Origin of the sequence: Streptomyces sp. NPDC008317 (assembly GCF_042955955.1) — a bacterium.
Lineage (GTDB): Bacteria > Actinomycetota > Actinomycetes > Streptomycetales > Streptomycetaceae > Actinacidiphila.
In genome coordinates, this window is record NZ_JBIBFQ010000002.1 from 1 (window position 1) to 54,390 (window position 54,390).

The 54,390-nt window shown below is 72.2% G+C and carries 54 protein-coding genes, 1 rRNA gene and 2 pseudogenes (1 of these 57 only partly in view); 24 read left to right on the top strand and 33 right to left on the bottom strand.

Annotated elements, in window-relative coordinates:
* The 3 genes from ACFY9V_RS05090 to ACFY9V_RS05100 form a co-directional block, all read right to left on the bottom strand.
* Positions 1-285, bottom strand: a 16S ribosomal RNA gene (locus ACFY9V_RS05090); the annotation flags it as partial.
* 552 nt (positions 286-837) lie between these two features.
* Positions 838-2,097, bottom strand: a complete 1,260-nt coding sequence (gene tyrS / locus ACFY9V_RS05095) for a tyrosine--tRNA ligase (RefSeq protein ID WP_355333623.1) — start codon at positions 2,095-2,097, stop codon at positions 838-840.
* A 100-nt stretch (positions 2,098-2,197) separates the two neighbouring features.
* Positions 2,198-2,833 carry a DNA-3-methyladenine glycosylase gene (locus ACFY9V_RS05100; RefSeq protein WP_391159611.1) on the bottom strand — a complete coding sequence of 212 codons (636 nt, stop codon included), beginning with the start codon at positions 2,831-2,833 and terminating at the stop codon, positions 2,198-2,200.
* Between the two features lie 92 nt (positions 2,834-2,925).
* Between ACFY9V_RS05100 and ACFY9V_RS05105 the strand changes: the two genes are divergently transcribed.
* The 3 genes from ACFY9V_RS05105 (at position 2,926) to ACFY9V_RS05115 (ending at position 5,271) form a co-directional block, all read left to right on the top strand.
* Positions 2,926-3,723, top strand: a complete 798-nt coding sequence (locus ACFY9V_RS05105; RefSeq protein ID WP_391159613.1) for a sporulation protein — start codon at positions 2,926-2,928, stop codon at positions 3,721-3,723.
* A gap of 54 nt (positions 3,724-3,777) precedes the next feature.
* Positions 3,778-4,317, top strand: a complete 540-nt coding sequence (locus ACFY9V_RS05110) for a YbhB/YbcL family Raf kinase inhibitor-like protein (protein WP_391159614.1) — start codon at positions 3,778-3,780, stop codon at positions 4,315-4,317.
* 444 nt (positions 4,318-4,761) lie between these two features.
* Positions 4,762-5,271: an HNH endonuclease gene (locus ACFY9V_RS05115; protein WP_391044238.1), complete on the top strand. Its 510-nt coding sequence runs from the start codon at positions 4,762-4,764 to the stop codon at positions 5,269-5,271.
* Between the two features lie 82 nt (positions 5,272-5,353).
* On the opposite strand, the gene ACFY9V_RS05120 is transcribed toward ACFY9V_RS05115, so the two are convergent.
* The 4 genes from ACFY9V_RS05120 to ACFY9V_RS05135 form a co-directional block, all read right to left on the bottom strand.
* Positions 5,354-6,121 carry a sulfite exporter TauE/SafE family protein gene (locus tag ACFY9V_RS05120; RefSeq protein WP_355333633.1) on the bottom strand — a complete coding sequence of 256 codons (768 nt, stop codon included), beginning with the start codon at positions 6,119-6,121 and terminating at the stop codon, positions 5,354-5,356.
* 139 nt (positions 6,122-6,260) lie between these two features.
* Entirely contained in the window at positions 6,261-7,217 is a 957-nt protein-coding gene (locus ACFY9V_RS05125) for an SPFH domain-containing protein (RefSeq protein WP_355333636.1), read from the bottom strand.
* 187 nt (positions 7,218-7,404) lie between these two features.
* Positions 7,405-7,836, bottom strand: coding sequence for an NfeD family protein (locus ACFY9V_RS05130; protein ID WP_317452506.1), 432 nt, complete (start codon positions 7,834-7,836; stop codon positions 7,405-7,407).
* Between the two features lie 58 nt (positions 7,837-7,894).
* On the bottom strand, positions 7,895-8,686 hold the full coding sequence (locus ACFY9V_RS05135; protein ID WP_355333638.1) for an ABC transporter ATP-binding protein: 792 nt from the start codon (positions 8,684-8,686) through the stop codon (positions 7,895-7,897).
* Between the two features lie 123 nt (positions 8,687-8,809).
* On the opposite strand from ACFY9V_RS05135, the gene ACFY9V_RS05140 reads away from it, so the two are divergent.
* Positions 8,810-9,598 (top strand): hypothetical protein, encoded by a 789-nt coding sequence (locus tag ACFY9V_RS05140; RefSeq protein ID WP_355333641.1) that lies wholly within the window; start codon positions 8,810-8,812, stop codon positions 9,596-9,598.
* 200 nt (positions 9,599-9,798) lie between these two features.
* On the opposite strand, the gene ACFY9V_RS05145 is transcribed toward ACFY9V_RS05140, so the two are convergent.
* The 3 genes from ACFY9V_RS05145 to ACFY9V_RS05155 form a co-directional block, all read right to left on the bottom strand.
* The gene (locus tag ACFY9V_RS05145) at positions 9,799-10,044 is read right to left on the bottom strand and encodes a chaplin (RefSeq protein ID WP_188279867.1); all 246 of its coding nucleotides are present in this window, start codon (positions 10,042-10,044) and stop codon (positions 9,799-9,801) included.
* A 276-nt stretch (positions 10,045-10,320) separates the two neighbouring features.
* Positions 10,321-10,965: a response regulator transcription factor gene (locus ACFY9V_RS05150; protein ID WP_093714340.1), complete on the bottom strand. Its 645-nt coding sequence runs from the start codon at positions 10,963-10,965 to the stop codon at positions 10,321-10,323.
* Positions 10,958-12,121: a GAF domain-containing sensor histidine kinase gene (locus ACFY9V_RS05155; RefSeq protein WP_355333645.1), complete on the bottom strand. Its 1,164-nt coding sequence runs from the start codon at positions 12,119-12,121 to the stop codon at positions 10,958-10,960. Before ACFY9V_RS05155 ends, ACFY9V_RS05150 begins: the two co-directional genes overlap by 8 nt.
* 193 nt (positions 12,122-12,314) lie before the next feature.
* On the opposite strand from ACFY9V_RS05155, the gene ACFY9V_RS05160 reads away from it, so the two are divergent.
* From ACFY9V_RS05160 to ACFY9V_RS05170, 3 genes are all read left to right on the top strand, one after another.
* Positions 12,315-13,043: an SDR family NAD(P)-dependent oxidoreductase gene (locus ACFY9V_RS05160; protein WP_391124676.1), complete on the top strand. Its 729-nt coding sequence runs from the start codon at positions 12,315-12,317 to the stop codon at positions 13,041-13,043.
* A complete protein-coding gene (locus ACFY9V_RS05165) occupies positions 13,040-14,218 on the top strand; it encodes an S-adenosylmethionine:tRNA ribosyltransferase-isomerase (RefSeq protein ID WP_391159617.1) in 1,179 nt (392 codons plus the stop codon). Before ACFY9V_RS05160 ends, ACFY9V_RS05165 begins: the two co-directional genes overlap by 4 nt.
* Positions 14,219-14,470: 252 nt before the next feature.
* Entirely contained in the window at positions 14,471-15,304 is an 834-nt protein-coding gene (locus tag ACFY9V_RS05170; RefSeq protein ID WP_355333654.1) for a lytic transglycosylase, read from the top strand.
* A 99-nt stretch (positions 15,305-15,403) separates the two neighbouring features.
* Here the strand turns inward: ACFY9V_RS05170 and ACFY9V_RS05175 are convergent, their stop codons facing one another.
* Positions 15,404-18,094 carry an FHA domain-containing protein gene (locus tag ACFY9V_RS05175; RefSeq protein ID WP_391159619.1) on the bottom strand — a complete coding sequence of 897 codons (2,691 nt, stop codon included), beginning with the start codon at positions 18,092-18,094 and terminating at the stop codon, positions 15,404-15,406.
* A 199-nt stretch (positions 18,095-18,293) separates the two neighbouring features.
* On the opposite strand from ACFY9V_RS05175, the gene ACFY9V_RS05180 reads away from it, so the two are divergent.
* Complete coding sequence (locus ACFY9V_RS05180; protein WP_391159620.1) at positions 18,294-20,165, top strand: streptophobe family protein; 1,872 nt, start codon at positions 18,294-18,296, stop codon at positions 20,163-20,165.
* 348 nt (positions 20,166-20,513) lie between these two features.
* Positions 20,514-21,758, top strand: coding sequence for a phosphoserine phosphatase SerB (gene serB, locus ACFY9V_RS05185; RefSeq protein WP_355333662.1), 1,245 nt, complete (start codon positions 20,514-20,516; stop codon positions 21,756-21,758).
* Between the two features lie 117 nt (positions 21,759-21,875).
* Here serB and ACFY9V_RS05190 read toward each other — a convergent pair whose 3' ends face one another.
* The 4 genes from ACFY9V_RS05190 to ACFY9V_RS05205 form a co-directional block, all read right to left on the bottom strand.
* The gene (locus ACFY9V_RS05190; RefSeq protein WP_355333665.1) at positions 21,876-22,391 is read right to left on the bottom strand and encodes a histidine phosphatase family protein; all 516 of its coding nucleotides are present in this window, start codon (positions 22,389-22,391) and stop codon (positions 21,876-21,878) included.
* Positions 22,392-22,528: 137 nt separating this feature from the next.
* Positions 22,529-22,858 carry a hypothetical protein gene (locus ACFY9V_RS05195; protein WP_391159622.1) on the bottom strand — a complete coding sequence of 110 codons (330 nt, stop codon included), beginning with the start codon at positions 22,856-22,858 and terminating at the stop codon, positions 22,529-22,531.
* Between the two features lie 191 nt (positions 22,859-23,049).
* Positions 23,050-23,172: an SGM_5486 family transporter-associated protein gene (locus ACFY9V_RS05200; RefSeq protein ID WP_262928365.1), complete on the bottom strand. Its 123-nt coding sequence runs from the start codon at positions 23,170-23,172 to the stop codon at positions 23,050-23,052.
* A 42-nt stretch (positions 23,173-23,214) separates the two neighbouring features.
* Positions 23,215-24,663 carry a CynX/NimT family MFS transporter gene (locus ACFY9V_RS05205; RefSeq protein WP_391159624.1) on the bottom strand — a complete coding sequence of 483 codons (1,449 nt, stop codon included), beginning with the start codon at positions 24,661-24,663 and terminating at the stop codon, positions 23,215-23,217.
* A gap of 22 nt (positions 24,664-24,685) precedes the next feature.
* Here ACFY9V_RS05205 and ACFY9V_RS05210 point away from each other — a divergent pair, with 22 nt between their 5' ends.
* Positions 24,686-25,369, top strand: coding sequence for an FCD domain-containing protein (locus ACFY9V_RS05210; RefSeq protein WP_391044216.1), 684 nt, complete (start codon positions 24,686-24,688; stop codon positions 25,367-25,369).
* Between the two features lie 118 nt (positions 25,370-25,487).
* On the opposite strand, the gene fabI is transcribed toward ACFY9V_RS05210, so the two are convergent.
* The 3 genes from fabI to ACFY9V_RS05225 form a co-directional block, all read right to left on the bottom strand.
* Positions 25,488-26,279 carry an enoyl-ACP reductase FabI gene (gene fabI / locus ACFY9V_RS05215; protein WP_355333673.1) on the bottom strand — a complete coding sequence of 264 codons (792 nt, stop codon included), beginning with the start codon at positions 26,277-26,279 and terminating at the stop codon, positions 25,488-25,490.
* 4 nt (positions 26,280-26,283) lie between these two features.
* Positions 26,284-27,003, bottom strand: a complete 720-nt coding sequence (fabG, locus tag ACFY9V_RS05220) for a 3-oxoacyl-[acyl-carrier-protein] reductase (protein WP_188281889.1) — start codon at positions 27,001-27,003, stop codon at positions 26,284-26,286.
* A 121-nt stretch (positions 27,004-27,124) separates the two neighbouring features.
* Entirely contained in the window at positions 27,125-28,036 is a 912-nt protein-coding gene (locus tag ACFY9V_RS05225; RefSeq protein ID WP_355333676.1) for a lytic polysaccharide monooxygenase, read from the bottom strand.
* Between the two features lie 234 nt (positions 28,037-28,270).
* Here ACFY9V_RS05225 and ACFY9V_RS05230 point away from each other — a divergent pair, with 234 nt between their 5' ends.
* The 3 genes and pseudogenes from ACFY9V_RS05230 to ACFY9V_RS05240 all read left to right on the top strand — a co-directional run bounded on the left by ACFY9V_RS05230 (position 28,271) and on the right by ACFY9V_RS05240 (position 31,477).
* Positions 28,271-29,800, top strand: coding sequence for a TldD/PmbA family protein (locus ACFY9V_RS05230; RefSeq protein ID WP_355333678.1), 1,530 nt, complete (start codon positions 28,271-28,273; stop codon positions 29,798-29,800).
* Complete coding sequence (locus tag ACFY9V_RS05235) at positions 29,797-31,191, top strand: metallopeptidase TldD-related protein (protein ID WP_355333681.1); 1,395 nt, start codon at positions 29,797-29,799, stop codon at positions 31,189-31,191. Before ACFY9V_RS05230 ends, ACFY9V_RS05235 begins: the two co-directional genes overlap by 4 nt.
* Positions 31,192-31,241: 50 nt before the next feature.
* Positions 31,242-31,477, top strand: a pseudogene (locus ACFY9V_RS05240) (RNA 2'-phosphotransferase).
* 20 nt (positions 31,478-31,497) lie between these two features.
* Here the strand turns inward: ACFY9V_RS05240 and ACFY9V_RS05245 are convergent.
* A complete protein-coding gene (locus tag ACFY9V_RS05245) occupies positions 31,498-31,782 on the bottom strand; it encodes a GlsB/YeaQ/YmgE family stress response membrane protein (RefSeq protein WP_355333683.1) in 285 nt (94 codons plus the stop codon).
* 239 nt (positions 31,783-32,021) lie between these two features.
* On the opposite strand from ACFY9V_RS05245, the gene ACFY9V_RS05250 reads away from it, so the two are divergent.
* Complete coding sequence (locus ACFY9V_RS05250) at positions 32,022-32,402, top strand: DUF3099 domain-containing protein (RefSeq protein ID WP_355333686.1); 381 nt, start codon at positions 32,022-32,024, stop codon at positions 32,400-32,402.
* A gap of 146 nt (positions 32,403-32,548) precedes the next feature.
* Positions 32,549-32,794 (top strand): hypothetical protein, encoded by a 246-nt coding sequence (locus tag ACFY9V_RS05255; RefSeq protein ID WP_391044209.1) that lies wholly within the window; start codon positions 32,549-32,551, stop codon positions 32,792-32,794.
* Between the two features lie 103 nt (positions 32,795-32,897).
* Here ACFY9V_RS05255 and moaA read toward each other — a convergent pair whose 3' ends face one another.
* Positions 32,898-33,887: a GTP 3',8-cyclase MoaA gene (gene moaA, locus ACFY9V_RS05260; RefSeq protein WP_355333688.1), complete on the bottom strand. Its 990-nt coding sequence runs from the start codon at positions 33,885-33,887 to the stop codon at positions 32,898-32,900.
* A gap of 435 nt (positions 33,888-34,322) precedes the next feature.
* On the opposite strand from moaA, the gene ACFY9V_RS05265 reads away from it, so the two are divergent.
* Both ACFY9V_RS05265 and ACFY9V_RS05270 read left to right on the top strand, forming a co-directional pair.
* The gene (locus tag ACFY9V_RS05265; protein ID WP_355333691.1) at positions 34,323-34,559 is read left to right on the top strand and encodes a hypothetical protein; all 237 of its coding nucleotides are present in this window, start codon (positions 34,323-34,325) and stop codon (positions 34,557-34,559) included.
* A 143-nt stretch (positions 34,560-34,702) separates the two neighbouring features.
* Entirely contained in the window at positions 34,703-36,244 is a 1,542-nt protein-coding gene (locus ACFY9V_RS05270; RefSeq protein ID WP_391159627.1) for a S8 family serine peptidase, read from the top strand.
* A 51-nt stretch (positions 36,245-36,295) separates the two neighbouring features.
* Here the strand turns inward: ACFY9V_RS05270 and ACFY9V_RS05275 are convergent, their stop codons facing one another.
* Positions 36,296-37,351 carry a zinc-dependent alcohol dehydrogenase family protein gene (locus ACFY9V_RS05275; protein WP_355333695.1) on the bottom strand — a complete coding sequence of 352 codons (1,056 nt, stop codon included), beginning with the start codon at positions 37,349-37,351 and terminating at the stop codon, positions 36,296-36,298.
* A gap of 69 nt (positions 37,352-37,420) precedes the next feature.
* Positions 37,421-38,314, bottom strand: coding sequence for a sterol desaturase family protein (locus ACFY9V_RS05280; RefSeq protein ID WP_391159628.1), 894 nt, complete (start codon positions 38,312-38,314; stop codon positions 37,421-37,423).
* Positions 38,315-38,421: 107 nt separating this feature from the next.
* Between ACFY9V_RS05280 and ACFY9V_RS05285 the strand changes: the two genes are divergently transcribed.
* The 5 genes from ACFY9V_RS05285 to ACFY9V_RS05305 all read left to right on the top strand — a co-directional run bounded on the left by ACFY9V_RS05285 (position 38,422) and on the right by ACFY9V_RS05305 (position 43,446).
* Positions 38,422-39,429, top strand: coding sequence for a DEDDh family exonuclease (locus tag ACFY9V_RS05285; protein WP_391044202.1), 1,008 nt, complete (start codon positions 38,422-38,424; stop codon positions 39,427-39,429).
* Positions 39,430-39,608: 179 nt separating this feature from the next.
* Entirely contained in the window at positions 39,609-39,854 is a 246-nt protein-coding gene (locus ACFY9V_RS05290) for a hypothetical protein (protein WP_188281880.1), read from the top strand.
* Between the two features lie 97 nt (positions 39,855-39,951).
* The gene (locus tag ACFY9V_RS05295; RefSeq protein WP_355333702.1) at positions 39,952-40,800 is read left to right on the top strand and encodes an SURF1 family protein; all 849 of its coding nucleotides are present in this window, start codon (positions 39,952-39,954) and stop codon (positions 40,798-40,800) included.
* A 91-nt stretch (positions 40,801-40,891) separates the two neighbouring features.
* Complete coding sequence (locus ACFY9V_RS05300; RefSeq protein WP_391159630.1) at positions 40,892-42,682, top strand: glycoside hydrolase family 15 protein; 1,791 nt, start codon at positions 40,892-40,894, stop codon at positions 42,680-42,682.
* A 2-nt stretch (positions 42,683-42,684) separates the two neighbouring features.
* Positions 42,685-43,446: an SDR family oxidoreductase gene (locus tag ACFY9V_RS05305; RefSeq protein ID WP_391159631.1), complete on the top strand. Its 762-nt coding sequence runs from the start codon at positions 42,685-42,687 to the stop codon at positions 43,444-43,446.
* A 67-nt stretch (positions 43,447-43,513) separates the two neighbouring features.
* On the opposite strand, the gene amaP is transcribed toward ACFY9V_RS05305, so the two are convergent.
* The 5 genes and pseudogenes from amaP to ACFY9V_RS05330 all read right to left on the bottom strand — a co-directional run bounded on the left by amaP (position 43,514) and on the right by ACFY9V_RS05330 (position 46,206).
* Entirely contained in the window at positions 43,514-44,110 is a 597-nt protein-coding gene (amaP, locus tag ACFY9V_RS05310) for an alkaline shock response membrane anchor protein AmaP (protein WP_391159633.1), read from the bottom strand.
* Between the two features lie 8 nt (positions 44,111-44,118).
* A pseudogene (locus tag ACFY9V_RS05315) lies at positions 44,119-44,661 on the bottom strand (DUF6286 domain-containing protein); the annotation flags it as partial.
* Between the two features lie 416 nt (positions 44,662-45,077).
* The gene (locus ACFY9V_RS05320; protein ID WP_355333713.1) at positions 45,078-45,449 is read right to left on the bottom strand and encodes an Asp23/Gls24 family envelope stress response protein; all 372 of its coding nucleotides are present in this window, start codon (positions 45,447-45,449) and stop codon (positions 45,078-45,080) included.
* Positions 45,449-45,649 (bottom strand): hypothetical protein, encoded by a 201-nt coding sequence (locus ACFY9V_RS05325; RefSeq protein ID WP_188281874.1) that lies wholly within the window; start codon positions 45,647-45,649, stop codon positions 45,449-45,451. The genes ACFY9V_RS05320 and ACFY9V_RS05325 overlap by 1 nt, the downstream gene beginning before the upstream one ends.
* 59 nt (positions 45,650-45,708) lie before the next feature.
* The gene (locus tag ACFY9V_RS05330; RefSeq protein WP_355333717.1) at positions 45,709-46,206 is read right to left on the bottom strand and encodes an Asp23/Gls24 family envelope stress response protein; all 498 of its coding nucleotides are present in this window, start codon (positions 46,204-46,206) and stop codon (positions 45,709-45,711) included.
* Positions 46,207-46,346: 140 nt separating this feature from the next.
* Between ACFY9V_RS05330 and ACFY9V_RS05335 the strand changes: the two genes are divergently transcribed.
* On the top strand, positions 46,347-47,114 hold the full coding sequence (locus ACFY9V_RS05335) for a nucleopolyhedrovirus P10 family protein (RefSeq protein WP_391160566.1): 768 nt from the start codon (positions 46,347-46,349) through the stop codon (positions 47,112-47,114).
* Positions 47,115-47,155: 41 nt separating this feature from the next.
* Here the strand turns inward: ACFY9V_RS05335 and ACFY9V_RS05340 are convergent, their stop codons facing one another.
* The 3 genes from ACFY9V_RS05340 to ACFY9V_RS05350 all read right to left on the bottom strand — a co-directional run bounded on the left by ACFY9V_RS05340 (position 47,156) and on the right by ACFY9V_RS05350 (position 50,279).
* Positions 47,156-47,947 carry an enoyl-CoA hydratase-related protein gene (locus ACFY9V_RS05340; RefSeq protein ID WP_391044191.1) on the bottom strand — a complete coding sequence of 264 codons (792 nt, stop codon included), beginning with the start codon at positions 47,945-47,947 and terminating at the stop codon, positions 47,156-47,158.
* A gap of 91 nt (positions 47,948-48,038) precedes the next feature.
* A complete protein-coding gene (locus tag ACFY9V_RS05345; protein WP_188281871.1) occupies positions 48,039-48,260 on the bottom strand; it encodes a helix-turn-helix domain-containing protein in 222 nt (73 codons plus the stop codon).
* 420 nt (positions 48,261-48,680) lie between these two features.
* Positions 48,681-50,279: an ABC-F family ATP-binding cassette domain-containing protein gene (locus tag ACFY9V_RS05350; protein WP_355333726.1), complete on the bottom strand. Its 1,599-nt coding sequence runs from the start codon at positions 50,277-50,279 to the stop codon at positions 48,681-48,683.
* A gap of 275 nt (positions 50,280-50,554) precedes the next feature.
* On the opposite strand from ACFY9V_RS05350, the gene ACFY9V_RS05355 reads away from it, so the two are divergent.
* Entirely contained in the window at positions 50,555-51,448 is an 894-nt protein-coding gene (locus tag ACFY9V_RS05355; protein ID WP_391159635.1) for a neutral zinc metallopeptidase, read from the top strand.
* Between the two features lie 67 nt (positions 51,449-51,515).
* Here ACFY9V_RS05355 and ACFY9V_RS05360 read toward each other — a convergent pair whose 3' ends face one another.
* The 3 genes from ACFY9V_RS05360 to ACFY9V_RS05370 all read right to left on the bottom strand — a co-directional run.
* Positions 51,516-52,895, bottom strand: coding sequence for a hypothetical protein (locus ACFY9V_RS05360; protein ID WP_391044183.1), 1,380 nt, complete (start codon positions 52,893-52,895; stop codon positions 51,516-51,518).
* A gap of 168 nt (positions 52,896-53,063) precedes the next feature.
* Positions 53,064-54,179 (bottom strand): prolyl oligopeptidase family serine peptidase, encoded by a 1,116-nt coding sequence (locus tag ACFY9V_RS05365; RefSeq protein ID WP_391159637.1) that lies wholly within the window; start codon positions 54,177-54,179, stop codon positions 53,064-53,066.
* Between the two features lie 184 nt (positions 54,180-54,363).
* Positions 54,364-54,390, bottom strand: partial view of a class II aldolase/adducin family protein gene (locus ACFY9V_RS05370; protein ID WP_391159639.1) — the end only. It continues 636 nt past the right edge of the window; 27 of the gene's 663 nt are visible here — the last part of the coding sequence; its start codon lies off the right edge, out of view; it ends in the stop codon at positions 54,364-54,366.

Here is a 54,390-nt window from a genome sequence, read left to right on the forward strand (position 1 = left end):
GGCCGGCTACCCGTCGTCGCCTTGGTAGGCCATCACCCCACCAACAAGCTGATAGGCCGCGGGCTCATCCTGCACCGCCGGAGCTTTCAACCCACCAAGATGCCCCAGTAGGTATTATCCGGTATTAGACCCCGTTTCCAGGGCTTGTCCCAGAGTGCAGGGCAGATTGCCCACGTGTTACTCACCCGTTCGCCACTAATCCACCCGAAGGCTTCATCGTTCGACTTGCATGTGTTAAGCACGCCGCCAGCGTTCGTCCTGAGCCAGGATCAAACTCTCCGTGAATGTCACCGGGATATCCCGGAACAACACGCAAGAGCGGCGCGACCGGGAGGAATAATCCCCGTCGCGCACAGCGTCCTCGCTGTGTTTTTGTTCTTCAAAGGAACCACGCCCCACGAACCACAATCGGTCCGCGAAGACGGGGTATCAACATATCTGGCGTTGACTTTTGGCACGCTGTTGAGTTCTCAAGGAACGGAAGCTTCCTTCAGACCGTTTCACCGGCCCTCCGGGCTTTCCCTTCGTGTTTCCAACCCTACCAGATCCGCTGTGCGTTTCCGGCCCATGATTGGATCGGGGTTTGTTTCCCGCCTTTCGGCGTGTCCACTACGTTAGCCCATTTCCTGGGCGACTCATAATCGAGTCCATCGAATTGGATTTTGGCGCACCAAAATACAGCCCGATGACCGGGAAGACGTAGGTAGTGGGTGGCCGCCCGGTGCGGTAGGGGCTGATGTGAACCATCCCCACCGTTTTGGCGGCTTGGACTACGTTACGCACGAGCGGCGACCGAGTCAAGCTCGGCCGCCGCTCAAACGTAGATTTCCAGCCGTGTCAAGCGAGTTCGACCGCTCCGAGGTTCTTCTTGCCCCGGCGCAGCACCAGCCAACGCCCGTGGATCAGATCGGAGTCGGCGGGAACCGCGTCCTCGCTGGTCACCTTGGTGTTGTTGAGGTACGCGCCGCCCTCCTTGATGGTGCGGCGGGCGGCGGACTTGCTCGGGACCAGCTCGATCAGGGCCAACAGGTCGGCCACCGGGGCCAGTTCACTGACCTGCGCCTTCGGGAGTTCGCTGAGCGCGGCGGCCAGGGTGGCCTCGTCCAGGTCGGCGAGTTCGCCCTGGCCGAAAAGCGCCTTGGAAGCGGCGATCACGGCGGCGCACTGGTCGGCGCCGTGCACCAGCGTCGTCAGCTCCTCGGCGAGGGCGCGCTGGGCCGCGCGGGCCTGCGGGCGTTCCTCGGTCGAGCGCTCCAGCTCCTCGATCTCCGCCCGCGAGGCGAAGCTGAAGATGCGCAGGAAGGTGGCGATGTCACGGTCGTCGGCGTTCAGCCAGAACTGGTAGAAGGCGTACGGCGTGGTCATCTCCGCGTCGAGCCAGATGGCGCCGCCCTCGGTCTTGCCGAACTTGGTGCCGTCCGCCTTGGTGATCAGCGGGGTGGCCAGCGCGTGCACCGAGGCGCCCTCGACGCGGTGGATGAGGTCGATGCCCGCCGTGAGGTTGCCCCACTGGTCGCTGCCGCCGGTCTGGAGCGTGCAGCCGTACCGCCGGTACAGCTCCAGGAAGTCCATGCCCTGGAGGATCTGGTAGCTGAACTCCGTGTAGCTGATGCCCTGGTCGGAGTTGAGGCGGCGGGCCACGGCCTCCTTGCTGATCATCTTGTTCACGCGGAAGTGCTTGCCGATGTCGCGCAGGAACTCGATGGCCGACAGGCCCGACGTCCAGTCCAGGTTGTTCACCATGGTCGCGGCGTTGGGCCCCTCGAAGGAGAGGTAGGGCTCGATCTGGGCGCGTACCCGCTCGACCCACTCCGCGACGACCTCGGGCGCGTTCAGCGTGCGCTCGGCCGACGGCTTGGGGTCGCCGATCAGACCGGTGGCGCCGCCGACCAGTCCGAGCGGGCGGTGGCCGGCGAGCTGGAGGCGGCGGATGGTCAGGATCTGGACCAGGTTGCCGAGGTGCAGGCTGGGCGCGGTCGGGTCGAAGCCGCAATAGACCGTGACAGGGCCGTCCGCGAACGCCTTGCGCAGTGCGTCCTCGTCAGTGGAAACGGCGATCAGCCCTCGCCACCGCAGCTCGTCGACGATGTCCGTCACGGGTCTCGTGTCTCCCTCTTGTGGGTGCTGGGGGTCGGATACGGCTTCGCGTACCCGGTGCGTGAAGCGTGTCCGAGGGTACGCGGTTCCGGCCAGTCGTTTATCGACGCTTGCGCGGGGCGTGGGCGCGATAGGGGCTGACGGTGGGGTCGCCGTCGATCCAGTAGCGCCAGGGGTGGTCGGCGCCCGCGCCGCCGACGCCGGTGCGCGGGCCGGTGCGGACCAGGGCCGGCGGGGGCGGGGTCCCGGTGAGGACGCGCAGCGGTCCGCCGGGGCCGCAGGCGTCGGCTCCGTTGAGCGAGCGGTCGACGGCCAGTGCGGTGGCGAGCCGGGCGGGGCCCTGGGCGAGGTCGCTGTCCTTGCGGGAGGTGGGGCGGTGGGCGCGGGCGAGGTCGGCGCCGGTGGTGATCTCGCCGCCGCGCAGCAGGACTCCGCTGGGGGTGCCTTCGGGGCCGCAGACCAGGTTGAGGCAGAACCACATGCCGTAGGTGAAGTAGACGTAGGTGTGTCCGGGCGGGCCGAACATCACGGCGTTGCGGTCGGTGCGGCCCCGGTAGGCGTGGGAGCCGGGGTCGTTGGGGCCGTCGTACGCCTCGACTTCGGTGAGGCGCAGGGTGACCGGTCCTTGGTCGGTGGTGCGGACCAGGGTGCGGCCGAGCAGGTCGGGGGCGATGTCCAGGACCGGCCGGTCGAAGAACGCCCGGTCGAGCAGGACCTGTTCGGGTGGCGTGATCACGGTTCAGGAGCGTAGTGGAACCGGACGGGGCGTCCCGGCGTTCGTAGAGTTCGCACAGCGTGAGCCAGTGGATGCGGTCAGGGAGAGTGCGTATGGGGTTCAGGAAGATGATGGCGAGTCTCGGGGCCGGCGGGGCGTCGGTGGAGACGGAGCTGCACCAGGCCGATGTGGTGCCCGGCGGGGTGGTCGAGGGTTCGGTGCGGGTGCAGGGCGGTTCGGTCGAGCAGCGGATACAGGGGCTGACGGTCGGGTTGCAGGCGCGCGTCGAGGTGGAGCGCAGGGACGCGCAGGGCAATGAGACGGAGTCCTTGCAGAACATCGAGTTCCATACGCAGCAGATCGCCGGCGAGTTCATGGTGCAGGCGGGGGCGGTGCACGATGTGCCGTTCTCGTTGGAGGTGCCGTGGGAGACGCCGGTGACGATGTTCATGGGGCGGCAGCTCACGGGGATGAACGTGGGGGTGACGACGGAGTTGCAGATCGCCCGCGCGGTGGACAAGGGGGATCTGGACCCGGTGAACGTCCACCCGCTGCCCGCGCAGGAGGCGCTGCTCGACGCGTTCGGGCGGCTGGGGTTCGCCTTCAAGAGCGCGGATCTGGAGAGGGGGACGATGCGGAACACGCGGCAGCGGCTGCCGTTCTACCAGGAGATCGAGTTCCGTACGCCGGAGCAGTACCGGGGGCTCAAGGAGGTCGAGCTGACGTTCGTCGCGGACGGCGAGGAGATGGATGTCGTCCTGGAGATGGACAAGAAGCCGGGGCTGTTCGGCGGCGGCAGTGACACGTACCGCTCCTTCACGATGAGCATGCACTCCTTCGCGGAGACGGACTGGGCGGCCTATCTGCACCAGTGGCTCGCCGAGGTGGGCGGCAAGCGGAACTGGTTCTGACCGGGGCCCTAGGCTCGGGGCGGAATCAATCGTGTGCGATCAGGAGGTGTCGAGGTGACCGAGCAAGCGCGACGGCCGCTCCCCCATGACTTCCACCCGCAGGTGCCGGAGTTCACCGTGGTGAGCGACGACGTGGAACCGGGCGGGGTACTCAAGGACGATCAGGTGTACGCGGCGGGCAATGTCTCGCCGCAGCTTCGGTGGGAGGGGTTCCCGGCCGGGACGAAGAGCTTCGCCGTCACGTGCTACGACCCGGACGCGCCGACCGGCAGCGGTTTCTGGCACTGGGTGCTGTTCGACATCCCCGCGTCGGTGACGGAGCTGCCGCGCAGTGCGGGTTCCAGTGCTTTCCCGGGGCTGCCCGCGGGCGCGACGCACGCGCGGAACGACTACGGGACGCGGGATTTCGGTGGCGCGGCGCCGCCGCCCGGTGACGGGTCGCACCGGTATGTGTTCACGGTCTACGCGGTGGACACCGAGAAGCTGGGCCCGGACGCGGACGCCTCGCCCGCGTTCGTCGGGTTCAATCTGCGCTTCCACACGCTGGGCAGGGCGCAGTTGATCGGTGAGTACGAGGTGCGGGCCGAAGGCTGAGCCGGTCGGTCTGTCGCGCTGAGCGCTCGGGATATTACGTTGCGCTCCGCCGTTCCCCGTCGCACAGTGGTGCGTGCCTGACGACGTGACCACCGTCCTCAGGCTGTCGGCACCGCGGTGGCGGGGGCGGCCGGGCGTCTGCGTCCGCCGTCTGCCGGAGTTCGGTCTGCGGGCCGGGCGTCCACGCCGACGGACGCGCTCCGGGTGCCTGTTCTACACGGGGGACGGCACCCGGAGCGCAGACCTTTCCCCGGGACGAGCCCCCGGCCGAGCCCGGAGGGACGCGGGGACGTGCCCCGGCGCGGAATCCGGGATGAACAGGACCTTTCCACCTGCCGATCTTCCGGTTGCGGCCGTGAAATTGCGTTGTCGGCGGCCGTGTCCCGGGGTCACAGTGGATCCACTTCGCCATGGGGGCGGGGCAGGGCCCGGGAGGTGGGCGGGATGCGTGAGACGCTGGTGCTGAATGCGAGCTTCGAGCCGCTGTCGACGGTGTCGCTGCGGCGTGCTGTCGTGCTGGTGATGCAGGACAAGGCCGTCGTGGAGCAGGCGCATCCCGGGCTGCGCATCCGTGCCGCCGCGGTGGAGGTTCCGGTGCCGCAGGTGATCAGGCTCTGCCGGTACGTGCGGGTGCCGTTCCGACAACGGGCCCCGTGGTCGCGGCGCGGTGTGCTGGTACGTGACCGGCACCGGTGCGCGTACTGCGGGCGCAGGGCCACCACGGTCGACCACGTACAGCCGAAGTCGCGCGGGGGCGGTGACACCTGGCTGAACACGGTGGCCGCGTGCGGCGAGGACAATCAGCGCAAGGCGGACCGTACTCCCGAGCAGGCGGGGATGCGGCTGCTGGTCCGGCCGTTCGAGCCGACGCCGGCGGACACGCTGCTGTTGGCGCTGGGGGTGCGGGACGGGTTCGGGCTGCCGGAGTGGCTGCCCGTTCCGGCGACGGCCTGAGCGCCCCTTCGCGTGCGGGGAATCGAGGTCGTGGGGCCGTGAGGTCCCGACGGGGCGGGGCCCTTCCCTTCGGGGAGGGGCCCTATTTCAGCAGGAGTTGGACGATCGCGGCGGTGCCGACGACGACGATGAGTCCGCGCAGGGCGGCGGGCGGGAGGCGGCGGCCGACGCGGGCGCCGATCAGGCCGCCGATGACGGCGCCGCCCGCGATGAGGCCGACGGCGGTCCAGTTCATGTGGGCGACGATGATGAAGAACAGGGCCGCCACGCCGTTGACGACGGCGGCGAGGACGTTCTTCATGCCGTTGACGCGTTGCAGGGACTCGTTGAGCACCAGGCCCATCAGGGAGAGGTACAGCACGCCCTGGGCGGCGCCGAAGTAGCCGCCGTACATGCTGGCGAGCAGCATGCCGACGACGAGGGCGGTGCCGCCGTGGGCGGGGGCCTGGGTGCCGGTACGGTCGCGGCGGGCCTGGACGGCGCGGGCCAGGCGGGGTTGCAGCACGACCAGGACGAGCGCGATGGCGATGAGGACGGGGACGATCGCCTTGAACGCCGTGGACGGCAGGGTCACGAGCAGGACGGCGCCGATGAGTCCGCCGACGAGGGCGACGGCGCCGAGCCGCAGCAGGCGCGGTCGCTGGCCCTGGAGTTCACCGCGGTAGCCGATGGCGCCGGTGATCGAACCGGGCACCAGGCCCAGTGAGTTGGACACGTTGGCCGTGACGGGCGGCAGTCCGACGGCGAGCAGGACGGGGAAGGTGATCAGCGTCCCCGAGCCGACGATGGTGTTGATGGTGCCCGCGCCGATTCCGGCCGCGAACACGGCGAGGGCTTCCGGCAGAGTCATGCGTCGTCTCCATGATCTTCGCGCGTCCTCCCCGCCGTCGAGGTCGAGGGGTGCGCGGCGATCATGTCATAGGGGGCTGCGGCGGGCTTCCGGGCCGGGGCGGTCCTCGTCAGTGCTGGTCAGTGCTGGTCAGCGCTGGTCAGTCCTTGTCGAAGGGCGGGGACTCGCGACGGGGGGCGGGCGCGGTGGCGGGCTCGCGTGAGCCGTTGCCGGGAGCGCCGGGGGCGCCCGGGAGGTTGACGATGCCGCCGAGGCCCTTGAGCGCGTCGTTCAGTTCGCTGGGGATGATCCACAGCTTGTTGGCGTCGCCCTCGGCTATCTTCGGCAGCATCTGGAGGTACTGGTAGGCGAGGAGCTTCTGGTCGGGGTCGCCCGCGTGGATCGACTCGAAGACCGTGCGGATCGCCTGGGCCTCACCTTCGGCGCGCAGCGCGGCGGCCTTGGCGTCACCTTCCGCGCGCAGGATCGAGGACTGCTTCTCGCCCTCCGCGGTGAGGATCTGGGACTGCCGGATGCCCTCCGCGGTGAGGATCGCGGCGCGCTTGTCACGGTCGGCGCGCATCTGCTTCTCCATCGAGTCCTGGATGGAGGTGGGCGGTTCGATCGCCTTCAGCTCGACGCGGTTGACGCGGATGCCCCACTTGCCGGTGGCCTCGTCCAGGACGCCGCGCAGTGCCGCGTTGATCTCCTCGCGGGAGGTCAGGGTCCGCTCCAGGTCCATGCCGCCGATGATGTTGCGGAGCGTGGTGACGGTGAGCTGCTCGATGGCCTGGATGTAGCTGGCGACCTCGTACGTCGCGGCGCGGGCGTCGGTCACCTGGTAGTAGATGACGGTGTCGATGTTGACCACCAGGTTGTCCTGGGTGATCACCGGCTGCGGCGGGAACGGCACGACCTGCTCGCGCAGGTCGATGCGGTTGCGGATGGTGTCGATGAACGGCACCACGATGTTGAGGCCGGCGCTGAGGGTCCGGGTGTAGCGGCCGAAGCGCTCGACGATGGCGGCGCTGGCCTGCGGAATCACCTGGACCGTCTTGATCAGCGCGATGAAGACGAGCACCACCAGGATGATCAGGACGATGATGATGGGCTGCATGTCCACTCCCCGCGCGGGTCGGCTGCGGGAGTACGACGTACTCCGGCATGATCAATTCTGGCAGAACGGCCGCCTGTCGCGGGCGGGTTCGGTGATTTCCCGGCCCTCGTCGGCGACGTTCGGATGTCGGGTGTTCGGATGTCGGGTGTTCGGATGTCGGGTGTTCAGGCGTCCGGAGGCCGGGTGTTCAGATGACGACGGCGGTCGCTCCGTCGATCTCCACCACGTCCACCTGCTGCCCCGGGTCGTAGACCCGGCCGTGCTCCAGGGCGCGGGCCGACCAGACCTCTCCGCCGAGTTTGATCCGTCCGTTGGCACCGCCGTCGACACGTTCCAGGACGACGGCCTGCTTGCCCTTGAGGGCGTCGACACCGCTGCGCTGTTCCGGGCGTTGCCGGTTGCGATACGCGATGGGCCGTACGAAGACCAGCAGCGCGACCGAGACGACGACGAAGACGATCACCTGGGCGACGATCCCGCCGCCCATTCCGGCCGTGACCGACCCGGCCACCGCTCCGACGGCGAACATCCCGAATTCGGGCATCGCCGTGATCACCAGCGGTATCCCGAGACCCACTGCCGCTATCAGCCACCACACCCATGCGTCCACGTCGCCAATCGTAGGCGTGCGGAGGGCAGTTGCGGCAGTACGCAATGGAAACCCGGACGAAAACCCTTCAGGACAGCGGCAGTCCGGCGGCCGTCCAGCGGTCGCCGCGGCGCTCGACGACCAGCGGGAGGCCGAAGCAGCGGGACAGGTTGCGGGAGGTGAGTTCGAGGTCGATCGGTCCCGCGGCGACGACCTTGCCCTGCTGGATCATCAGGACGTGGGTGAAGCCGGGGGCGATCTCCTCGACGTGGTGGGTGACCATGATCATCGAGGGGGCGATGGGGTCGCGGGCCAGCCGGCCGAGGCGGCGGACCAGGTCCTCGCGTCCGCCGAGGTCGAGACCGGCGGCGGGCTCGTCGAGCAGCAGCAGTTCGGGGTCGGTCATCATCGCGCGGGCGATCAGGGTGCGCTTGCGCTCGCCCTCGGACAGGGTGCCGAACTTGCGGCCGAGGTACTCGCTCATCCCGAGCCGGTCGAGGAACGCGCGGGCGCGGTCCTCGTCGACCTGCTCGTACCCCTCGTTCCAGGTGGCGGTCATGCCGTACGCGGCGGTGAGGACGGTCTCCAGGACCGTCTGCCTGCGCGGCATCTTCTCGGCCATGGCGGCGCCCGCCATGCCGATCCGTGGCCGGAGTTCGAACACGTCCACGTTGCCGAGCTTGTCGCCGAGGATCTGGACGGTGCCGGTGGTGGGGAAGAGATAGCTGGACGCGACATTGAGCAGGGTGGTCTTGCCCGCCCCGTTGGGTCCGAGGATGACCCAGCGTTCCCCCTCGGCGACCGACCACGACACGTGGTCCACCAGAGCCCGTCCGTCGCGGACCACGGATACGTCCACCAGCTCCAGCACATCGCTCATGAGCGCGTTGTCTCCCATTGCAGTCTCGGCTGTCTGCCGTGTGCGCGGGTAGGCACCGGCAGAAGGATCCCCCGGGGAAAACTTACGCCACCGCGCGACGGGTCCGTTCCATAGGCTGGGGGCATGCTTGATGAACCTCGCTCAGGGCGGCTGACCGCGTGGGGAAATGCCCTGCTTGCCGGACTTGCCGCCCCCGATGACGTCGCACAGGAGATCACGGCGGACGACGCCGTGCACCGGATCTCGGGGCTGCCGGGTGAGCATGTCCCGGTGGGGCTGACGCTGGGGCTCGGCAGGCTGCGCGCGCTGGGCGTGACGGGGCTGCGGCTCGCGCTGCCGGTGGCCGGGCATCCGCTGGGGCTGAGCGGGCCGCCGGAGTTCAACGCGCGGGCGCTGGCCGCGGGCGAGGCGGTGGTCACCGTCGGCGGCGCGGCGCTCGGTCTGGTGCCCGAGGTCCGCGAGGCGGGCCCGGCCGGCGATGTGCACGTCGAGGTCGAGTGGCGGTGCCTGCCGGTACGGGACGCGCCGCCCGCCGACGTACCGTCGCTGAGCGAGGCCGAGCGGGAGCTGGCCGAGGCGCTGCGGGACGCCACGAACGCGCTGGCGCGGCTGGACGTGGCGGGCGCGGGTCCGTCCGCGCACGCGGCGCTCGAGGCGTACCGGGCGCGCGCCGAGCGCGGCGGCGAGGTGCTCGCGCCGGGGTATCCGCCGCGCGCGGTACGGGTGCTGGCGCTGGCGCAGCGGGTCGCGGCGCTGGTGGCGATCGCCTCCGACGGGCACGGCGCGGCGGTGAGCGCCTCGCAGATCGCGGCGCGGGCGGAGCTGCTGCGGCCGGTGGAGCGTACGGCGCGCAGGGCGCAGGTGGCGGCGTACAACGCGTATGTCGAGGAGGCGGAGCGGCGCAGGACCTGACATCCCACGCGGGGCGCGGCACGGGACCTGACGTCCCCGCGCGGGGCGCGGCACGGGACCTGACGTCCCCGCGCGGGGCGCGGCGCGGGACCTGACATCCCACGGCGCGGCGGCGCGTGGGGAGGCCCCGCGGCTACGGGGAGGGATCCCGTGCCGCGGGGCCTTCGGCGAGGCGGGCCGGAAGTCCGCGTCGTCCGTGGTTACTTGTTGACGGCGACGTTGCCGAACGCCGGGTTCAGCAGGCCGATCACGTTCACCGAGTTGCCGCTGAGGTTGACCGGGATGTGCACCGGAACCTGCACCAGGTTGCCGGAGCCCACGCCCGGGGACTTCACGGCGGTGCCGCACGCGTCGGCGCCGCTGGCGGCGGAGGCCACACCGGTACCGGCGACGGCCAGGCCGCCCGCCACGAGGGTGACGGTCGCGGCCTTCTTGAGGTTCATCACTTCGAACTTCCTCTTTGCTGGGGGCACCTCCCAGCCGTGGCCGGGGGTGCACCGCGGCAATCCGCCGCGGTACGCCCTGCAGAACGGGTCACCGTGGATCAGGTTGCGCCGTTCGGACGACATACACCCGACAGTATGAATCTCACTCCGCCGAACGGATGCCCGCACGGACAGGTGGACGGTGGCCCGCACGGGCACGTGGTGGTCGGCCCGCACGGCCACGTGGTGGTCGGCCCGTACGGACAGGTGGACACGGTGGCGCCGCGAGCGGTCCCGTCAGTTCCCCACGCCGTTGCGCACCGCCCACAGCGCGGCCTGGGTGCGGTCGGCGAGGTCGAGCTTCATGAGGATGTTGGAGACGTGGGTCTTGACCGTCTTCTCGGAGAGCACCAGCGCGCGGGCGATCTCCCGGTTCGAGCGGCCGTCGGCGATCAGGCCGAGGACTTCGCGCTCCCGCTCGGTCAGCGCGTTGCCCCGGCCCTGGCCGGTGCCGCCCTGCTCCTGGGAGAGCAGCGCGCCCGCGACCTCGGGCTGGAGCAGGACGTGCCCGGCGTGCACGGAGCGGATGGCGTCGGCGAGCGCGACCGGGTCCACGTCCTTGTAGACGTATCCGGCGGCGCCCGCCCGCAGCGCGGGCACGACGGTGCGCTGTTCGGTGAAGCTGGTCACGATCAGCACCCGTGCCGGGTTCTCGGCGTCGCGCAGCAGTCGCAGCGCCTCGATGCCGTCGACACCGGGCATCTTGACGTCCATGAGGATCACGTCGGGCCGCAGTTCCTGGGCGCGGGCCACGCCTTCCTCGCCGTCGCCCGCCTCGCCGACCACCTCGATGTCGCCCTGCACCTCGAGGAAGGTGCGCAGCCCCCTGCGGACGACCTGGTGGTCGTCGACCAGCAGCACGCGGATGGTGTTCTCAGCCACCGGGCACCTCCATCTCGATGACGGTGCCCTTGCCGGGCTCCGATTGCACGGTGAGCCGGCCGCCGACGCCGCCGGCCCGGTCCCGCATGGAGACCAGTCCGAGGTGCCGTCCGGCCCGGCGGACCGCGGTGGGGTCGAAGCCGCGGCCGTCGTCGCGGATCCGCAGCAGCGCGCCCTTGCCGTGGCCTTCCAGGATGACGTCCACGGCGTCGGCGTGCGCGTGCCGCAGGGCGTTGTGCATCGCTTCCTGGGCGACCCGCAGCAGCGCCTCCTCCTGCGCGGCGGGCAGCGCCCGCACCCGGACGGCGTGGAAGGTGACGTCGGCGGAGTGGACGCGGTCCAGGACGTCGGCCTGGGTGCGCAGGGTGGCGACGAGGCCGTCCTCGTCCAGGGCGGCCGGGCGCAGTTCCACCACGACGGCGCGCAGTTCGTCGGCGGCCTCGGCGGCGAGCGCCGCGACCTGCTTCAGCTCGCCCTTGGCGCGCGCCGGGTCGCAGTCGACCAGCGCGGCGGCGGCCTGGGCGGTCAGCCGCAGCGAGAAGAGTTTCTGCGAGACGGCGTCGTGCAGTTCGTGCGCGATCCTGGCCCGCTCCCCCGCCAGCGTCAGCTCGCGGCTGCGCTCGTAGAGCCGGGCGTTGGTCAGGGCGATCGCGGCGTGGTCGGCGAGGATCCGCAGCAGGTCCTCGTCGTCCTCGGTGAAGCCGCAGGTGCCGTCGGCGCCGCGGGTCCCGCCGGGGCCGCACTTCTTGTTGGCGAGGAAGAGCGCGCCGAGGATCTCGTCGCCGTCGACCACCGGCATGCCGATGAAGTCGCGCATGTCGGGGTGGTGCTTGGGCCAGCCCTGGAAGTCCTCGAAGGTGCGGACGTCGGCGAGCCGCAGCGGGGTCGCCTCGTGCAGGATCGCGGCGAGGATGCCGTGCTGCCGGGGCAGCGGGCCGATGGCCTTCCACTCCTCGTCGCTGACGCCGTCGACCACGAACTGCGCGAAGCCGCCGTGGTCGTCGGGCACGCCCAGGGCCGCGTATTCGGCGTCGAGCAGCTCGCGGGCGGACGCGACGATCGTCTGGAGGACGTCGCGCACCTCCACCTGGCGGCTCATCGCCAGGACCGCGGCGCTGACCGCTTCGATTCCGCCTCGTGGCGGCCGGATGGGCATGTCTCCACCGTACCGGCGCCGGGTGACGGTCCGTATGCGCCGCCGGACCGACCGTCCTCGGTCGTGTGGCCTAGTTCCAAGTGACCGTGAGGCGTGCGGCGGCCGGCCGAGGCGTGTGCGGCCGGGGCGTTCCTACGGTGAGGGCACGAGGTGGTCCGGCGGACGGCCGGGCCCCGGTGCGGAGGGCTGGATCATGCCGGTAGCGATCATCACGGGAGCGTCGCGCGGACTGGGGCGGGCGCTGGCCGCCGAGCTGGCGGGGCGCGGCTGGGACCTCGTACTGGACGGGCGGAACGCGGACGCGCTGCGGTCGGCCGCGGCGGACCTGGAACGGTACGGCCCGGATCACGCCGGGGGCGCGGCGGTACGGCCACGGGTGCGGGCGGTGCCGGGCGACGTGACGGCGGCGGGGCACCGGGCGGAGCTGGTGGCGGCGGCGCGCGAGCTGGGCGGGGTGGATCTGCTGGTGAACAACGCGAGCGCGCTGGGCGCTGAGCCGCTGGTGCCGCTGGCCGAGCTGCCGGTGGCGGGGCTGCGGGAGGCGCTGGAGACGAATGTGACGGCGCCGTTCGCGCTGGTGCGGGAGGCGCTGCCGCTGCTGCGGGCGGCGGGCGGCGCGGTGCTGAACGTCAGCTCGGACGCGGCGGTGGAGGCGTATCCGACCTGGGGCGGGTACGGGGCGAGCAAGGCGGCGCTCGACCATTTGTCGGCGGTGCTGGCCGAGGAGGAGCCGGGGCTGCGGGTGTGGTGGGTGGACCCGGGCGATCTGCGGACCGGGCTGTACGCGGCGGCCGTGCCCGACGACGCGGACTTCGCCGCCCGGCCGCTGCCGGAGTCGGTGGTCCCGGCCTTCCTGCGGCTGCTCGACGAGGCCGCGCCCAGCGGGCGCTACACCGCCCCGGTGCTGCTGGAGGCGCGATGAGTGCGGTACGGGAGGGCGCGCAGGCGGCGCGGCCCGCGAAGGACTCCGGGCGGGGGTCCGCGAAGGACCCCTATATAAAGGGGACAGGAGCGGGCAATAAGGACATCGGGCGGGGCAGGGGCCCGGCCGGGGCTCCGCGGGCCGGGCTGGCGGGGCTGCGCGTCCCGGACTCGCTGCTCGCGACGGCCCCGGCCGCCCGCCGGGACACGGTACGGCTGCTGGTCGGCGAGCAGCGCACCGGCGCGGTCACCCACCACGGCTTCCGCGACCTGCCGAAGCTGCTGCGGGCCGGTGACGTCCTGGTGGTGAACACCTCGCGGACGCTGCCCGCGGCCGTGGACGGGCGGCTCGACGGACAGCCGGTGGTGGTGCACTGGTCCACCCGCCGGGACGACGGCCGCTGGGTGGTGGAGGTCCGCGACCCGGACGGGCACGGCTCGACGGTCCGCAGGGCCGGCGGCCCCGCGGGCGCGGTGGTCGAGTTGCGCGCCGGGGCCCGGCTGGTGCTGGAGGAGCCGCTCGACCCGGCCGGGGACCGGCTGTGGGTGGCCGCGCCCTCGCTGCCGGACCCGGTCGCGTACATGCGGCGGTACGGGCGGCCGATCCGGTACGGCTACACCGACCGGGACCAGCCGCTGGCGGCGTACCAGACGGTGTTCTCCGCCCGGTCGACGGACAGCCTCGGCTCCGCGGAGATGCCGAGCGCCGGGCGGCCCTTCACCACGGCGCTGGTGACGGAGCTGGTCTGCCGGGGCGTGCAGGTCGCGCCGATCACGCTGCACACCGGGGTGGCGTCGGTCGAGGCGCACGAGCCGCCGTACGCCGAGCCGTACACCGTGTCGGCGGCGACGGCCTGGCAGGTGAACGCGGCGCGCGCGGCGGGCGGCCGGGTGGTGGCGGTGGGGACGACGGCGGTACGGGCGCTGGAGTCGGTGGCGGACGAGCGCGGTGTGGTGCGGCCGGGCGGCGGCTGGACGGAGCTGGTGGTCACCCCGGAGCGCGGGGTGCGCGCGGTGGACGGGCTGCTGACCGGACTGCACGAGCCGGAGGCCACGCACCTGTTGATGCTGCGGGCGCTGTCGGGCGACCGGCTGCTGGAGCGGGTCTACGCCGAGGCGCTGCGCGGCGGTTACCTCTGGCACGAATTCGGCGACGTCAATCTCCTGCTGCCATAAACGTCACATAAAGCACCCCCTCCGTCACCTTGGGCGACGGAGGGGGCGACGACGTGTGAGGTGACCTATAGGACGTACGTCACATACTAAGTCGCTTAGTGGAAAGGGCGCCTCACGCCACTGTCCGGGGGAATACCGATTCCGATTTGTCCCTCGACCGTCTACGAAAGGAGTTCGTAGGAAGGCTCGTTGACCTCCGTTTTCCGACCCTCTAAGAATTCTCGGGTCCGCAAACGGAAGAGGTTAATTCCTATGCAGCTCCCCACGATCCCGAAGATCGGCCGGCTTACCAAGACCCACAAGATCACGGCGGCCGGCGCCGTCGCCGCGACCGCTGTCGTCCTGGCCGTCACCGGTCTCCAGGGGACCGGCGGGACTGCCTCCGCCGCGGTCGGTGACCCCACCGGCTTCCAGGTCTCCACCGGCGACCAGGTCAAGAGCATCGAAGCGCAGGCCGGCATCGCCTCGGAGCGCGCGATCACCGAGGCCGCGGCGAAGAAGAAGGCCGCGGACGAGGCGGCCAAGAAGAAGGCGGCCGACGAGGCCGCCGCGAAGAAGAAGGCCGCTGCCGACGCCGCGGCGCGGAAGAAGGCGGCAGCGGACGCCGCCGCCAAGAAGGCCGCCGCCGACGCGGCCGCCAAGAAGAAGGCCGCGGCCGACGCCGCCGCGCAGCGGGCCAAGGACACGGCCGCCGCGAACCGCTCCACGACGCGTACCGCCGTGCAGGCCGCCCCGCAGGCCAGCACCGCCGCCACGACCACGTACACCAACGACCTGGACGGCTGGATCAAGCAGTCGCTGGCGATCATGGCCCAGAAGGGCATCCCCGGCAGCTACGACGGCATCTACCGCAACATCATGCGCGAGTCGAGCGGCAACCCGCAGGCGATCAACCTGTACGACTCCAACGCCGCCGCCGGCATTCCGTCCAAGGGCCTGCTCCAGGTCATCGACCCGACCTTCCAGGCGTACCACGTCGACGGAACCTCGTGGGACATCTACGACCCGGTCGCGAACATCACCGCCGCCTGCAACTACGCCGCGGCGAACTACGGTTCCATGGACAACGTGAACTCCGCGTACTGATCCGCGCGTTCGGCTCCCACAGCCGCAGCGCGAAAGGGCGGCGGGACCTTTCGGTCCCGCCGCCCTTTCGGCGTATTCGGATTCGCTACTTCCGTTTCACTACTTCCGCATGACTTCCGGCTCGTGGCGGCGCAGCAGCCGCGAGACCACGACGCCGCACACGACGCCGAGCAGCACCAGGACGACCATGTCGATCGTCCACTGGCTCGCGGTGTGCTTCCACAGCGCGTCGGGGTTGCCCGGGTCCCACGGCATGATCACGTTGAGATTCGCCGTCGTGCCGAGCGCGGCCACCGCCCACCTGGCGGGCATCAGCCAGGCGAACTGCTCGATGCCGGGCGAGTCGTAGAGCTGGAAGAGCACGCCGGTGAACACCACCTGGACGATGGCGAACATGACCAGCAGCGGCATCGTCTTCTCCGCGGTCTTCACCAGCGAGGAGATGATCAGGCCGAACATCATCGAGGTGAAGCCGAGGCCGATGATGGCCAGGGTCATCTCGACCGCGGGCTGGCTCTTCATGATGACGCCCTCGGTGGGCATCGCGCGCGGCGCGAACCCGATGCCGCAGATGACGGCGCCCTGCACCGCGGTGATCAGGCCGAGCACGATGACCTTGGACATGAGATACGCCGAACGCGACAGGCCGGTGGCCCGTTCCCGTTCGTAGATGACCCGTTCCTTGATCAGCTCGCGGACGGAGTTGGCGGCGCCGGAGAAGCAGGCGCCCACCGCGAGGATCAGCAGGATCGTGCCCGCGTCCTTGTTGACGCCGTGCGCCTTGGCCGGTCCGGGGCCCAGGCCGCTGGCCGCCGGGATGACGATGCTGACCACACCGAGCACCGCGGGCAGGATGAACATCAGGGCGATGAAGCCCCGGTCGGAGGCGATCACCGACATGTAGCGGCGGATCAGGGTGACGAGCTGCGGCAGCCACGCCTGCGGCTTGGGCGGCCTGGCCACCTGGTGCGGGATGACCGGCGCCTGCTGCGGGGCCGCCTGGTCCAGGTCCGCGGCGTACATCTGGTAGTGCTGCGAGCCGTGCCAGCGGCCCGACCAGTCGTAGTCGCGGTAGTTCTCGAAGGCGGAGAAGACATCGGCCCAGGTTTCGTAGCCGAAGAAGTTCAGCGCCTCGTCCGGCGGGCCGAAGTAGGCGACCGAGCCACCGGGGGCCATCACCAGCAGCTTGTCGCAGAGCGCCAGTTCGGCGACGGAGTGGGTGACGACCAGTACCGTACGGCCGTCGTCGGCCAGGCCGCGCAGCAGCTTCATGACGTCGCGGTCCATGCCCGGGTCGAGGCCGGAGGTCGGCTCGTCCAGGAATATCAGCGAGGGTTTGGTGAGCAGTTCGAGGGCGACCGAGACGCGCTTGCGCTGGCCGCCGGAGAGCGAGGTGATGCGCTTGTCGGCGTGGATGTCGAGCTTCAGCTCGCGCAGTACCTCGTTGATCCGCGCCTCGCGCTCCGCGGACGCGGTGTCACCGGGGAAGCGGAGCTTGGCCGCGTACCGCAGTGCCGTCCTGACCTGGAGTTCCTTGTGCAGGATGTCGTCCTGCGGGACCAGGCCGATGCGCTGCCGCAGCTCGGCGAACTGCTTGTACAGATTGCGGTTGTCGTACAGCACCTCGCCCTGGTCGGCGGGGCGGTAGCCGGTGAGCGCGCGCAGCAGCGTGGACTTGCCGGAGCCGGACGGGCCGATCACGCCGATCAGTGACTTCTCCGGTACGCCGAAGGAGACGTCCTTGAGGATCTGCTTGGTCACCTTGCCGTGCGGCACGGTGACGGTCAGGCGGCGGGCGGAGAAGGAGACCTCGCCGGTGTCGACGAACTCCTCGAGGCGGTCGCCGACCAGCCGGAAGGTGGAGTGGCCGACGCCGACGATGTCGTTGGGGCCGAGCAGATGGCGCTGGATCGGCTGGCCGTTGACGTACGTGCCGTTGTGGCTGCCGAGGTCGACGATCTCGTAGCGGCCGTCGGGGTGCGCGCGGAACTCCGCGTGGTACCGGGAGACCTGGAGGTCGGAGACGACCAGTTCGTTCTCCAGCGCGCGGCCGATCTTCATGACCCGGCCGAGGGCGAGCTGGTGGAAGGTGGTGGGGCTGCGGACGCCCTGCGGGTGTCCGCCCGCGGGCTGCTGGGGCTGCGCGCGCGGGGCGGGCGGCTGCTGGACCGGCGGCTGACCCCAGCCGCCCTGGCCGCCCTGGCCCTGCTGGGGAGGCTGCGGCTGCCGCGCGTACTGCTGCGGCGGCACCTGCGCGGGCGGCTGTCCCCAGCCGCCGGGCTGCTGCTGACGCGGCGGGGCGGCGGGCGCCTGCGCGTGCATCTGCGCCTGCGGCTGGGCCTGGGCGGGCGGCTGGACGTGCTGCGGGGCCGGGGCCTGCGGGGCCCCGGCCTGTCCGACGGGTGCCGCGGCCCGCGCCTGCGGGTAGCGCTGCTGCGGCGTCGCGTGCGCGGTCTCCGCGCTGTACACATCGGCGCCGGCCTGCGCGCCCGCGGTGAAGTTCAGCCGGGGTCCGTCCGTGGCGTTGCCGAGGTGGACGGTCGAACCGGCCCCCACCTCGGTCTGCTGGACCCGCTGCCCCTGTACATAGGTGCCGTTGGTGCTGCCGAGGTCCTCGATCACCCAACCGCGTTCCGCACGGCGGATGGTGGCGTGCCGCCACGACACCCTGGCGTCGTCGAGTACCAGATCCCCCGACGGATCGCGCCCCAGGCTGTACGAGCGGGACGCGTCCAGCGTCCAGGTCCGTCCGTTCAATTCGAGTACGAGTTCAGGCACCCCAAGCCCCATGTGTTGTCCCCCGAGTAGTCCCCCATGGGGGGAGTCTAGAGATAGCGAAGTTCGGGAGGAACTATTGCAGGCTCCTGTCTCGTAACAGAAAACAAGCCCGATGTACGTGTTCCGCAACGGACGTTGACGCGGCACCCGTCCGCGCCCGAGAGTGGGGCGCATTGGGTGCATGGGGGGACGAACGGCCTCGGGGGTCGGGATGAGTGCACGGACCACGCCCTGGACGAGCGTCATGCTCGCCGCTGTGGCGTCGGTGAGTTGGGCGTTCCTGGCGATGGCGGGCACCGCCGCTCTCGCCTTACATCTATTGGGCGCGGACACCGCCGGATCACTGGGGCCGATGACGGCAGCCGTGGTCGCGATGGCGGTGGGCGGCAAGGTGCGGCCGGGCGGTGACGTCGGCGCGTTCGGACTGAGCGGATCGCAGACCCAGGGCGCGATCGGTATCGCGCCGCTGGGTGTGGCACTCGTCGGCGCGCTGCTGCTGTCGTGGGTGTTCCTGCGCTCGCTGCGCAGGGCCGGTCCGACGGTCGGTGTCGGCGAACTGGCGGCGCGGGTCGTGACGACCGCCGTGCTGTTCCTGGCGGTCCTCGGCGGTCTCGCCTGGGCGGGGCAGGACACGGTGGCCATCGACGGCGCCGCGCTCGGCCCGTCCAAGGGCACCACGGACGACCTGCTGAGCAAGCTGCCCGGCGTGGGCAAGATCAGCGGCGGCCTCACCGACGGGTTGCAGGGGCTGATCCAGACCAAGGCGTCGATCACCTTCGAGGTCGCCACCGGGCGGACCCTGGCGGGCGGCCTGGTGTGGGTGCTCGGCGTGCTGCTGATCGCGCTGCTCGCCTCGCGCAGGACACCGCTGCCGGCCGGATGGGAGGGCGTGCACCGCGCGGTGCGGCCCGCCGTGTCCGCGCTGACCGTCGTCATGGTGGTCGCGGTGCTCGCGGGTGACGCGGCGGCCTGTTACGCGGCGCTGACCGGCGACGAGCCGGGCCGGATCATGGGCGCGGCGCTGCTCGGCGCGCCCAACGGCGTATGGCTCGCGGTACCGCTCGGCCTGTTCGTGCCGTGGAAGGGGCAGGCGTCGGGGCCGCTGACGTCGTTCCTGCCCGATCCCGTCGACAAGCTGCTGGCGGGCGGGTCCGGCAAGACGATCACACCGGGCGCGCTGGCCGAACTCGACAGCCGGGTCTGGCTGCTGCCGGTCGCCATCGCGGTGATGATGCTGCTCGCGGGCGCGCTCACCGCCACCCGCACTCCGCTCGACGGTGCCGCCAAGGGCGGTTTCGTCGCACGGTGCGCGGTGCGGCTCGGCCTGGTCACGGCCGTGGCGCTGCCGCTGCTGTCGCATCTGAGCAAGGTGAAGGTCAACGCGAATCTGTCGGTCTTCGGCTTCGACGCCGTCGGCGCCGGGGTCGACCTGCACGGCAGCCTCCCGCTGGGACTGCTGCTCGGCGCCGTCTGGGGCGCGGGCATGGGCGCGGTGGGCGCGCTGCTCGCGCTGGCCACCGGGGCGGCGGGACAGCAGGTCGCGGCGCTGGCCCGGCCGGGCGGGGGCGCGCTTCCCGATACGGGGGACGGCGCCTACGACAGCGGCGGTCCGGCGCCGGGCGCCGAGGAGGGCGTGCACGTGTCCGGCTCCGCCGGGGGCGACGACGCGGGCCGTACGTATCCGGAGCTGGCCTATCGGGCGGGACCGTATCTGCCGAGCCCGGTCTACCGTCCGGAGGACGGTGAGGAGCCCAACCCGTACGCCGGGGGCGGCGGCGAGCCCAATCCCTACGCGGGGGGCGGTGCCGAGACCAATCCTTACGCGGGGGGTGGCGGCGAGCCCAATCCTTACGCCGGGCCGCGGCCCGGTGACGAGCCGAATCCGTACAAGGCCCCGCAGGCTGGCGGGGTGGACGCCGCGCCGACCATCGCGGGGCCGCCGCCGCCCGGTTTCCGTCGGCCGCGAGGCGGCTCCGGCGGGGCCGGGGCTTCGGGTCGGGCCGGGGCTTCGGGCCGGCCGGAGGAGAAGTGGCCGGAGCCGCCGCCTCCCCCGCCGCCTGCCGCGCCGCGCGGGCCCCGCTGAGCCGGCGTCCGCCGGGGGTGCGGGGATCTGCGGGGCCCCGCACCCCTCGGGCTCACGGCCCGACAGCGAACATCGTCTGCCCCATGAGGGCGGTGTTCACAGCTCGCCACCGCGAGCGCTGGTCGCGCAGTTCCCCGCGCCCCTGAAAAACCTGGTCCCGCGCAGCCGCACCGCGCCGCACCTCCGATCCTGAAGGCGAGCCCCGCGCCCCCCTGAAAAACCTGGTCCCGCGCAGCCGCACCGCGCCGCATCTCCGCTCCTGAAGGCGAGGCCCGCGGTCTTGGGGGCGGTCCGCCAACCGAGACGGCCGATCATCGGGCCGGGCGGGGCGGCTACGGTGGGAGCACCATGAACGACGTCTCGCAGACCGCGCCTGTCGCCGCCGTTCCGCCGGCGGACGCGCCCACCATTCTGGTCAAGATCTTCGGCAAGGACCGTCCCGGCATCACCGCGGGGCTCTTCGACACGCTCGCCGCCTTCCGGGTGGACGTGGTGGACATCGAGCAGGTCGTCACGCGGGGCCGGATAGTGCTGTGCGCCCTGGTGACGGCGCCCTCCCCCGGCCTCGAAGGCGAACTGCGCTCCACCGTGCACAGTTGGGCCGAGTCCATCGGCATGGAGGCGGAGATCATCTCCGGCACCGGCGACAACAGGCCGCGCGGCGAGGGCCGTTCGCATGTCACCGTGCTCGGCCGCCCGCTGACCGCCGAGTCGACCGCGGCCACCGCCGCCCTGATCACCAACGCGGGCGGCAACATCGACCGCATCTTCCGGCTGGCCAAGTACCCGGTGACAGCGGTGGAGTTCGCCGTCTCCGGCGCCGAGCCCGGTGTGCTGCGCTCGGTGCTCTCGGTCGAGGCGGCGGCCCTCGGCATCGACGTGGCCGTGGTCCCCGCCGGTCTCCAGCGCAGGGCGCAGCGGCTGGTCGTGATGGACGTGGACTCCACCGTCATCCAGGACGAGGTGATCGAGCTCTTCGCCGCGCACGCGGGCTGCGAGGCCGAGGTCGCCGCGGTGACGGCCGCCGCGATGCGCGGCGAGCTGGACTTCGAACAGTCGCTGCACGCGCGGGTGGCGCTGCTGGCCGGTCTCGACGCGTCCGTGGTCGACAAGGTCCGCTCCGAGGTGCGGCTCACGCCCGGCGCGCGCACCCTGATCCGTACGCTCAAGCGGCTCGGCTACCAGGTCGGCGTGGTCTCCGGCGGCTTCACCCAGGTCACCGACGACCTGAAGGTGCGGCTCGGCCTGGACTTCGCGGCGGCCAACACCCTCGAAGTGGTGGACGGCCGCTTCACCGGCAAGGTCGTCGGCCCGATCGTGGACCGGGCGGGCAAGGCGCGCCTGCTGCGCAGCTTCGCCGAGCAGGCCGGGGTGCCGCTCAGCCAGACCGTCGCGATCGGCGACGGCGCGAACGACCTGGACATGCTGAACGCGGCCGGGCTCGGCGTCGCCTTCAACGCCAAGCCCGTCGTACGCCAGGCGGCCGACACCGCCGTGACCGTACCTTTCCTCGACACCGTGCTGTATCTGCTGGGCATCACCCGCGAGGAGATCGAGGCCGCCGACGCGCTGGACGGCGTACCGACGCTCTGACCGCGACAATTCCCGCGCCGGGCCGGGCGCCGATACGTATCCGTACGCACGCGCACCGGTTCGCGCCGTCCCGTAGCGGCTACGGCGCTCGTACCGGCCGCGCGGGCCTCGTACCGGTCAGTCGTGCGGCGCCCAGAAGGCGGTCAGGCGGCCGACGCCGTGTTCGACGGACTTCCAGGAGCCCGAGAAGGTGACGACGGCGAAGGCGGCGGTGGGGAAGCCGCGGGTCATCCGGGCCGCGGTGTCGCCTTCGGCGGTACCCGCGAGCGCGTCGGCGAGGGCGTGCATGCCGGGGTTGTGGCCGATCAGCAGCAGCGAGCCGACCTCGTCCGAGGTCTCGGTGAGCAGCGCGAGCAGATCGCCGAGCGAGGCTTCGTAGAGCCGCTCCTCGTAGACGGTCTTGGGGCGGTGCGGCATTTCGTGGGCGGCGAGCTTCCAGGTCTCGCGGGTGCGGACCGAGGTGGAGCACAGCGCCACGTCGGGGGTGATGCCGTCGTCGGCGAAACGGAGGCCCGCCGCAGCGGCGTCCAGCCGGCCGCGGTCGGCCAGTGGCCGCTCGTGGTCGGCGACCGACGGCCAGTCGGCCTTGGCGTGGCGGAGAAGGACGATCGTGCGGGTCGAATCGACGGTCATGTCCTTCAGCTTTCCAGAAAACCCGCTGTCAGGCGCGGGATGGCGCATCTCCACCGCCGCGGGGGCCGCCGGGGGCGCAGGTCAGAGGCCGTACGGGGGGCGGCGGGGCGGGGGCGGCGGAAGGTCAGGGGTGAGGCTCACAGCAAGCGCTGGACGAGGTCCGGCAGCGAGGAGGCGATGTGGCCGAGCAGGTCGCCGGAGGAGGCCGCGGTCGAGGCGTCCGCGGTGCCGCCGCTGAGGAGGGCGAGCAGCGCGGCGAAGGCGAGCGCGGGCAGGGCGACGGCCCACCACGGCAGGCTCGTCTGCACGTTCCCGGACGACGCGTTCGCGGACGACGCGTTCGCAGACGACGCGTTTCCGCGTCCGGGCTTCTCGGCCCCGGCGGACCCCGCGGCCGTGGCGGACTCGACGGTGGGCCGGGACTGCCGGGACTGCCGGGAGTAGAGGTGCGGGGACTGCGTGGTCACGGTGACCGCCTCCGTGGAAAACCGTCGAAGTGCCGTTGTCTGCTTGCACTTCGACGCTACGGGCGGGCGCCGTGCGGTCCCATCCGGCCGTCCACCCACTTGACCCTGACCCTGGCCCCCTAGGGAAGGTGGGGTTGTCCCCACCTCCGGACTCGGGGTCGTGGCCCGAACGGGCCGGTGGGCGGGGGCGGTCAGCCCATCCGGGCGGCGAAGGTGGCGACGATGGCGACCAGTGCGGGCACGCCGAGCATGAGGCCGAAGACGATCAGCAGGCGCCGCTGGCTCTGCGGGGGATTCGGTTCGAGTACGGGCATGCGTTCAGTCTCGCACCGGGCCGCGGTGCCGCCGCACCGGGGTCACAGTTCGTCCTCGATGTGTCGCCGCCGCCCGGCGAGCACCCCGCAGACGATCTGCGGCACCATCAGCGCGATCATGAAGGCGATCGGCAGCCCCCAGCCGCCGCTGGCCTGGTTGAGGGTGCCGACGAGGATCGGTCCGGGGATCGAGATCAGATAGCCGGTGCTCTGCGCGAAGGCGGACAGCCGGACGACTCCCGCGCCGGTCCGCGACCGCATCCCGATCATCGTCAGGGCCAGCGGGAAGGCGCAGTTGGCGATGCCGAGCAGCAGCGCCCACACCCACGGCGCGGCGGCCGGGGCGGCCCACAGGCCCGCGTAACCGACCAGTCCGAAGGCGCCGAGCAGGACGACCAGCGGGCCCTGCGCCCGCATCCGGGCGGCGAGCGGCGGCAGCACGAAGGACAGCGGCACGCCCATCACCATGGTGACCGCGAGCAGCAGCCCCGCCTTGCCCGCGGACAGTCCGGCGTCCCGGAAGATCTGCGGCATCCAGCCCATGGTGATGTACGCGGCGGTGGCCTGGAGTCCGAAGAAGCAGGCGAGCGCCCAGGCGGTACGGCTGCCGGTGATACGGCCGTGGCCGCCGTCCGCGGCGCGCGCCGCGTCACTCTTCCGGGCCGCGTCGGTGTTGACGGCCGCGGCGTCCTTCCGGGCGCCGGTGGCGGGCGGCGCGCCCGTACGGTCGCGGACCAGCGCGAGCCAGGGCACCACGGCGACGGCGGCCAGCGCGGCCCACACGCCGAGGCCGAGCCGCCAGCCGTGGCCCATGGCGTGGGTCATGGGGACGGTGACGGCGGCGGCGAGGGCGGTGCCGAGGGAGAGGGCCATGGAGTACAGGCCGGTCATCGCGCCGACCCGGTCGGGGAAGTAGCGCTTGACGATCACCGGCATCAGCACGTTGGAGACGGCGATGCCGCCGAGGGCGAGGGCGCTGAGGGCCAGGAAGATCGCGGTGTTCCCGGCCAGCGGGCGCAGCGCGAGCCCGGCGGTGATGGCGGCCATGCCGACGCAGATCACGGCGCCGGGGCCGTGGCGGCGGGCCAGCCTCGGGGCGGCGAAGCCGAAGAGCGCGAAGCACGCGGAGGGTACGGAGGTGAGCAGGCCCGCCATGGTGCCGCTCATGCCGAGGCCGTCGCGGACCTCCTTGAGCAGGGCGCCGAGGCTGGTGATGCCGGGGCGGAGGTTGAGCGCGGCCAGGACGAGACCGGCGACGACGAGGCGGCGCAGCCAGGGGTTCCCGGCGAGACCGGCGGCGGGCGCGGCGGCGGGCGCGGTGCCGGTACGGTCCCGGGCCGGGGCGGCGGTCGGGCCGGTGGCCGGGACCGGGCCGGAGCCCGTGTCCTGTACGGGTTCCGCGGCCGTCACGGAGGCCGTCGTTCGTGCCGTCGGCGGGGCCGTCTGCGGCGTCCGGGCGGGGTCGAGGGCGAGGGATTCGTCGTCACGCATTTCCCCATCATAGAATGATGGGATGAATCTCGGTCCAGTGCCCAGGCACACCACGCTCGCCGACCGTACGATCGGCAGCCTCCGCGCCCAGATCACCTCGGGCGCCTGGCCGGTCGGCTCCCGTATCCCCACCGAACCGGAGCTGGTGGAGCAACTGGGGGTGGCGCGCAACACCGTCCGCGAGGCGGTGCGGGCGCTCGCCCACAACGGTCTGCTCGACATCCGGCAGGGCTCCGGCACCTATGTGGTGGCCACCAGCGAACTGGCCGGGGTGATGCGGGCGCGCTTCGCCGACTCCGACCCGCTGCACGTGGCCGAGCTGCGCGGCTCGCTGGAGGGGACGGCCGCGGGTCTGGCGGCGCAGCGCCGTACCGACGCCGACCTGGCGCAGCTCGACGCGGCGCTCGACCGGCGCGAGAGGGCCTGGGAGTCGGGCGACGCGGAGTCCTTCGTCGAGGCCGACGCGACCATGCACCTGGCGGTGGTGGCCGCCTCGCACAATGACGTGCTCACCGCGCTCTACGCCGACCTCGGCGAGGTGCTGCGGGACTTCCTGCGGGCCGACGTCGGCACCGACCTGCGGCCCGAGGACCATCTCGACCACGCGCGGCTGGTCGACGCGATCCGCGCGGCCGACCCGGAGCGCGCCGCGGCCGAGGCCCGTGACCACGCCTTCCACTGCCGCTTCGGCACGACGCTGGCCTGACCCGCCCTGACCCGCATGGCCTTCCTGACCCGCCTCACCCGCCTGACCTGGCGGGGCCGTACACGGCGGAGCCCCCGCACCGGTCGGTACGGGGGCCCTGCCACAGTCCTCGGGAAGGTCAGCCGCCGACGGCGTGCAGGCCGCCGTCCACGTGGATGATCTCGCCGGTCGTCTTCGGGAACCAGTCGGAGAGCAGCGCCACGACACCGCGCCCGGCGGGCTCGGGGTCGGCGGTGTTCCACTCCAGCGGGGAGAGGTGGTTCCAGGTGTCCGACAGCTCGCCGAAGCTCGGGATGGACTTGGCGGCCATCGAGCCGATCGGCCCGGCCGAGACCAGATTGCAGCGCACATTGCGCGGGCCGAGGTCACGGGCGAGGTAGCGGGAGGTGGCCTCGAGTGCCGCCTTGGCCGGGCCCATCCAGTCGTAACCGGTCCAGGTGTACTGCGCGTCGAAGGTGAGGCCGACGACCGAGCCGCCGCCCGCGCCGGTGGCGCTGTCGTACGCGGGCATGAGCGGCATGCACGCCATGGTGAGCGACTTCAGCGAGAACGCGGAGACGTGCATGGCCGTCGCGACGGACTCGAACGAGGTGTTGAGGAAGTTGCCGCCCATGGCGTCCTGGGGGGCGAACCCGATGGAGTGCACGACACCGTCGAGGCCGCCCAGCTCCTCGCGGACCACCTTCTCAAGACGCTCCAGGTGCTCGGTGTTGGTCACGTCCAGCTCGATGACCTTGACCGGCTTGGGCAGCTTCTTGGCGACGCGCTCGGTGAGGGTGGGCCGGGGGAAGGCGGTCAGGATGATCTCGGCACCCTGCTCCTGGGCCAGCTTGGCGGCGTGGAAGGCGATGGAGGACTCCATCAGCACACCCGTGATGAGGATGCGCTTACCGTCGAGGATTCCGCTCATGTTCTCAGTGACCCATGCCCAATCCGCCGTCAACGGGGATGACGGCTCCAGTGATGTACGAGGCGTCGTCCGAGGTGAGGAACCGCACCGTCGCGGCGATCTCCTCGGGCTTCGCGTAGCGGCCGAGGGGCACCTGCGCCACGATGCCCTCGCGCTGCTCGTCGGTGAGCGCCTGGGTCATGTCGGTGTCGACGAAACCGGGCGCCACGACGTTGAAGGTGATGTTGCGCGAGCCCAGTTCACGGGCGAGCGAGCGGGCGAATCCGACCAGCCCCGCCTTGGAGGCCGCGTAGTTGGCCTGTCCCGCGGAGCCCAGCAGCCCGACCACGGAGGAGATCAGGACGACGCGGCCCTTCTTGGCCCGCAGCATGCCGCGGTTCGCGCGCTTCACGACCCGGAAGGTTCCGGTGAGGTTGGTGTCGAGGACGGACGTGAAGTCCTCCTCCGACATCCGCATGAGGAGCTGGTCCTTGGTGATGCCGGCGTTGGCGACCAGCACCTCCACGTTCCCGTGCTTCTCCTCGATCTCCTTGTAAGCCTGTTCCACCTGCTCGGGGTCGGTGATGTCGCAGCGGACGGCCAGGCAGCCGAGCGCCACCAGTTCGGCGGGCGGCTCACCCGAGCGGTAGGTGATGGCGACCTTGTCGCCCGCGTCGGCGAAGGCACGCGCGATGGCGAGGCCGATGCCCCGGTTGCCTCCGGTGACGAGAACCGAGCGGCTCAACGGATCACTCCCTCAGTCGTGAGTTTCTCCGTGAAAAGCTATCGGTCCTCGCACCGATCCGGGGAATCGGCCCCGACAGGCTGCTCCCGTGGTCCCTGTGGGTTTCCTACAGAACCATGGGTCAGCCGTTCGCGCGGGCGGCGGCCCTGCGGCGGCTCCAGAGCAGCAGTCCCACGGCGCCCGACGCCAGAACGGCGCTGCCGGACAGGGCGGTCTCCAGGGTGCCGGTGGCCGCGCGGTTGTCGGTCACGTCGCTGGTCGCGAGCTTCGCCGTGGTGGATGTCACGGCGACGTCGCCGCCGTGACCGTGGTGGCTGACGGTGGACTTGGACGCGCCGGCCGCGATCTGCCGGTCGGTCGGCGCCTGGGGCGCGGCGACCGCCGCCGCTTGTACCCCCTGGCCGAAGACGACATCGGAGCAGCCGTAGAAGGCCTCGGGGCTGTCACTGCGCTGCCACACCTGGTAGATGAGCTGCCTGCCGGTGCGGCTGGGCAGGGTGGCGTTGAAGGTGTAGTAGCCGTTCGTCGCGGAGGCGACGGTGTTGTAGACGGCGATCGGGGTGGCGTCCAGGTCGGACCACTTGAGCGGCTTGGTCGGGTCGTATCCGGCCTTGGTGATGTAGAGCGTCATCGTGCCCTTGTGCGGCGCGGTGACACGGAAGTTGACGGTGGTGGTGCCCGCCGAGACCGCGGTGGCGGGCCAGTCGGTGCGGGCCCAGTCCAGCGCCCGGTACTTGTCGCGGTTGGCCGAGCAGAGGTGGCCGTCGGGGATGATCGTGCGGCTCTGGCCGTTGGCGTTGGCGATGTTCACCTCGTTCCAGTCGTACAGCGGCTGGGTGCCGCTGTCGGCGACCAGGTCCTTGCAGACCTGCGACTGGGGGTGTTCGGGGCCTTCGGCGAAGCAGCCGGAGATCCGGCTGACCGGTGCGCTGAGCGCGCCGTGGGCGCTGGCGGTCACCGGCGTGAGCGCGGCGATCGTCAAGGCGGCGGCGCCGACCGCGCCGACCGCGGCGGCATTACGGCGTACTGACATGTGGGGGGCTCCTCGTCGTGCGGAGTGTGGTGCAGCGGACAGGAGTGAGGGCGGCGTCATGAGCATAGAGATTGGTCTGGACCAACCTCAAGGTCTCGGCACGGATTGGCATCTGACGATTCGCCGGCCGCCCGCCCCGGCACACGCCGCGTCCTGCGGAAAAGCACGCGCTGGCGGTCGGCGGGACATGATTCACTGCGGATACCTGTCGAACGGTCGAAGGGGAAGTTCGTCGTGCCTCATGAGGTCGATCAGTCATTCCTGGCGCTGCCCCTGCGGGCACTCGCCGACGCCGCACTGGCCCGCGCCCGCGCGCTGGGCGCGGACCACGCCGATTTCCGGCTGGAGCGGGTGCGCGGCGCGACCTGGCGGCTGCGCGACGCGCGCCCGTCGGGCACCTCCGACACCACCGATCTGGGGTACGCGGTACGGGTGGTGCACGGCGGGGCCTGGGGCTTCGCCTCCGGGGTCGACCTGACGATGGACGCGGCGGCCAAGGTCGCCTCGCAGGCGGTCGCGATGGCCAAGCTGTCCGCGAAGGTGATCGCGGCGGCGGGGTCGCGGGAGCGGGTGGAGCTGGCCGACGAGCCGGTGCACGCGGACCGGGTGTGGGTGTCGGCGTATGACATCAACCCGTTCGACGTGCCGGACGCGGAGAAGACGGCGCTGCTCGCGGAGTGGAGCGCCCGGCTGCTGGCGGCCGACGGGGTCGACCACGCGGACGCCTCGCTGATGACCGTGCAGGAGAACAAGTTCTACGCGGACACCGCGGGCACCACGACCACGCAGCAGCGCGTCCGCCTCCATTCGCAGCTCACCGCTGTCGCCGTCGACGGCGACAGCGGCGACTTCGACTCGATGCGCACGCTCGCGCCGCCGGTCGGCCGCGGCTGGGAGTATCTGACCGGCGCGGACCACGGCTGGGACTGGGACGCGGAGCTGGCCCGTATCCCGGAGCTGCTGGCCGAGAAGATGCGCGCGCCCTCGGTCGAGGCGGGCGCGTACGACCTGGTGGTCGACCCGTCCAACCTGTGGCTGACGATCCACGAATCGATCGGCCACGCCACGGAGTTGGACCGCGCGCTGGGGTACGAGGCGGCGTACGCGGGCACCTCCTTCGCCACCTTCGACCAGCTCGGCACGCTCAAGTACGGCTCGCCGCTGATGAATGTGACCGGTGACCGTACGGCGGAGCACGGTCTGGCCACCGTCGGCTTCGACGACGAGGGCGTGGCGGGACAGTCCTGGGACCTGATCAAGGACGGCACGCTCGTCGGCTACCAGCTCGACCGGCGGATCGCGAAGCTCACCGGCTTCGAGCGGTCCAACGGCTGCGCGTACGCCGACTCCCCCGGCCATGTCCCGGTGCAGCGGATGGCGAACGTCTCGCTGCGGCCCGCGCCCGACGGTCCTTCGACCGAGGAGCTGATCGGCGGCGTCGAACGCGGCATCTACGTCGTCGGCGACCGCTCGTGGTCCATCGACATGCAGCGCTACAACTTCCAGTTCACCGGGCAGCGGTTCTTCCGGATCGAGAACGGGCGGCTCGCGGGCCAGCTCAAGGACGTCGCCTACCAGGCCACCACCACCGACTTCTGGGGCTCGATGGACGCCGTCGGCGGCCCGCAGACGTATGTGCTCGGCGGTGCCTTCAACTGCGGCAAGGCCCAGCCGGGCCAGGTCGCGGCCGTCAGCCACGGCTGCCCGGCCGCCCTCTTCCGGGGCGTCAGCATTCTCAACACCACCCAGGAGGCCGGACGATGAGCAGCGTGACGACCAAGCCGCACGAGATCGTCGAACGGGCGCTTGAGCTGTCGAACGCGGACGGCTGCGTGGTGATCGCCCAGGAGGAGTCCAGCGCGAATCTGCGCTGGGCGGCCAACTCCCTGACCACCAACGGCGTCACGCGCGGCCGTACCCTCACCGTGATCGCCACCGTGGACGGCGCCGAGGGCACCGCGTCCGGTGTGGTGTCCCGCTCGGCCGTGACCGCCGACGAGCTGGAGCCGCTGGTACGGGCGGCCGAGGCGGCGGCCCGCGAGGCCGGTCCCGCCGAGGACGCGCAGCCGCTGGTGACGGGCGTGCCGCACTCGGCGGCCTTCACCGACGGGCCCGCCGAGACCAACTCCGACGTCTTCGCGTCCTTCGCGCCCGCGCTCGGCGAGGCGTTCGCGACGGCGCGGGCGGGCGGCCGTGAGCTGTACGGCTTCGCCTTCCACTCGGTGACGTCGACGTATCTGGGCACCTCGGCCGGGCTGCGGCTGCGGCACGACCAGCCGACCGGCACCCTTGAGGTGAACGCGAAGTCCCCCGACCGCAGGCGCTCGGCGTGGGCGGGCGCGGCCACCCGCGACTTCACCGACGTGGACCCGCTGGCGATGGACGCCGACCTGGCCCGCCGGCTGGTCTGGGCCGAGCGCCGGATCGACCTGCCCGCGGGCCGGTACGAGACGCTGCTGCCGCCGTCGGCCGTCGCGGACCTGATGATCTACCAGTTCTGGTCGGCCGCGGCCCGGGACGCCGCCGAGGGCCGTACGGTCTTCAGCAAGCCCGGCGGCGGGACCCGGGTCGGCGAGAAGCTGTCGCCGCTGCCGCTGACCCTGCGCAGCGACCCGGCGGAGCCCGGCCTGGAGGCGGCGCCGTTCGTGATCGCGCACTCCTCGGGCGACGACACCTCGGTGTTCGACAACGGGCTGCCGGTGGAGCCGGTGAACTGGATCCACGAGGGCTCGCTCGCCCGGCTCACCACCACCCGGCACAGCGCCGGGCTGACCGGCCTGCCGGTCGCGCCCGCCGCCGACAACCTGGTGCTGGACGGCGGCGGCGAGCGGTCGCTGGACGAGATGGTCGCGGCCACCGAGCGCGGTCTGCTGCTGACCTGCCTGTGGTACATCCGCGAGGTCGACCCGGCCACGCTGCTGCTGACCGGCCTCACCCGCGACGGCGTCTACCTGGTGGAGAACGGCGAGGTGACCGGCGAGGTCAACAACTTCCGTTTCAACGAGTCCCCGGTGGACCTGCTCGGCCGCGCCGCCGAGGCGGGCCGCACCGAGCGGACGCTGCCGCGCGAGTGGAGCGACTACTTCACCAGGGCCGCCGCCCCGGCCCTGCGGATTCCGGACTTCAACATGAGTTCGGTCAGCCAGGGGGTCTGACGCCCGTGCCCGACGAGAAGAAGGCGGTCAGGATCTCCAGGTTCCTGTCGATGGTGCTGCGGCACCGGCCCGAGAGCGTCGGCCTCACTCTCGACGAGGCCGGATGGGTGGACGGGACGTGGAGACGGCCGTGCGCGTGGGATCACGGCACGGCCGTCCTGTGGTGCTGGCGGTGGACGCCAGGGGGCTGGCCGCCGAGGGCCATGTCTTCCGGATCAGCGCCAACGGCGTGTGGCTGACCGACCGGGTGCCGCCGCGGTGGCTGCGGCGGCACCCCACGGGCTGAGCGTCACCGCGGTGCGGGCGTCACCGCGGTGCGGCGGTCTTGCGCGTGCCCTTGAACATCGACCACAGGGCGTCGCCGATCGCCACGACGACGACGGCGCCGATGAGTTGCAGCACGTGCCGGGTCCAGTCGATGCCCTTGGTGTCGTTGACGCCGATCCAGGTCGACACGGCGTTGCCGAGAATGCTGCCGCCCATACCGCAGATCACGGTGAGCCACAGCGGCAGGGACTGCTTGCCGGGGAGGATCGCCTTGGCGATCAGACCCAGCACCAGACCGACGATGATCGCCCACAACCAACCCATGTCACTCGCCTCCTCGCGTCCGGACGGCGTACGCCCGGAACTCGTCCGGCCAGTCTGTGCCCGCTCCGGCTACGCCGCATGTCGAGTGGGCCGTCCGCCGTACGGCCCGACAGCGGCGCCGCACGGATGGTGCCCCCGCTATCGAAGGCGGGCGGTACGCGGCGTACCGTGGTGAGGCCGGGCCGGGCGCCGACCCGTGCTCAGGAGAGTCCGGCGGAGCGAGCGGGTGGTGGAGCGCGATGCGGAAGCAGGGCGGCCCTGAGGTCTTCCAGATCACGGGAGCGCGTACCGGTCTGACCGAGGACGTGGCCGGACGGCAGCGCAGGTACATCATCTCGATGTCGATCCGTACTCTCTCGGTGATCCTCACCGTGGTGCTCTGGGACGTGGAGCGGGTACTGGCCTGGGGGATGCTCGTGGTCGGGCTGCTGCTGCCGTACGTGGCGGTGGTGTTCGCGAACGCGGGCCGGGAGAACGTGCCCTCGCTGCCGTCGTCGTTCGTCCTTCCGCAGGCCAGGCCGATGCTCGAAATGGGCGATCCGTCCGATCCTGAGGGCTACGGCGAGCCGGTGCCGGTACCCGTGCCGCCGAACCTCAAGAAAAGCTCAGATCAATCGTGAAGTTCCACTCCACGGACGGTTGAGCGCGTGACATACTTCGTACGCGCTCCGCATCCCCCGTCGGAGCGACGGACCGACGCCGGGCGGCTCCCCCCGTGGCTGCCCGGCGTCGCCATGTCCAGCGGCGGTTCTGTTTACTGGGCGTCGTGAGCGATGCCGGGAACACTGTGAACGAGAACGAGAAGCCGATCTGCTCGGCCAAGGACTGCCGTACCCCCGCCGTGTGGGTGCTGGCCTGGAACAACCCCAAGATCCACACGCCGGAGCGGCGCAAGACGTGGCTGGCGTGCGACGAGCACCGCGAGCACCTGTCGCAGTTCCTGGGGATGCGCGGGTTCCTGAAGGACGTCGTGCCGCTGGCGGAGTGGGAGCGGGGAGAGCGGGAGCGGTAGCGGCGCGACGGGGCTCCGGGGGCTCCGGGGGCTCCGGGGGCGGCGATTCTCCGAGGAGCCTCAGGGTGCGGCGGTTCTCCGAGCGGCCTCAGGGTGCGGCGGTTCAGCCGCCGATGGCCGACATGGGGCGGTCGGGCTGGAGGAAGGCCGGGTCGTCGAGGCCCGAGCCCGCCTTCTTGCCCCACATCGCCGCCCGCCACAGCTCCGCCATCCGCTCGTCGTCGGCGCCGGAGCGCAGCGGGCCGCGCAGGTCGGACTCCTCGCGGGCGAACAGGCAGTTGCGGACCTGGCCGTCGGCGGTGAGCCGGGTGCGGTCGCAGGCGCGGCAGAACGGCCGGGTGACCGAGCCGATGACGCCGACCGTGGCCGGGCCGCCGTCGACCAGCCAGCGCTCGGCGGGCGCGGAGCCGCGGACCGTCTCGCCCTCGGGGGTCAGGGTGAAGCGGGTCCGCAGGCGGTCGAGTATCTCGTCGGCGGTGACCATGTCGGTGCGCTGCCAGCCGTGCTGCGCGTCCAGCGGCATCTGCTCGATGAACCGCAGCTCGTATCCCCGCTCGACGGCCCAGGCCAGCAGGTCGGGCGCCTCGTCGTCGTTGACACCGCGCATCAGCACCGTGTTGATCTTCACCGGGGTCAGGCCCGCGTCGGCCGCCGCCGCCATGCCCGCGACGACGTCGTGGTGCCGGTCGCGGCGGGTGAGGGTGTGGAAGACCTCGGGGCGCAGGGTGTCGAGGGAGACATTGACCCGGTCGAGACCCGCGGCGCGCAGCGCGTCGGCGGTGCGGCGCAGGCCGATGCCGTTGGTGGTCAGCGACAGCCGGGGGCGCGGCTCCAGGGCGGCGCAGCGCTCGACGATGCCGACCAGGCCGGGCCGCAGCAGCGGCTCGCCGCCGGTGAAGCGGACATCGGTGACGCCCAGCTCGTGGACCGCGATCCCGACCATCCGGACGATCTCGTCGTCCGTGAGCAGGTCGGGCTTGGCCAGCCACTGGAGGCCCTCTTCCGGCATGCAGTAGGTGCAGCGCAGATTGCAGCGGTCGGTGAGGGAGACGCGCAGGTCGGTCGCCACTCGGCCGTAGGTGTCGATCAGCACGGGCTCCGCCTCCCTCCTGGACGCTCGCGCGCCGTCGCTCCTGCGGCGGGCGCTCGGCGCGCCGCCGTTCCTCCACCCTATGACGTCGCACGGACAACCCGGCGGGGCCGCCGGGCGGGTGGGGGCCTGTCGGTGCAGCGTACGCGACGGGCGCCAATTTACAACAGTTTGTTGAAACAGCTGCTCGGCGTCCCGTCCCGCTGGCTCGGCGTCCGGTCCCGTCGGCTCGCCGTCCGGCCCGGCGTCTCCGCACGCCCGGCCGGGCCGCCCGGCCGGGCCGCCCGTGTCCTGCGACCAGGTCACCGGGCGCCGCACACCGACACCGCGGCGCGGCCGGTTCGTTGGACAGCCCGGCGGCGCCCACCACGCCGTCACCGTCCCCCGCCGCTCCGCGGGCCGGGGACCGCCGCCCAGGACCGCCGAGGACTCGCCGCGATGACCCCACCTCCGCCCCCGCCCCCTCCTCCCCCGTCGCACCGGCCGCAGCTCCCGGCCCGCAGGCCGTACGGGAGCGTACGGCTGCCCGCCGACCTGCCCGCCGACCTGTTCACGGGACCTGCCGCCGCCCGGCCGGGAACCGGCGCCGCCGCGCCCACCGGCTGGTACGCGCGGCGGGTCCGGCTGCCGCCGCTGAGCATCGCCGCGCTGCGATCCGGCCGCCGGTATGGCTGAACCGCCGTCGGCCACGGGGAAATTCCGACCGATCCATGGAATTGCGCTTCTTTGACCGGCCGTTGGGCACTAGTTTCCTTCGTCATGCACACGTCGGACGGCAGACCCTGCCGTCCCACGGTTGATGGACGATTGGAGATCCCATGGTTCCGCTTCCCGGCCTCCCCCGGCGCCGCCGCGCGCTCGCGGCCGGTCTCGGTCTGGTGACGGCAGCCGCCCTCGCCGTACTCCCCGGAGCCGCCCCGGCCTCCGCTTCCTCCGCCTCCGGCGCCTCCTCCGCCGCGCACGGCTCTCAACCGCCGCGCACGGACGGCCCGTTGCTGTCGTACGTCGTCAACATCGACGGCGGGCGCGGCACGCAGCGGTCGGTGGAGCGCGCGATAGAGCGGGCAGGCGGCCAGGTGGTGATCGCGTACGACCGGATAGGCGTCATCGTCGTGCACTCGGCCAACCCGGACTTCGGCGCGACGCTGCGGCGCGTCCACGGCGTACGGAGCGCGGGCGCGACCAGGACCGCCGCCATCGAGCCGTCCGCGACGACGCAGGCGGGCGGGGTACGGACGCTGACCGCGGCCGAGGTGGCCGCCGCCTCGGCGCACCAGGCGCCCGGCCAGGAGCCGCTTGAGGCGGACCAGTGGGACCTGCGGGCGATCCGGGCCGACAAGGCGGCCGGGGTCAATCCGGGCAGTTCCAAGGTGACCGTCGGCATCATCGACACCGGCGTGGACGACACCCACCCCGACCTGGCGGCGAACTTCTCCGCCAAGCAGTCCGCGAGTTGCGTGGGCGGCGTCGCCGACACCTCACCGGGCGCCTGGCACCCCTGGGACCCGGCGGCCGACTACCACGGCACCCACGTGGCCGGTGAGATCGCCGCCGCGCGCAACGGGATCGGCGTGGCCGGGGTCGCGCCCGGCGTGAAGATCGCGGCGATCAAGGTCAGCGAGCCGGGCACCGCGCTGTTCTACCCGGAGAGCGTGGTCTGCGCCTTCGTCTTCGCCGCCGACCACGGCATCGCGGTCACCAACAACAGCTATTACATCGACCCGTGGCTCTACAACTGCCCGAGCGACCCCGACCAGCGGGCCATCGTGGACGCCGTGCGACGCGCCGCCGCGTACTCCGAGCGCGAGGGCGTACTGAACGTCGCCGCCGCGGGCAACAGCGACGACGACCTCAACTCCCACGCCCTGACCGACACATCGAGCCCGGACGACTCCACCGCGGTCACCCGCACCGTCGACCCGCACGTGTGCCTCGACCTCCCGACCCAACTGCCCGGCGTCGTGACGGTCTCCGCGACCGGCGCCCAGAACCTCAAGTCGTACTACTCCAGTTACGGCCTGACCGTGATCGACGTGGCCGCGCCCGGCGGCGACAGCAGGCAGATCCCCGACACCCCGTCCGGCAACGGCCGCATCCTGTCGACGCTGCCCGGCGGCACGTACGGCTACCTCCAGGGCACTTCGATGGCCAGCCCGCACGTGGCGGCGGTCGCGGCGCTGATCAAGAGCCGTCACCCGCACGCCTCGCCCGCGCAGCTCCAGGCGCTGCTCAAGATCGAGGCGAACAACCCCGGCTGCCCGACCGGGCCCGCGCAGGACGCCACCTGCACCGGGCCGAAGGCGTACAACAGCTTCTACGGTCACGGCATCGTGGACGCGCTGAACGCCGTCACCCGGTAACGCCCGCCAAGACGCCCCGCACGCACGGCCGTTACCGGCCGCGTACCGCCCTCAGGGCTTCACCAGCACCTTGAGGGCGGTGCGCTCGTCCATCGCGCGGTAGCCCTTCGGCACGTCCTCGAGACCGACCGTCAGGTCGAAGACCGGGGACGGGTCGACGGTGCCGTCCAGCACGTCGGGGAGCAGTTCCGGGATGTACGTGCGGACGGGCGCGACGCCGCCGCGCAGGGTGATGTTGCGGTCGAACATCTCGCCGAGGTCGAGACCGGTGCCGCTGCCGTGCGGGACGCCGACGTAGCCGATCGCGCCGCCGTCGCGGGTGATGCCGACCGCGGTGCGCATCGACTGCTCGGTGCCGACCGCCTCGATCACCGCGTGCGCGCCCTGGCCGCCGGTCAGTTGACGTACCGCCGCCACGGCCTCGTCGCCGCGCTCGGCGACCACGTCGGTGGCGCCGAAGTCCCGCGCGATGTCGGTGCGCGACGTGTGCCGTCCGAGCGCGATGATCCGCTCGGCGCCCAGCCGCTTCGCGGCCAGGACCCCGCACAGGCCGACCGCGCCGTCCCCGACCACCGCCACCGTCGCGCCGGGCCGCACGCCCGCGCCGACCGCCGCGTGGTGGCCGGTGCCCAGCACGTCGGACAGCGACAGCAGGGCGGTCAGCAGCCGCTCGTCGCTGAGCGCCGCCGCGGGCAGCTTCACCAGCGTGGCGTCGGCGTACGGCACCCGGACGGCCTCGCCCTGGCCGCCGTCGGACTGCCCCTCCTCGCCGATCGAGCCCCAGAAGCCGCCGTGCGCGCACGACGTGGTCAGGCCCTCGACGCAGTACGCGCACACGCCGTCCGACCACACGAAGGGCGCCACCACCAGGTCGCCGGGGCGCAGCCCCGCCACCTCGGCGCCGGTCTCCTCGACCACCCCGAGGAATTCGTGGCCGATCCGCTGGCCGGGCTTGCGCGCCGACTCGCCGCGGTACGCCCACAGGTCGCTTCCGCAGATGCAGGCGCGCACCACGCGGACCACCGCGTCGCCGGGCCGCCGGATCCTCGCGTCCGGCACCTCCTCCACCCTGAGGTCGTGGGGTGCCTGGATCACGGTGGCGCGCATGGCGGTGTCCTCGCTGGTCAGCTCGTTGTCGGTGGGGCGTCTCCACGGTACGCCAGGGGCCCGCGGTCCTCACATCCCGGACGGGCTGGACGCGAGGTCGGGCGCGGCGGGCGTCAGGGCCGGCCCGGCCGCGTCCGCGGGGCGCCAGCCGGGGCCGCGGAAGAGGTAGCCGGCGCGGGCGCGCCAGGTGGGGGCGGCGCGGAGGTCGCGGGCGAGGGCGGCGTACTCGTGGGTGGCGACCCGCAGCGGGTTGTAGGTGGCGATGTTCTTGGTGAGGCCGTAGACGGGGGCGTCGGTCTCGGGGGTGAAGGAGCGGAAGAGGCGGTCCCAGACGATGAGGACGCCGCCGAAGTTGCGGTCGAGGTAGCCGCCCTGCGAGGCGTGGTGGACGCGGTGGTGCGAGGGGGTGTTGAGGGTGAACTCCAGCGGGGCGGGCAGCTTGCCGACGCGTTCGGTGTGGATCCAGAACTGGTAGACGAGACTGACGGCGGTGCAGAACGCGAGGGCGGCCGGGTGCACGCCGAGGGCGATCAGCGGGAGGTAGAACGGCCAGGAGGTGAGGCTGGTCCAGGGCTGCCGCAGCGCCGTGGAGAGGTTGAACTTCCGGCTGGAGTGGTGCACGACGTGGCAGGCCCACAGGACGCGGATCATGTGGTGGCCGCGGTGCGACCAGTAGTAGAAGAAGTCCTGCGCGAGCAGTATCAGGGGCAGCGTCCACCACTCGACGGGCACCCGCAGCGGGGTCACCGCGTAGAGCGCGGAGTAGACCGCCACGATCGGGATCTTCCACAGCGCGTCGGTGACCAGACTGCCGAGACCCATCGACAGGCTCGCGGCGGTGTCCTTGGTGCCGTATCCGGCGGAGTCCTCGTCGGGGTGAAAGCGGTAGCTCACCATCTCGACGACGGTGAGCAGTACGAAGGCGGGTATCGACCACAGCACGACATCGGGGAGTTGGGGCATGAGCGCACCATAAAGGCGCGTACAGGGCACCCGCCAGACCTTGTTACCGACAAGTAAGGAAAGCGGGTGGCGGTAGCTGTCAGTGGCGAGCCGTATTCTCTGTGACCATGCTCGACAACCTGGCCGCCCAGACACCGCCGCCGTCCCCGTGGCCTCCCGCCTATCCGGACGGTTACGCCGTGGTCGACGTCGAGACCACGGGGCTCGGCCGGGACGACCGGATAGTGTCCGCGGCGGTGTACCGGCTGGACGCCCGCGGCGAGGTGCAGGACCACTGGTATTCGCCCGTCAACCCGCTGCGCGACCCCGGCCCGGTGTGGATCCACGGACTCACCAGCGCGATGCTCGCCGACGCCCCGCTCTTCCCCGAGATCGCCGACCAGCTCGCCGAACGCCTCGCGGGGCGCGTCCTGGTGGCGCACAACGCGGTCTTCGACTGGTCGATGCTCGCCCGCGAGTACGCGCGCGCCCGGTCCGTCGCACCCGTCGAGCAGCGGCTGTGCACCATCGTCCTGGCCAAGGAGCTGCGGCTGCCCCTGGCCAACCACAAGCTGGAGTCGCTGGCCGCGCACTACGGGGTCGAGCAGCGCCGCGCCCACCACGCCCTCGACGACGCGCGCGTCCTGGCCGAGGCGTTCCGCCCGAGCCTGCACCTGGCCGCCGCGGCCGGTCTCCCCCTGCCGCTGCACACCTGCCGCCCGCTGACCGAGTGGGTCGACGGCTCCGACACGGTCCCCTCGCCGCGCCCCGGCGCCTCCTACGGGCCCGGCTCGTACCGCGCCACCGGCTGGCGCCCGGCCCGCAAACGGCCCGCGTGCCCGTATCCCAACCCCGGCCGCCTCGCTCCCGACGGGCCCCTGGTCCAGGGGATGCGGGTCGCCTTCTCCGGTGACACCGGCATCGACCGCGAGCTGCTGGAGGACCGCGCCACCGACGCCGGGCTCCACGTCGCCTCCAGCGTCAGCCGCCTCACCAGCCTGCTGGTCACGAACGACCCGGACTCCCCCACCTCGAAGGCCGTCAAGGCCCGCCAGTTCGCCACCCCGGTCATCGACGAGGCCCGCTTCACCGAACTCCTGAAGGCCGTCACCCCCGCGGCGGGCGTGCACGGCTAGGGCATCGGACCGGGCGTGCACGGCTAGCGGGCCGGGCGGACCGGGCGAGCGCGTCGAGCGCGGCGAGCGGGCACGGCTAGCGCGTCGGGCGGGCCGTGCGGGGCTCCATCCAGGTGACTCTCGCGCGACGCGGGGCCTCCCGCGTTGCCCCGGCGCGCTCACGGCAGCAGCCTGGGCACATGGCCCGATGCGAGGTTTGCGGAAACGACTACGTCATGAGCTTCGAAGTGCACGCCCAAGGCGCGGTGCACGTCTTCGACAGCTTCGAGTGCGCCATCCACCGTATGGCGCCGATCTGCGAGCACTGCCGGGTGCGGATCGTCGGCCACGGCGTGGAGGTGGACGGCCACTGGTACTGCGGCGGCCACTGCGCGAAGGCGGAGGGCGCGGCCGGGATCGTGGACAAGGTCGGCTCGATCGCCTGAGCCCGGCCGGCCGCCCCGCACCCCGTCCGACCACGGCCGCCCCCGCCTGAGGCCCCCCTCCGGAAGCCCCGCCCCGACCGAGTTGTACCGTCGTGGGGTGTACCGCTTCCTCTGGTCCCGCCAATGGGTGATCCTCACCCTCCTCGGTCTGGTCATGATGCCCACCATGGTCAGACTGGGCTTCTGGCAGCTCCATCGGCACGAGCACCGGGTGGCGAACAACAAGATCATCGCGGCGAGCCTGAAGGCCGCCCCGGTCGAGGTCGAGTCGGTGACACATCCGGGTGCCGTGCTGCCGAAGACCGATCTGTACAAGTCGGTGACGGCGACCGGGCACTTCGACACGGCGCACGAGGTGGTGGCCCGGCACCGGACGGCGGGCAACGACGGCTCGGACGACACGTCGGGCGGCGGCCAGGAGGTCGGCTACCACGTGATCACCCCCCTGGTGCTGGCCGACGGCCGCGCGGTGCTGGTGAACCGGGGCTGGATCTCGCCGGGCAACGACCCGACCGCGTTCCCGAAGATCACGCCGCCGCCGTCCGGCGAAGTGACGGTCACCGGGCGGCTGCGCCCCGACGAGACGACGTCGTCGACGGGCATCCGCAACCGCTCGGGCCTGCCGGACCGGCAGATCATGCTGATCAGCAGCACCGTGGACGCGAAGTACATGCCGCAGACGCTGCTTTCGGGCTACATGGAGCTGGTGTCCATCACGCCGAAGCCCGGTCCGCACCAGCCCGCGCTCATCCCCGAGCCCGACCACAGCAGCATCGGCCCGCACATGGCGTACGCGATCCAGTGGTGGCTGTTCACGGGCATGGTGCCGGTCGGCTGGGTGGTGCTGCTGCGCCGCGAGCGCGCCGAACGGCTCGCGGCCCGCGAGAAGCAGGACAATCCGGAGAGCCCGCAGGAACCCGAGGGCAGCGTTCCGGTAGCGGTCTGACGCCCCGCCCGCGCACGCTACGGAGACGAGGGCCCGGCGCACACCGTGTCCGGGCGAGGCGAGGACCACCGGAAGGCGGCGAGGCGGCACCGTGCCAGGACGTATCGAGGATTACGCGCTCATCGGCGATCTCCAGACCGCCGCGCTGGTGGGCAGGGACGGTTCCATCGACTGGCTGTGCCTGCCCCGCTTCGACTCGGCCGCCTGCTTCGCCGCGCTGCTCGGCGACGAGGGCAACGGCCGCTGGCTGCTGGCGCCGACGGGCGCGCGGACGTGTTCGCACCGCTCGTACCGGGGCGACACGCTGGTGCTCGACACCTTCTGGGAGACCCCGACCGGGACCGTCAAGGTCACCGACTTCATGCCGCAGCGCGACCGGGCGCCCGATGTGATCAGGATCGTCGAGGGCGTGTCGGGCCAGGTCGACATGCGGGCCGAGCTGACGCTGCGGTTCGACTACGGCGCGGTCGTGCCGTGGATGCGGCGCGCCGACGGGCACCGGGTGGCCGTCGCGGGCCCCGACTCGGTCTGGCTGCGCAGCGACCCGCCGGTCCGGGCGTACGGCAAGGATATGCGCACGTACTCCGACTTCACCGTCGCCGAGGGCGACCGGGTCGCGTTCATACTGACCTGGCACCCCTCGCACGAGAAGCGCCCGCGCCGGTTCGACCCGTACGAGGCGCTGGACCACAGCCTGGCCGACTGGGACGAGTGGTCGGCCCGCTGCCGTTACCAGGGGCCGTGGCGGTCGGCCGTGGTGCGGTCGCTGATCACGCTCAAGGCGCTGACGTACGCGCCCACCGGTGGCATCGCCGCCGCCGCGACCACGTCGCTGCCCGAGGAGATCGGCGGGGTCCGCAACTGGGACTACCGCTACTGCTGGCTGCGTGACGCGGCGCTGACCCTCAACGCCCTGGTGGAGGGCGGCTATCTCCAGGAGGCGGGCGCCTGGCGCGACTGGCTGCTGCGCGCGGTGGCGGGCAACCCGGCCGACCTCCAGATCATGTACGGCATCGGCGGCGAGCGGCGGCTGACGGAGTACGAGGTGCCGTGGCTGCGCGGCTACGAGGGCTCGGCGCCGGTCCGGATCGGCAACGCCGCCGCGGGACAGCTCCAACTCGACGTGTACGGCGAGGTGTTGGACTCGCTGTTCCTGGCACGGGCGGCCGGGATGCGCGACGAGCCGCACGCCTGGAATCTGCAACGCGCCCTGATGGACTTCCTGGAGTCCGCGTGGCACCAGCCGGACGAGGGCATCTGGGAAGTCCGCGGCCCGCGCCGCCACTTCGTGCACTCCAAGGTGATGGCCTGGGTCGCCGCCGACCGCGCGGTGCGGACCGTGGAGGCGCTGCCGCGGCTCAAGGGCGATGTGGCGCTGTGGCGTTCGATGCGCGCCCAGGTGCACGCGGAGGTCTGCGAGAAGGGCTACGACGCGCGGCGCAACACCTTCACGCAGTCCTACGGCTCCGAGGAGCTGGACGCGGCGACGCTGCTCATCCCGCAGGTGGGATTCCTGCCGCCCACCGACCGCCGCGTGATCGGCACGGTGGAGGCGGTCCGCCGCGAACTGGACCTCGGCGGTTTCGTCCGCCGCTACACCCCGGACGCGGTCGGCGTGGACGGGCTGCCCGGCTCCGAAGGGGCCTTCCTGGCCTGCTCGTTCTGGCTCGCGGACGCGCTGTACGCGATCGGCCGCCAGGACGAGGCGACCGAACTGTTCGAGCGGCTGCTGACGTTGCGCAACGACGTCGGGCTGCTCGCCGAGGAGTGGGACCCGGTCGCCGGGCGGCTGCTGGGCAACTTCCCGCAGGCGTTCAGCCACGTCGGACTCGTCAACACCGCGCTCGCCCTGTCGGGCGTGCCTGCCATAAGGGACTGCTGACCATGGATCTCGGACTCGACGGACGGGTGTACGTCCTCACCGGCGCCAGCCGCGGCCTGGGCTTCGCCACGGCCCGCGAACTGGTCGCCGACGGCGCGAAGGTGGTGGTCTCCGGGCGCACCGCCGAGGCGGTGGCCGCCGCGGCCGGGCAACTGGGCGGCCAGGACACGGCGTTGGGCATCGCGGCCGACAACTCCGCCCCGGACACGGCGCAGCGGCTGCTGACGGCGGCCCGCGAGCGCTTCGGCCGGGTCGACGGGGTGCTGATCAGCGTCGGCGGACCGCCGGCCGGCGCCGCCGCCGACAGCACCGACGAGCAGTGGCTGCGGTCCTTCGAGACGGTGTTCCTGGGCGCGGTGCGGCTGGCCCGCGCCGCCGCGGCCGAGCTGTCGGACGGCGGTGTCATCGGCTTCGTGCTCTCCGGTTCGGTCCGCGAGCCGATCCCCGGCCTCGCCATGTCGAACGGTCTGCGGCCCGGCCTCGCGGGCTTCGCCAAGACCCTCGCCGCCGAGCTGGGGCCGCGCGGCATCCGGGTGGTCGGCCTGCTGCCGTCGCGGATCGACACCGACCGGGTACGGGAGCTGGACGCGCTCGGCGGCGACGAGGCGGCGGCCAGGGCCAGGGCGAGCGCGACGATCCCGCTGCGGCGCTACGGCACGCCCGAGGAGTTCGGCAAGGCCGCGGCCTTCCTGCTCTCGCCCGCCGCGTCGTATCTGACCGGTGTGCTGCTGCCGGTGGACGGCGGCGCCCAGCGCGCCCTGTGACGGGACGCGAAGAGCCCCCACCGACGGCTCGGTGGGGGCTCCGCGAGAGCGGGGGCGGGCGGCCGGGTCAGCTGACCCGCGCCGCGCGGTGCCTGACCGCGCGCAGCCGCGCCTCGGCGGGCAGCTTGTCCAGACCGGCCGACGTACGGGCGCGGTGGAGCACCGCGCTGTCGAGACCGGCGACCACCTCGTCCGGGGTGGCGTCGGCCGCCAGGCCCAGCACTATCCGGGCGACCGGTGCGCCGCGCTTACCGCGCAGCGCCGCTCTGGCCCACTCCACGCCGTCGTACGCCTCGGTCTCCGAGGTCAGCACGTTCTCCACGGCCCGGCCGCGCAGCAGCGCGCCCTGTCCGTCGCCGCTGTCGACCCGGAGCTGGCGCAGCCGCCGGGTGCGGGCCTGGGCGAGCAGCCACCACAGAGCGGCGAGCACGAGCACGCCGAGCACGGCGATGACCACCGGCCACCACCAGCCGTCGGAGCGGTAGCGGGTCCTGTCGTGCGCGGTGAGCAGCACGTCCTTGGGGCCGGTGAAGGGCCACCAGTGCGGCATCGTGAAATTCCACCGGCGTTGCAGGTCGAGCCCGCCGAGCAGCACGGACAGGCCCACGACCAGCAGGACGAGTCCGGTCAGCGCGAGCAGGACCCGGTTCAGTACGGTACGCATCCGCCCGGTCACCCCTTCTTCTCTGCGCGCTGGACATGGACGTGGAGCTGTGGCGGCTTGGCGAGGCCGAGCTGGCGTACGGCGTTGCCCAGCGCGTTCGTCAGGTCCGTGCGCACCGCGTCGAGTTCGCGGAAGTGCGAGGAGCCGTGCGCCGTGATCCGGCGGCGGCCGACCTTGACCCGTACCCAGCGGATGCCCGGTACCTCCATCGCCCGGTCGCGCAGCACCAGTTCGGCCGCGTGCCGGTCGAGTCCGGCGCGGACGCCGTTCTCGCCGCGCCGGGTCATCGGCAGCAGTCCGCGCTCGCCCGGCGTGAGGGCCAGCAGGATCAGCCAGAGGCCGAGCACGGCGGCCACGGCGGCGCCGACGATCACCCAGACGTTGTCCAGGTGGCGGGTGGCCAGCTCGTCGGCGAGCCGGGTCCGCCAGGCCATCGCGCGCCGGTCGGCGCGGACGGCGGCGATGTCGTACAGGAAGAGACCGGCGATCCCGAGGAGCACCGCGGCGGTGATCGCCGCGGGCACCCGGCGTCCGGCCCAGAACCGGCGTGCCTTGACCGGGGTCTGATCCGCGGTCAGGGCGTACGGCTCAAGGGTGCGGGTGGCGGGGTCCGTGAGCGTGTCGCCTCCGGCGAGGACGCCGGGGGTTCCGCCCGCGGGGGTCGATCCCGGACCGGACGCCGGACCGTACCCCGCGCCCGGCCCCTGCTCGGCCGCCGCGTATCCGGACTCCGAGCCGTGTTCGGCGCCGCCGTCGTCCCCTTCGGAAGCCTGCCCGGAAGCCTGCCCGTAAGCCTGCTCGGAGCCGTACTCGGAGGCCCCGTATTCCTGGTCCTGAGCGTGTTCCGAGCCGTGCTCGGGAGTCCGCCGGGAGCGGTCGTCGTCGGGACCCTGCTCGGGGCCCCGCCGCTCCCCCTGTCCCGGCTCAGCGCCGGCGTTCGGCTTCTTCCAGGGACTCTCGCTGTCGCTCACTGGACCCTTCCCTCGTCCTTGCGGCGGTCGGCGGCCGAGTGCAACCGCTCCACCTCGACCGCGACCTCGGGAACCGACATGCCGGTCAACGCCTCGACGCGGGACGTGACATGGCTGCGCACCGAGCCGCACACCGAGCCGATGTCGGTGGGGTAGCCCAGTTCAAGGGTGAGCCGCAGCCGCGCGCTGTCCTTGCGGACCGAGACCGAGGCGTGCGGGGAGTGGTCCTTCGGCACCAGTGCGGCGCCCGGCGCGTCCGTCAGGACCTCGCCGGCCGCCTGGGCGGCGATCTTCGCGACCACCCGGTCCGCGATCCGCAGTGCCCCGCGGTCGGCCGCGGGCAGCGGTGCGGGGACGGCTGTCCCCATCAGCGCCGCCGGTCGCGGTCGCGGCCACGGTCACGCGAGCGGAAGAACTCCCCAGGTTCCAGGTCGCCGTCGAGGAATTTGCCCGCCACGAAACCGACCGCGCCGAGCGCCGCCACCAGCAGAAAAGCACCGAACCCGCCGAAATACCCGGCGAATCCGAGCGCCATTCCGACGGCCAGGCCGATCACCGCCATGCTCATCGTCCGCACTCCGTCCCATTGGTCGTGTTGACCATCTCCGTCTGCACTGGCTTGGACCCTTACTGGACCCGTTGCTCACGCTCGTCGTCGTCATCTTCGTCGGGAAGTTTCACGTCGCCCACGGCGACGTTGACCTCGACGACCTCGAGACCCGTCATCCGCTCCACGGCGTTGACCACGTTCTCCCGTACGGCGCGGGCCACTTCGACGATCGACACGCCGTATTCGACGACGATGTCCAGGTCGAGCGCGGTCTGCACCTCGCCGACCTCGGCCTTCACGCCGCGCGACACCGACTTGGTGCCGCCGGGCACGCGGTCGCGGACCGCGCCGAAGGTGCGCGACAGGCCGGTGCCCATCGCGTGCACGCCGACCACGTCACGGGCGGCGAGTCCGGCGATCTTCTCCACCACGCCGTCGGCGATCGTCGTGCGGCCGCGCGTGGCCGGGTCGCCGAGCGCTTTGCGCCCGCCCGCGCTGCCCTTGTCCAGGGTCCTGCCCTCGGCCGCTGACGAGCCCTCGGGCTCCGGCCGGTCGTACTGTGCGGTGTCCGTCATCGCGAGTCGTCCCTTCGTATGGGCTGCTCCGTGCCCCACACTATGTGCGCATGCCCCCGCGCGCTGCGGGGAACCGGCGAGAGGGCTGTTCCGACCCCCCAAGAGAGTGGTCGGCCTGCGGAAGGCGATATCTGGTGACCATGGACCGACTGGCCCGGACCGTACGGGAGCAGGTCGCGCTGGGCCGCCTGCTCCCGCTCGGCACCCCCGACGACAACGCCTGGATGACCGAGCGCGCGGCCGTACGCGCGCTGCGGTGGACGACCGCGGGGCTGTCCGGGGTACGGCTGGGCGGAGTGTCCCTGACGCTGGCGGAAAGCGGGGGCGAGGCGCCGGAGTCCGGTCCGGTGGGCGCGCTGCCGCACCTGCCGGTACGGATCGAGGCGTCGTTCGAGGCGACCGCCGACGAGCCGCTGCCGCAGGCCGCCGACCGGCTGCGCGACGTGCTGTGGACGACCGCGCGCGACGGGCTCGGCATCGCCGTGACGGAGGTGGACCTCCAGGTCACCGGGTTGCTGGACGGTGACGACGCGCCCGTGAGCGAGCTGGCGGGCGCCGAGGACGCGGAGCCGGACGGCGACGAGGCTCCCGTACCGCTCGACCCCAGTGGCCTCGCGGAAGCCGTGGCAACCGCGGCGCTGACCGTGCCCGGTGTCGTACGGCTGAGCAGGCGGCCCGTCGGCCTCGGCTCCGGTGTGCGGATCCAGGACACGGCGGCGGATTCGGCCGGGGATTCGGCGGGCTCCGACGAGGCGCCGGGCCGCCGCGTCCAGGTGCAGATCGCGGTGTCGCCGGGCCACCGGCCGCTGGAGGTGGCCCGGTCGGTGGCCGCCGCCGTCGCGGTCGCGGCGGCCGAGGGCGCGCCCGGTCCGGTGCGTACCGCCATCGTGGTGACGGACGCGGGCTGATCCCTCCCGCGCCCCGTGGGACGTCCGGCGCGGACGGGCGGCTACTCGCCCACGCCCGCCAGATCGCGCAGGCGGCGGCCCTGGGCGGCGCGTTCGGCCGCGTACTGCTCCTTCTCGGTATGGGAGGCGGCGCCGCGCAGCAGGCCCTTGGTCTCGACGACCGCGTCGCGCGGCGGCGCGAGCAGGGCGCCGACCAGGTCGGTGACGGCGGCGTCGAGTTCGGCGGCGGGCACGACGAGGTTGGCCAGGCCGGTGCGCTCGGCCTCGTCGGCGTGCACGAAGCGGCCGGTGGCGCAGATCTCCAGGGCGCGGCCGTATCCGACCAGTTCGACCAGCGGCTTGGTGCCGGTGAGGTCGGGGACCAGGCCGAGACCGGTCTCGCGCATGGCGAACTGCACGTCGTCCGCGCAGACGCGCAGATCGCAGGCGAGGGCGAGCTGGAAGCCCGCGCCGATGGCGTGGCCCTGGACCGCGGCGACCGTGATCACGTCGGTCCGCCGCCACCAGGTGAAGGCGTCCTGGTACGTGGCGATGGCAGCGTCGAGTCCGGCCTCCGAGCCACGCGCGAGGTCGAGGAACGACGGCTCACCGTCGAAGCCCTCGGGCGTGAACGCCTGGCGGTCGAGGCCCGCGGAGAAGGACACGCCCTCACCGCGCAGCACGACGACGCGTACCTGTCCCGGCAGCAACTGGCCCGCCTCGGTCAGGGCACGCCACAGGGCGGGCGACTGAGCGTTGCGCTTGGCCGGATTGCACAGGGTGATGTGCGCGACGGAGTCGTCGACGGCTAGCCGGACTCCGTCACGTTCGAGCAGGATCTTGGCGTCGGGCACTGGGCACCTCCGAGCGGACCGGACTGGATTACCGAAGAGTAACCAACCGGACCCGCCGGACCGCCCCCGGCCCTTGATACTCGCGGAGCCCTCAGGCCGTGGCGGCCTTCTTGCCCCGTGTGGCACCGCCGCGACCGCGCAGGGTCACGCCGGACTCGCTGAGCATCCGGTGCACGAATCCATAGGAGCGGCCGGTCTCTTCGGCCAGCGCCCGGATGCTCGCACCGGAGTCGTACTTCTTCTTCAGGTCTGCCGCGAGCTTCTCGCGCGCGGCGCCGGTCACCCGGCTGCCCTTCTTCAGAGTCTCGGCCACCCGTGCCTCCTCCAGGGAAGTGCGCTATGGACTCTCATGATCACCCCTAAGGGCGTTCCTGGCCACCCATTCGACAAGGTCCATCACGGGACATTCACCGGAGGAATGCCTGGATACGCCGGTACGAAGGGGCCGGGAGCGGCTTTTCCGGGGCGGCAATTCCGTACGGAGAAGGGTGTGCGGGCAATAGCGGCAGGTCAGCCGTGGTCGGTAAGGAGTTCTCCGACGTCACACCACTGATCACGGCGGCGGTCGCCCGTACCGCGCCCCGTGGGCGCGCGGTACGAGCCGGACTCACGCAGATGAAGGATGATCAGTGGGCCGAATGATCGAATCGACATGATCACTTCGTGCGGGTGCGGGCCTCTGAGCCGCCCCGCGCCCCGCGCGGGGCGGCGCCCGGCCGGGCGCCGCCGGGGCTCAGGCCAGCGAGACCAGGTCCTTGTAGTCCTGGCCCCACAGGTCCTCCACGCCGTCCGGCAGCAGGATGATCCGCTCCGGCTGGAGCGCGTCCACGGCGCCCTCGTCGTGGGTGACCAGGACGACCGCGCCGGTGAAGGTGTGCAGCGCGCCCAGGATCTCCTCGCGGCTGGCGGGGTCGAGGTTGTTGGTGGGCTCGTCGAGCAGCAGCACATTGGCGCTGGAGACGACGAGCGAGGCGAGCGCGAGCCGGGTCTTCTCGCCGCCGGAGAGCACCCCGGCGGGCTTGTCGACGTCGTCGCCGGAGAAGAGGAACGAGCCGAGGATCTTGCGGATCTCCACCAGATCGGTGTCGGGCGCGGCCGACCGCATGTTCTCCAGCACGGTGCGGTCCGGGTCGAGCGTCTCGTGCTCCTGCGCGTAGTAGCCGAGCTTGAGGCCGTGTCCGGGCGTCACCTGGCCGGTGTCGGCCTGCTCGACACCGGCCAGCAGGCGCAGCAGCGTGGTCTTGCCCGCGCCGTTCAGACCGAGGATGACGACCCGCGAGCCGCGGTCGATCGCGAGGTCGACGTCGGTGAAGATCTCCAGCGACCCGTACGACTTGGACAGGCCCTCGGCCATCAGCGGGGTCTTGCCGCACGGGGCGGGGTCGGGGAAGCGCAGCTTGGCGACCTTGTCGGAGGCGCGTACCGCCTCCAGGCCGGACAGCAGCTTCTCCGCGCGGCGCGCCATGTTCTGCGCGGCGACCGTCTTGGTGGCCTTGGCACGCATCTTGTCGGCCTGTGAATTCAGGGCGGCGGCTTTCTTCTCCGCGTTGGCCCGCTCGCGCTTACGGCGCTTCTCGTCGGCCTCGCGCTGTTGCTGGTAGAGCTTCCAGCCCATGTTGTACACATCGATTTGCGAGCGGTTGGCGTCCAGGTAGAAGACCTTGTTCACCACGGTCTCGATGAGGGTGGCATCGTGCGAGATCACGATGAATCCACCGCGGTACGTCTTCAGGTAGTCGCGCAGCCAGGCGATGGAGTCGGCATCGAGGTGGTTGGTGGGCTCGTCCAGGAGCAGGGTGTCGGCGTCCGAGAAGAGGATCCTGGCCAGTTCGACGCGGCGGCGCTGACCGCCGGAGAGGGTGTGGAGCTGCTGCCCGAGGATGCGGTCGGGCAGTCCGAGCGCGGCGGCGATGGTGGCGGCCTCGGCCTCGGCGGCGTATCCGCCCTTGGTGAGGAATTCCGTCTCCAGACGCGAGTACTTCTTCATCGCGTTCTCGCGGGTGGCGCCCTTTCCGTTGGCCATCCGCTCCTCGTTCTCCCGCATCTTGCGCAGGACGGTGTCGAGGTCGCGGGCGGACAGGATGCGGTCGCTGGCGAGGGTGTCGAGGTCCCCGGTGCGCGGGTCCTGCGGCAGATAGCCGACCTCGCCGCTGCGGGTGACGGTGCCTGCGGCGGGCTGGCCCTCCCCCGCGAGCACCTTGGTCAGGGTGGTCTTGCCCGCTCCGTTGCGGCCGACCAGGCCGATGCGGTCGCCCTTGGCGACACGGAAGGAGGCGGACTCGATGAGGATGCGGGCGCCGGCGCGCAGCTCAAGGCCGGTGGCAGTGATCACGGGAAAAGCTCCAGGACAGGACGGACGACGGAAACGGGCGCGAGGTCGTACGCCGTGGCTAATCGAGGAATAGAACTGCCATGGGGCTCAGTCTACCGGCGGCCGGCAAACGGTTTACCGCGCCGGGGGGCACGGGCATTGCGGGGCCGACTGCCCCCGCCCCCGGTCAGGGGCGCGCCGGTACCCGGCCACCGGTGCGCCGGTACCCGGCCACCGGTGCGCCGGTACCCGGCCACCGGTGCGCCGAAGTGGGGCACATCACACATAATCGGCACATGCGGTTCGACGACGACACTCCGCTCGACACCTCGCAGGTCCAGGACCGGCGGGGCGGTTCGGGCGGCGGCCCCGGCGGGAAGATGGTGGGCGGCGGAATCGCCGGGCTGCTCGCGGTCGTGATCGGCCTGGTGCTGGGCATCAGCCCCGACCAACTCGGCCTCAGCGGCGGCTCCGACACCGTCTCGGACACGCGCGCGGCCGGCGCCGGTCTGGCGCGGAGCTGTTCGACCGGGCGGGACGCCAACGCGCAGGAGCAGTGCCGGATCGTGGCCGTGGTCAACAGCGTGCAGGCGTACTGGACCGCCGAGTTCAGCCGCCGCGGCGCCGCGTACCGGCCCGCGCCGACGGTGTTCTTCGACGCTCCGGTGAGCACCGACTGCGGTCCGGCCGACCCGCGGACCGGGCCGTTCTACTGCCCGGCGGACCGCAAGGTCTATATCGACTTGAATTTCTTCCAGACGTTGCAGACCCAATTCGGCGCCAAAGGCGGGCCGTTCGCCGAAAGCTATGTCGTCGCGCACGAATACGGCCACCATGTGCAGAATCTGACGGGTGTTCTGAGCGCGGCCCAGGACGGCCGCAGCGGAGCCGACAGCGCGTCCGTACGCGTGGAGTTGCAGGCCGACTGCTATGCCGGGCTGTGGGCGAAGAACGCCACCAGGACCCTCAATCCGGCCACCGGCACCTCGTTGATCACGGCGGTGACGCCCGACGACATCGCGCGCGGTCTCGACGCGGCGGCGGCCGTCGGCGACGACACGATCCAGTCGCGGGCGCAGGGGCGGGTGACGCCGGACGCCTGGACGCACGGGTCCGCGGCGCAGCGTCAGCAGTGGTTCACCACCGGGCTGAGGAACGGGGACCTGGCGGCCTGCAACACCTTCGGCTGAGGACCGGCGGGCGGTGCGGGTCCCCGCGCGCTGTACGGCGCGGGGGTCGCGTACCGCTCGCGGCGGCTCAGGTCTCGCCGGTGTGGACCTGGAAGGCGGCCCTGCGCATCGCCTTGGCCAGGGCGGGGTCCGGGTGCGCGGCGGCGAGCGCCACGAGCACCTGGACGGTCCTGGGGTGGCCGACATTGCGGACCTCTTCGAGCAGCCCGGGCACCGAGCCCTGGACGGCGGTCTCCAGGTGGCTGACGAGCAGGTGGTCCTCGCCGTGGTCGGCGACGGCCGCGGCCGTGTCGATCCACAGCCAGGTGGCCTCCTCGCGGGTCAGCAGGCCGGTCGCGGTGTCCGGGTCGCCGCCGTCCAACTCCGCCAGCCACAGCACCGCGTAGGGGCGCAGCGTCGGCTCCTCGACCACGCCGCGGACGGCCGGCTCTGCGGGGTCGCCGACCACGCGCAGCGCCTCGAAGGCGAGGCCGCGCAGCAGGGCGTCGTCGCCGCGCGCGGTGTCCAGCAACTCGCCGACGGCCAGCGCGACCGGGCGGGCGGCCAGCCAGGCGCGGTACTCGGCGCGGGCCGGACCCGGCGAGAGGCGGGCGCTGGCCCGCAGCATGGTCTCGGCGGACTGCTCCATGTGTCCCGCGGGGCCCTGCGCGGCCACGCAGATCTGCTCCAGCTTGACCCACACCGCCCAGGAACCGATCGCGGTGAGCGTGACCTCGTCGGGGCGCTTGGGGTCGCGGGGACGCAGCGCGCCGACCCGGGCGACGGCGTCCAGCGTCCAGTCGAGCAGCGCGGGCAGCGGATCGGGGGCGTCGCCCGCGCCGTCGGCGGGCGGTTCGTGCCGCTCGGCGCGCAGCTCCGCGACGCGCTGCCGCAGCAGGTCGAGCAGGGTGTCGATCGGCACCGGCTCGTTGGACAGGTGCAGGAAGGACAGCAACTGCGGTGCGGCCTCGATGACTTCGGCGACCAGCGCCGGATCGGGGCCGGCCTGCGGGCCCGGCAGGAAGGGGTGGGCCAGCGACCAGGCGTCGAAGAGCGCGACCCAGCCGCGCAGCACGGCGGTGTCGTCGGTGTCCCAGGCCCGCAGCCGCCAGCCGGGCCGTGCGGTGCCGCCGTGCAGTTCGATCAGCCCCGACAGCCGCGCCCGGTCCCATGCGGTACGGATCTGGGGCCGGGTCAGGTCGAGCGCCGCTGCGGCCTGCGCGGCGGCGTCGTCGGGCAGTATGCCGGTCGGTCCCGCGGTGCCGGGGCCGGTGCCGGCCCAGCGCGCGAGCCGTGCGGCGTCGGCCAGTTCGGCGCGGGCCAGCCGGGCGAGCTGCGGCAGCGGCGGCGTGCCCTCGGGCGGCCGCGGGGGTCTGGACCGGCGCGTCGTTGCGGTCCGGCGGGCGGCGGTGAGCGGCCGTCGGGGGACAAGGCGGAGCGGAGTGTCTCGCGGGCTACGGGACGTCACTGGAGAAGTCTCTCCGGTGAGCGCCCATAATCCCAAACGGAACCCGGCCCGATGATCTACAAGGGTGCCCCGGGGGCGCTCTTCCGGGCCCCTTCGGGCGCGCGTTATCGCAGCTCAGCGGGGGTTTCCGGGGCGGCTCTCACCCTGATGGGGCGGTCTTGACACCGGTCACATCAGTGGTGTGAGGAATCGCCGCAACGTCTCCTCGTAGTCCGCCGGGTTGACGTTCCACATCGCCGCGTGCGGCGCGTCGGGCACGGTGTGGAGGGTCACCAAGTCGGCTCGGAGGGCCGCGAGTTCGCGGGAGGCGGCCCACGGGGCGAGGGTGTCGCCCGGTCCGTGCACGAGCAGGGTGGGAACGGTCAGCCGCGCCGGGTCCGCCGCGGCGGCGACCGGCTCGGGGAGCAGGCCGGTACGGCCCTCGGCGGCGCGGACGGCGAGCGGCATCAGCGCGTCGGGGACGCCGTTGGACTCGGCGGCGGCGCGGACGGTGGCCTCCCAGTCGAGCACCGGCGAGTCCAGCACCAGGCCGCTGACCCGGTCGCGTACCGGGGACCCGGCCAGCGCGTGCAGGGCCATCGTGGCGCCGGTGGACCAGCCGAAGAGCACCAGCCGCTGGGCGCCGTACTCGACCGCGTACCGCATCGCCGTGTCGAGGTCGCGCCATTCGGTCGCGCCGAGGTGGCCGATGCCGTCGGGGGACGCGGGGGCGCCGGGGTCGTTGCGGTAGGCGAGCAGGAGCTGCGGGAGGCCGTGGGCGTGCAGGGCGGTCGCCACGTTCAGCGGGTGCTCGCGGGTGGCGCCGAGGCCGTGCACCGCGATCACCCAGGTGTCGCGGGCGCCGGGCACGAACCAGGCGGGCAGCGGGCCGAGTTCGCCGCGCAGCAGGACCTCGGTGTGGTCCAGGCCGAGGGCGCTGCCGGGGTCGCCCGCGCACGCCTGCGGGGTCAGCCGGACCCGGGCGCCGGGGGTGAGGGCGCCGTGCTGGACGCTCAGCAGCCGCCGGGTCACCGAGTACGGGGTCAGGTCGAGCACGTCGCCGACGGCGGCGTGCAGATCGTCGCCGGTCAGGCCCCAGACGCCGGGGCGGGCCGAGGACAGGGTGCGGGTGAGCACCACCTGGTCCGCGGTCACGCTGTGCAGCGTCACGTCGCCCTCGGGCACCGGGCCTCTCAGCGACGGCCTCAGGGCGAAGCGGGATCCGTACCGGCCGGCCGCCAGCGCGGCCGTTCCGGCACCCAGCACGGTGGTGGCTGCCATGGCCACCGCGGTTCGGGTACGCATCTCTTCCAGTGTGAACGCGTCGGCCGAAAGCGGCCAGGCGACGGCGGCGGCCGGGTGACGTAGGGGCGAGTGGCGTACGGGGGGCGGACGGCGGGTGCGGGGCGGCCGGGCGCGGCGGGCGCGGGGAGAAGCGTGTGTGGAGAAGCGTGTGTGGAGACGGTGGAGAAGCGGCGGCCCGAGTCGTCTAGTCGGCGGGCTCCGGCGCGCCCTG

What these genes read in the sequence shown, in the direction of transcription:
- ACFY9V_RS05225 (WP_355333676.1), bottom strand. Translation starts at nt 28,036, where the DNA reads ATGTCAGTACGCCGTAATGCCGCCGCGGTCGGCGCGGTCGGCGCCGCC.
- ACFY9V_RS05115 (WP_391044238.1), top strand. Translation starts at nt 4,762, where the DNA reads ATGCGTGAGACGCTGGTGCTGAATGCGAGCTTCGAGCCGCTGTCGACG.
- ACFY9V_RS05365 (WP_391159637.1), bottom strand. Translation starts at nt 54,179, where the DNA reads ATGCGTACCCGAACCGCGGTGGCCATGGCAGCCACCACCGTGCTGGGT.
- ACFY9V_RS05180 (WP_391159620.1), top strand. Translation starts at nt 18,294, where the DNA reads ATGAGTGCACGGACCACGCCCTGGACGAGCGTCATGCTCGCCGCTGTG.
- ACFY9V_RS05330 (WP_355333717.1), bottom strand. Translation starts at nt 46,206, where the DNA reads ATGACGGACACCGCACAGTACGACCGGCCGGAGCCCGAGGGCTCGTCA.
- ACFY9V_RS05355 (WP_391159635.1), top strand. Translation starts at nt 50,555, where the DNA reads ATGCGGTTCGACGACGACACTCCGCTCGACACCTCGCAGGTCCAGGAC.
- ACFY9V_RS05120 (WP_355333633.1), bottom strand. Translation starts at nt 6,121, where the DNA reads ATGACTCTGCCGGAAGCCCTCGCCGTGTTCGCGGCCGGAATCGGCGCG.
- ACFY9V_RS05210 (WP_391044216.1), top strand. Translation starts at nt 24,686, where the DNA reads ATGAATCTCGGTCCAGTGCCCAGGCACACCACGCTCGCCGACCGTACG.
- ACFY9V_RS05235 (WP_355333681.1), top strand. Translation starts at nt 29,797, where the DNA reads ATGAGCAGCGTGACGACCAAGCCGCACGAGATCGTCGAACGGGCGCTT.
- ACFY9V_RS05140 (WP_355333641.1), top strand. Translation starts at nt 8,810, where the DNA reads ATGCTTGATGAACCTCGCTCAGGGCGGCTGACCGCGTGGGGAAATGCC.
- ACFY9V_RS05250 (WP_355333686.1), top strand. Translation starts at nt 32,022, where the DNA reads ATGCGGAAGCAGGGCGGCCCTGAGGTCTTCCAGATCACGGGAGCGCGT.
- ACFY9V_RS05290 (WP_188281880.1), top strand. Translation starts at nt 39,609, where the DNA reads ATGGCCCGATGCGAGGTTTGCGGAAACGACTACGTCATGAGCTTCGAA.
- fabI (WP_355333673.1), bottom strand. Translation starts at nt 26,279, where the DNA reads ATGAGCGGAATCCTCGACGGTAAGCGCATCCTCATCACGGGTGTGCTG.
- ACFY9V_RS05205 (WP_391159624.1), bottom strand. Translation starts at nt 24,663, where the DNA reads ATGCGTGACGACGAATCCCTCGCCCTCGACCCCGCCCGGACGCCGCAG.
- ACFY9V_RS05190 (WP_355333665.1), bottom strand. Translation starts at nt 22,391, where the DNA reads ATGACCGTCGATTCGACCCGCACGATCGTCCTTCTCCGCCACGCCAAG.
- amaP (WP_391159633.1), bottom strand. Translation starts at nt 44,110, where the DNA reads ATGCGTACCGTACTGAACCGGGTCCTGCTCGCGCTGACCGGACTCGTC.
- ACFY9V_RS05285 (WP_391044202.1), top strand. Translation starts at nt 38,422, where the DNA reads ATGCTCGACAACCTGGCCGCCCAGACACCGCCGCCGTCCCCGTGGCCT.
- ACFY9V_RS05105 (WP_391159613.1), top strand. Translation starts at nt 2,926, where the DNA reads ATGGGGTTCAGGAAGATGATGGCGAGTCTCGGGGCCGGCGGGGCGTCG.
- ACFY9V_RS05275 (WP_355333695.1), bottom strand. Translation starts at nt 37,351, where the DNA reads ATGCGCGCCACCGTGATCCAGGCACCCCACGACCTCAGGGTGGAGGAG.
- ACFY9V_RS05160 (WP_391124676.1), top strand. Translation starts at nt 12,315, where the DNA reads ATGCCGGTAGCGATCATCACGGGAGCGTCGCGCGGACTGGGGCGGGCG.
- ACFY9V_RS05245 (WP_355333683.1), bottom strand. Translation starts at nt 31,782, where the DNA reads ATGGGTTGGTTGTGGGCGATCATCGTCGGTCTGGTGCTGGGTCTGATC.
- serB (WP_355333662.1), top strand. Translation starts at nt 20,514, where the DNA reads ATGAACGACGTCTCGCAGACCGCGCCTGTCGCCGCCGTTCCGCCGGCG.
- ACFY9V_RS05325 (WP_188281874.1), bottom strand. Translation starts at nt 45,649, where the DNA reads ATGAGCATGGCGGTGATCGGCCTGGCCGTCGGAATGGCGCTCGGATTC.
- ACFY9V_RS05170 (WP_355333654.1), top strand. Translation starts at nt 14,471, where the DNA reads ATGCAGCTCCCCACGATCCCGAAGATCGGCCGGCTTACCAAGACCCAC.
- ACFY9V_RS05280 (WP_391159628.1), bottom strand. Translation starts at nt 38,314, where the DNA reads ATGCCCCAACTCCCCGATGTCGTGCTGTGGTCGATACCCGCCTTCGTA.
- ACFY9V_RS05305 (WP_391159631.1), top strand. Translation starts at nt 42,685, where the DNA reads ATGGATCTCGGACTCGACGGACGGGTGTACGTCCTCACCGGCGCCAGC.
- ACFY9V_RS05155 (WP_355333645.1), bottom strand. Translation starts at nt 12,121, where the DNA reads ATGCCCATCCGGCCGCCACGAGGCGGAATCGAAGCGGTCAGCGCCGCG.
- ACFY9V_RS05175 (WP_391159619.1), bottom strand. Translation starts at nt 18,094, where the DNA reads ATGGGGCTTGGGGTGCCTGAACTCGTACTCGAATTGAACGGACGGACC.
- ACFY9V_RS05135 (WP_355333638.1), bottom strand. Translation starts at nt 8,686, where the DNA reads ATGAGCGATGTGCTGGAGCTGGTGGACGTATCCGTGGTCCGCGACGGA.
- ACFY9V_RS05335 (WP_391160566.1), top strand. Translation starts at nt 46,347, where the DNA reads ATGGACCGACTGGCCCGGACCGTACGGGAGCAGGTCGCGCTGGGCCGC.
- ACFY9V_RS05270 (WP_391159627.1), top strand. Translation starts at nt 34,703, where the DNA reads ATGGTTCCGCTTCCCGGCCTCCCCCGGCGCCGCCGCGCGCTCGCGGCC.
- ACFY9V_RS05125 (WP_355333636.1), bottom strand. Translation starts at nt 7,217, where the DNA reads ATGCAGCCCATCATCATCGTCCTGATCATCCTGGTGGTGCTCGTCTTC.
- ACFY9V_RS05165 (WP_391159617.1), top strand. Translation starts at nt 13,040, where the DNA reads ATGAGTGCGGTACGGGAGGGCGCGCAGGCGGCGCGGCCCGCGAAGGAC.
- ACFY9V_RS05320 (WP_355333713.1), bottom strand. Translation starts at nt 45,449, where the DNA reads ATGGGGACAGCCGTCCCCGCACCGCTGCCCGCGGCCGACCGCGGGGCA.
- ACFY9V_RS05265 (WP_355333691.1), top strand. Translation starts at nt 34,323, where the DNA reads ATGACCCCACCTCCGCCCCCGCCCCCTCCTCCCCCGTCGCACCGGCCG.
- ACFY9V_RS05200 (WP_262928365.1), bottom strand. Translation starts at nt 23,172, where the DNA reads ATGCCCGTACTCGAACCGAATCCCCCGCAGAGCCAGCGGCGCCTGCTG.